Source organism: Lactobacillus sp. UMNPBX19 (assembly GCF_002553805.1).
In the GTDB taxonomy this organism is placed as follows: Bacteria; Bacillota; Bacilli; order Lactobacillales; family Lactobacillaceae; genus Lactobacillus.
The window spans coordinates 1-50,318 of sequence record NZ_PCYR01000014.1 but is presented as its reverse complement, the minus strand read 5'-3'; the positions used below and the strand labels follow the sequence as shown (position 1 = coordinate 50,318).

44 protein-coding genes, 4 pseudogenes, 1 riboswitch and 1 other annotated feature are annotated in these 50,318 nt (G+C 33.9%); of the genes and pseudogenes, 30 read left to right on the top strand and 18 right to left on the bottom strand.

Going from position 1 to position 50,318, the window contains the following annotated elements; genetic code table 11:
* Positions 1-110 precede the first annotated feature (110 nt).
* From cbpB to CP370_RS05615, 3 genes are all read left to right on the top strand, one after another.
* Complete coding sequence (cbpB, locus tag CP370_RS05625; protein ID WP_087284519.1) at positions 111-599, top strand: cyclic-di-AMP-binding protein CbpB; 489 nt, start codon at positions 111-113, stop codon at positions 597-599.
* A 78-nt stretch (positions 600-677) separates the two neighbouring features.
* Positions 678-2,558, top strand: a complete 1,881-nt coding sequence (locus CP370_RS05620) for a heavy metal translocating P-type ATPase (protein ID WP_087712579.1) — start codon at positions 678-680, stop codon at positions 2,556-2,558.
* Positions 2,559-2,619: 61 nt separating this feature from the next.
* Positions 2,620-2,670: a sequence feature (sodium ion sensor (DUF1646 type); this cis-regulatory element may regulate processes involved in with the transportation of sodium ions), on the top strand.
* A gap of 48 nt (positions 2,671-2,718) precedes the next feature.
* Positions 2,719-3,879: a cation:proton antiporter gene (locus CP370_RS05615; RefSeq protein ID WP_087284525.1), complete on the top strand. Its 1,161-nt coding sequence runs from the start codon at positions 2,719-2,721 to the stop codon at positions 3,877-3,879.
* 220 nt (positions 3,880-4,099) lie between these two features.
* Here the strand turns inward: CP370_RS05615 and CP370_RS05610 are convergent, their stop codons facing one another.
* Entirely contained in the window at positions 4,100-5,677 is a 1,578-nt protein-coding gene (locus CP370_RS05610; protein ID WP_087712578.1) for an ABC transporter ATP-binding protein, read from the bottom strand.
* Positions 5,678-5,778: 101 nt separating this feature from the next.
* On the opposite strand from CP370_RS05610, the gene CP370_RS05605 reads away from it, so the two are divergent.
* Positions 5,779-6,639, top strand: a complete 861-nt coding sequence (locus tag CP370_RS05605) for a helix-turn-helix transcriptional regulator (RefSeq protein ID WP_087712577.1) — start codon at positions 5,779-5,781, stop codon at positions 6,637-6,639.
* A 575-nt stretch (positions 6,640-7,214) separates the two neighbouring features.
* On the opposite strand, the gene CP370_RS05590 is transcribed toward CP370_RS05605, so the two are convergent.
* The 10 genes and pseudogenes from CP370_RS05590 to CP370_RS05550 form a co-directional block, all read right to left on the bottom strand.
* Positions 7,215-7,445 carry a hypothetical protein gene (locus CP370_RS05590; protein WP_087712575.1) on the bottom strand — a complete coding sequence of 77 codons (231 nt, stop codon included), beginning with the start codon at positions 7,443-7,445 and terminating at the stop codon, positions 7,215-7,217.
* Between the two features lie 103 nt (positions 7,446-7,548).
* Positions 7,549-8,100, bottom strand: coding sequence for a hypothetical protein (locus tag CP370_RS05585; protein WP_232457418.1), 552 nt, complete (start codon positions 8,098-8,100; stop codon positions 7,549-7,551).
* Positions 8,100-8,312, bottom strand: a complete 213-nt coding sequence (locus tag CP370_RS09995; protein ID WP_232457444.1) for a hypothetical protein — start codon at positions 8,310-8,312, stop codon at positions 8,100-8,102. The genes CP370_RS05585 and CP370_RS09995 overlap by 1 nt, the downstream gene beginning before the upstream one ends.
* A gap of 143 nt (positions 8,313-8,455) precedes the next feature.
* Positions 8,456-8,551, bottom strand: a pseudogene (locus CP370_RS10295) (MFS transporter permease); the annotation flags it as partial.
* A gap of 337 nt (positions 8,552-8,888) precedes the next feature.
* Positions 8,889-9,536: a pyroglutamyl-peptidase I gene (gene pcp, locus CP370_RS05575; RefSeq protein WP_087712574.1), complete on the bottom strand. Its 648-nt coding sequence runs from the start codon at positions 9,534-9,536 to the stop codon at positions 8,889-8,891.
* 18 nt (positions 9,537-9,554) lie between these two features.
* Entirely contained in the window at positions 9,555-10,478 is a 924-nt protein-coding gene (locus CP370_RS05570) for a DUF979 domain-containing protein (RefSeq protein ID WP_087712573.1), read from the bottom strand.
* Positions 10,479-10,480: 2 nt separating this feature from the next.
* Positions 10,481-11,155, bottom strand: coding sequence for a DUF969 domain-containing protein (locus tag CP370_RS05565; RefSeq protein ID WP_087712572.1), 675 nt, complete (start codon positions 11,153-11,155; stop codon positions 10,481-10,483).
* A gap of 113 nt (positions 11,156-11,268) precedes the next feature.
* Positions 11,269-11,757 carry a DUF805 domain-containing protein gene (locus CP370_RS05560; RefSeq protein WP_087712571.1) on the bottom strand — a complete coding sequence of 163 codons (489 nt, stop codon included), beginning with the start codon at positions 11,755-11,757 and terminating at the stop codon, positions 11,269-11,271.
* Between the two features lie 22 nt (positions 11,758-11,779).
* Positions 11,780-12,202: a hypothetical protein gene (locus tag CP370_RS05555; RefSeq protein ID WP_087712570.1), complete on the bottom strand. Its 423-nt coding sequence runs from the start codon at positions 12,200-12,202 to the stop codon at positions 11,780-11,782.
* Between the two features lie 165 nt (positions 12,203-12,367).
* Complete coding sequence (locus CP370_RS05550; protein ID WP_232458506.1) at positions 12,368-12,784, bottom strand: hypothetical protein; 417 nt, start codon at positions 12,782-12,784, stop codon at positions 12,368-12,370.
* 137 nt (positions 12,785-12,921) lie between these two features.
* Between CP370_RS05550 and CP370_RS05545 the strand changes: the two genes are divergently transcribed.
* Together CP370_RS05545 and CP370_RS05540 are read left to right on the top strand one after the other, a co-directional pair.
* A complete protein-coding gene (locus tag CP370_RS05545; RefSeq protein WP_012846786.1) occupies positions 12,922-14,376 on the top strand; it encodes a PTS galactitol transporter subunit IIC in 1,455 nt (484 codons plus the stop codon).
* A 48-nt stretch (positions 14,377-14,424) separates the two neighbouring features.
* The gene (locus CP370_RS05540) at positions 14,425-14,934 is read left to right on the top strand and encodes a DUF1440 domain-containing protein (RefSeq protein WP_012846787.1); all 510 of its coding nucleotides are present in this window, start codon (positions 14,425-14,427) and stop codon (positions 14,932-14,934) included.
* Between the two features lie 16 nt (positions 14,935-14,950).
* On the opposite strand, the gene CP370_RS05535 is transcribed toward CP370_RS05540, so the two are convergent.
* Positions 14,951-15,598, bottom strand: a complete 648-nt coding sequence (locus CP370_RS05535) for a CPBP family intramembrane glutamic endopeptidase (protein ID WP_087712569.1) — start codon at positions 15,596-15,598, stop codon at positions 14,951-14,953.
* Between the two features lie 79 nt (positions 15,599-15,677).
* On the opposite strand from CP370_RS05535, the gene CP370_RS05530 reads away from it, so the two are divergent.
* From CP370_RS05530 to CP370_RS05500, 7 genes are all read left to right on the top strand, one after another.
* Entirely contained in the window at positions 15,678-16,799 is a 1,122-nt protein-coding gene (locus CP370_RS05530) for a YdcF family protein (RefSeq protein ID WP_087712568.1), read from the top strand.
* 12 nt (positions 16,800-16,811) lie between these two features.
* Entirely contained in the window at positions 16,812-19,151 is a 2,340-nt protein-coding gene (locus CP370_RS05525) for an ATP-binding cassette domain-containing protein (RefSeq protein WP_087712567.1), read from the top strand.
* A 164-nt stretch (positions 19,152-19,315) separates the two neighbouring features.
* Positions 19,316-20,707, top strand: a complete 1,392-nt coding sequence (locus tag CP370_RS05520) for a cytochrome ubiquinol oxidase subunit I (RefSeq protein ID WP_087284560.1) — start codon at positions 19,316-19,318, stop codon at positions 20,705-20,707.
* Entirely contained in the window at positions 20,707-21,729 is a 1,023-nt protein-coding gene (gene cydB / locus CP370_RS05515; RefSeq protein ID WP_087712566.1) for a cytochrome d ubiquinol oxidase subunit II, read from the top strand. The genes CP370_RS05520 and cydB overlap by 1 nt, the downstream gene beginning before the upstream one ends.
* A gap of 18 nt (positions 21,730-21,747) precedes the next feature.
* Positions 21,748-23,565 (top strand): thiol reductant ABC exporter subunit CydD, encoded by a 1,818-nt coding sequence (cydD, locus tag CP370_RS05510; protein WP_087712565.1) that lies wholly within the window; start codon positions 21,748-21,750, stop codon positions 23,563-23,565.
* Entirely contained in the window at positions 23,562-25,307 is a 1,746-nt protein-coding gene (cydC, locus tag CP370_RS05505; RefSeq protein WP_087712564.1) for a thiol reductant ABC exporter subunit CydC, read from the top strand. The genes cydD and cydC overlap by 4 nt, the downstream gene beginning before the upstream one ends.
* A gap of 19 nt (positions 25,308-25,326) precedes the next feature.
* Positions 25,327-26,253, top strand: a complete 927-nt coding sequence (locus tag CP370_RS05500; RefSeq protein WP_087712563.1) for a prenyltransferase — start codon at positions 25,327-25,329, stop codon at positions 26,251-26,253.
* Between the two features lie 65 nt (positions 26,254-26,318).
* Here the strand turns inward: CP370_RS05500 and CP370_RS05495 are convergent, their stop codons facing one another.
* A complete protein-coding gene (locus CP370_RS05495; protein ID WP_087712562.1) occupies positions 26,319-27,611 on the bottom strand; it encodes an extracellular solute-binding protein in 1,293 nt (430 codons plus the stop codon).
* 289 nt (positions 27,612-27,900) lie between these two features.
* Here CP370_RS05495 and phnD point away from each other — a divergent pair, with 289 nt between their 5' ends.
* Together phnD and CP370_RS05485 are read left to right on the top strand one after the other, a co-directional pair.
* Positions 27,901-28,833, top strand: coding sequence for a phosphate/phosphite/phosphonate ABC transporter substrate-binding protein (gene phnD, locus CP370_RS05490; RefSeq protein WP_087712561.1), 933 nt, complete (start codon positions 27,901-27,903; stop codon positions 28,831-28,833).
* Between the two features lie 93 nt (positions 28,834-28,926).
* Positions 28,927-29,997, top strand: a complete 1,071-nt coding sequence (locus tag CP370_RS05485) for a BMP family ABC transporter substrate-binding protein (protein ID WP_087712560.1) — start codon at positions 28,927-28,929, stop codon at positions 29,995-29,997.
* 64 nt (positions 29,998-30,061) lie between these two features.
* Here the strand turns inward: CP370_RS05485 and CP370_RS05480 are convergent, their stop codons facing one another.
* Entirely contained in the window at positions 30,062-31,090 is a 1,029-nt protein-coding gene (locus CP370_RS05480; protein WP_041822357.1) for a serine hydrolase, read from the bottom strand.
* A gap of 70 nt (positions 31,091-31,160) precedes the next feature.
* The gene (locus CP370_RS05475) at positions 31,161-32,621 is read right to left on the bottom strand and encodes a PTS sugar transporter subunit IIC (RefSeq protein ID WP_012846799.1); all 1,461 of its coding nucleotides are present in this window, start codon (positions 32,619-32,621) and stop codon (positions 31,161-31,163) included.
* Between the two features lie 235 nt (positions 32,622-32,856).
* Between CP370_RS05475 and CP370_RS05470 the strand changes: the two genes are divergently transcribed.
* From CP370_RS05470 to CP370_RS05440, 7 genes and pseudogenes are all read left to right on the top strand, one after another.
* The gene (locus CP370_RS05470) at positions 32,857-33,741 is read left to right on the top strand and encodes a BadF/BadG/BcrA/BcrD ATPase family protein (RefSeq protein ID WP_012846800.1); all 885 of its coding nucleotides are present in this window, start codon (positions 32,857-32,859) and stop codon (positions 33,739-33,741) included.
* A gap of 17 nt (positions 33,742-33,758) precedes the next feature.
* A complete protein-coding gene (locus CP370_RS05465; protein ID WP_012846801.1) occupies positions 33,759-34,850 on the top strand; it encodes a DUF871 domain-containing protein in 1,092 nt (363 codons plus the stop codon).
* Between the two features lies 1 nt (position 34,851).
* On the top strand, positions 34,852-35,625 hold the full coding sequence (locus tag CP370_RS05460; protein WP_012846802.1) for an esterase family protein: 774 nt from the start codon (positions 34,852-34,854) through the stop codon (positions 35,623-35,625).
* Positions 35,626-35,645: 20 nt separating this feature from the next.
* Positions 35,646-36,701, top strand: coding sequence for a dipeptide epimerase (locus CP370_RS05455; protein WP_087712559.1), 1,056 nt, complete (start codon positions 35,646-35,648; stop codon positions 36,699-36,701).
* A gap of 2 nt (positions 36,702-36,703) precedes the next feature.
* Positions 36,704-37,438, top strand: a complete 735-nt coding sequence (locus CP370_RS05450) for a serine hydrolase (protein WP_087712558.1) — start codon at positions 36,704-36,706, stop codon at positions 37,436-37,438.
* Between the two features lie 15 nt (positions 37,439-37,453).
* Positions 37,454-38,359 (top strand): N-acetylmuramic acid 6-phosphate etherase, encoded by a 906-nt coding sequence (gene murQ, locus CP370_RS05445; RefSeq protein ID WP_087712557.1) that lies wholly within the window; start codon positions 37,454-37,456, stop codon positions 38,357-38,359.
* Positions 38,360-38,420: 61 nt separating this feature from the next.
* A pseudogene (locus tag CP370_RS05440) lies at positions 38,421-39,162 on the top strand (sulfite exporter TauE/SafE family protein).
* A 96-nt stretch (positions 39,163-39,258) separates the two neighbouring features.
* On the opposite strand, the gene CP370_RS05435 reads toward CP370_RS05440, so the two are convergent.
* Complete coding sequence (locus tag CP370_RS05435) at positions 39,259-40,098, bottom strand: aldo/keto reductase (protein ID WP_087712556.1); 840 nt, start codon at positions 40,096-40,098, stop codon at positions 39,259-39,261.
* Between the two features lie 126 nt (positions 40,099-40,224).
* Here CP370_RS05435 and nagB point away from each other — a divergent pair, with 126 nt between their 5' ends.
* The 3 genes from nagB (at position 40,225) to CP370_RS05420 (ending at position 42,511) form a co-directional block, all read left to right on the top strand.
* Entirely contained in the window at positions 40,225-40,944 is a 720-nt protein-coding gene (gene nagB, locus CP370_RS05430; RefSeq protein ID WP_087712555.1) for a glucosamine-6-phosphate deaminase, read from the top strand.
* A 220-nt stretch (positions 40,945-41,164) separates the two neighbouring features.
* On the top strand, positions 41,165-41,815 hold the full coding sequence (locus tag CP370_RS05425) for a deoxynucleoside kinase (RefSeq protein ID WP_041822360.1): 651 nt from the start codon (positions 41,165-41,167) through the stop codon (positions 41,813-41,815).
* A gap of 21 nt (positions 41,816-41,836) precedes the next feature.
* On the top strand, positions 41,837-42,511 hold the full coding sequence (locus tag CP370_RS05420; RefSeq protein WP_004896404.1) for a deoxynucleoside kinase: 675 nt from the start codon (positions 41,837-41,839) through the stop codon (positions 42,509-42,511).
* A gap of 56 nt (positions 42,512-42,567) precedes the next feature.
* Here CP370_RS05420 and CP370_RS05415 read toward each other — a convergent pair whose 3' ends face one another.
* The gene (locus CP370_RS05415) at positions 42,568-43,806 is read right to left on the bottom strand and encodes an alpha-hydroxy-acid oxidizing protein (RefSeq protein ID WP_087712554.1); all 1,239 of its coding nucleotides are present in this window, start codon (positions 43,804-43,806) and stop codon (positions 42,568-42,570) included.
* 239 nt (positions 43,807-44,045) lie between these two features.
* Here CP370_RS05415 and CP370_RS05410 point away from each other — a divergent pair, with 239 nt between their 5' ends.
* Complete coding sequence (locus CP370_RS05410; protein ID WP_003650577.1) at positions 44,046-45,356, top strand: NCS2 family permease; 1,311 nt, start codon at positions 44,046-44,048, stop codon at positions 45,354-45,356.
* An 86-nt stretch (positions 45,357-45,442) separates the two neighbouring features.
* Here the strand turns inward: CP370_RS05410 and CP370_RS05405 are convergent.
* Positions 45,443-46,177: pseudogene (locus CP370_RS05405) on the bottom strand (MerR family transcriptional regulator).
* A gap of 304 nt (positions 46,178-46,481) precedes the next feature.
* Here CP370_RS05405 and CP370_RS05400 point away from each other — a divergent pair.
* The 4 genes and pseudogenes from CP370_RS05400 to CP370_RS10290 all read left to right on the top strand — a co-directional run bounded on the left by CP370_RS05400 (position 46,482) and on the right by CP370_RS10290 (position 50,243).
* On the top strand, positions 46,482-47,792 hold the full coding sequence (locus CP370_RS05400; protein ID WP_087712553.1) for an NCS2 family permease: 1,311 nt from the start codon (positions 46,482-46,484) through the stop codon (positions 47,790-47,792).
* A 10-nt stretch (positions 47,793-47,802) separates the two neighbouring features.
* Positions 47,803-48,102, top strand: coding sequence for a nucleoside triphosphate pyrophosphohydrolase (locus CP370_RS05395; protein ID WP_012846815.1), 300 nt, complete (start codon positions 47,803-47,805; stop codon positions 48,100-48,102).
* Between the two features lie 83 nt (positions 48,103-48,185).
* Positions 48,186-48,283, top strand: a riboswitch (purine riboswitch).
* 82 nt (positions 48,284-48,365) lie between these two features.
* Positions 48,366-49,679 carry an NCS2 family permease gene (locus CP370_RS05390; protein WP_035430138.1) on the top strand — a complete coding sequence of 438 codons (1,314 nt, stop codon included), beginning with the start codon at positions 48,366-48,368 and terminating at the stop codon, positions 49,677-49,679.
* A 103-nt stretch (positions 49,680-49,782) separates the two neighbouring features.
* A pseudogene (locus tag CP370_RS10290) lies at positions 49,783-50,243 on the top strand (helix-turn-helix domain-containing protein).
* Positions 50,244-50,318: the final 75 nt, after the last annotated feature.

Below are 50,318 nucleotides of genomic sequence, written 5' to 3'. Positions count from 1 at the left end.
GTCCAGATGGACTTTTTATTTTTCTAAAGTGTTCAATTTGATTTTACAATCGGCGAAGTAAAAAGAAATATATTTTTTAATTTAAATATTTAAGTTTAGAAAGGATTATCATGTTCTCACCATCTATTCAATCATTGATTGAGGAAAAAGCGGGCTCATTTATTATTCCTGCCTCTAGAATTGCATTTGTGGAAGATGAAAACCCACTCTACCATGCATTTTTAGTTCTTACTAAAATGAAATATTCAAAAATTCCTGTTTTGGATAAAGATCAAAAAGTAGTTGGCCTAATTAGCTTATCCATGATTACAGATAAGATGCTGACCCCTGATAATATTGTGATTGAACCTCTATCAGACTTAAAAGTTAAAGACGTAATGCAGACGGATTTTGAAACAATCAATTTTGCTCACACTAATTTTGAAACTCAACTACATCTTTTAGTAGATAATCCATTTATTCCAGTAGTCAATGACAATAATGTCTTTCAAGGTCTGCTAACTCGGCGAGAATGGATCAAAACATTCAACTATGTTACTCATACAATTGACGAAAAGTATGACGTTACTGAGAAATACGTTTCACATGAAGAAAACTAAATCGCTTAAATTTAATCTGTTAAGTGGTATAGTAATATTGTTTTAGTATTATTGTTAAATTAGTTGGAGGTAAAGTTAATGAGACATCAATGGAAATTTTTCACGATTCTCGGAATTGGTGTTATTGCAGCAATTTTAGACTTTCTGTGTGGAGCTCCTAAAATTGGTACATGGCCCATCTCAGGCATCTTAATTGATATCTTCGGAATTTTTATGGCAATCACCATGCTCCGCGAAATGATTCATACTCTTGAATCCGGTCGTTGGGGCGTTGATATTCTAGCAATTATTGCTGTTGTTTCAACCATGATTGTTGGAGACTACTGGGCAGCTTGGATGATCTTAATCATGCTTACTGGTGGTGATTCCCTCGAAGACTATGCTACTAGTCAAGCTGATAAGGAATTGCGTTCTTTATTACAAAATTCACCAAGAATTGCTGATAAGTTAGTTAACGGCAAGATTGAAGAAGTTAAGGTTGAAGACTTAAAAATTGGCGATATTGTGTTAATTAAGCCAGGTAGCCAAGTTCCAGTAGATGGAGAAATCATTAAAGGTAATTCTAGCTTTGACCAATCTTCTTTAACTGGTGAGTCAGTTCCAGTAGATAAAAAAATCGGCGATGATTTAATGTCAGGATCAATTAATGGGGATGCAGCTGTAGAAATGAAAGTTACTAAAGCTGCTAAAGATTCTGAATACCAATCAATTATCGCTTTAGTTAAGTCTTCTGAAGCAAAACCTGCTAAGTTCGTTAAAATGGCTGATCGTTATGCTGTACCATTCACTATTATTTCCTTAATCATTGGTATTGCTGCTATGATTACCTCAGCTGTAACTAATCCAGCTCTTGGCTGGCAAGCACACTTTTTACGTTTTGCTCAAGTTATGGTTGTTGCCTCTCCTTGTCCATTGTTAATTGCAGCACCAGTAGCAATGGTTTCAGGAATGAGCTCAATGTCAAGAAGCCACATTATTGTTAAATCTGGTACCACTCTTGAAAAGTTATCCCGTACCTTAACTTTTGCTTTTGATAAAACAGGAACCTTAACTGAAAATCAATTAGTTATTGATCAAGTTGTTTTACCAGAAAATAGTTCTATCTCAAAAGAAGAATTACAAAGCTTAGCTGCTAGTGTTGAACAACAATCCAGTCACGTTATTGCCACTTCATTAGTAAAAAGCACCGATAAAAACTTAATTAAACCAGTTACCAACTTGAAAGAAGCTACTGCTAAGGGTGTTAGCGGCGAAGTTGCTGGTAAGTTAGTTAAAGTTGGTAAACTTTCTTATGTTGATCCCGATCAAGAAAAAATTACTATTAATTCAACAGCTGTCTTTGTTTCAATCGACAACAAATTTGCTGGATATATTACTTTCCAAGATCAAATGAGAGAGAATACGCCAGAAACTATTAGCCGTTTACGTCGTCAAGGTATCAAACAAATCATGATGTTAACTGGTGACCGTGGAGCGGTAGCTGATAAGGTTGCTAAAGAAGCTGGTATTAAAGAAAGTGAAGTTCATGCAGACTTACTTCCTGCACAAAAAATTCAAGCAATTAGGGATGTTAAGCCCGATCTAAGACCTGTTGCCATGGTCGGAGATGGTGTTAACGATGCACCAAGTTTAATGGCTGCTGATGTTGGTATTGCCATGGGTGCTAAAGGAGCAACCGCTGCTAGCGAAAGTGCCGATGCTGTAATTATGGTTAATGACATTTCTAAAGTTAATGATGCAGTTGCAATTTCGAAACATACTATGAAGGTAGCTCATGTCGACATCATCACTGCAATTTGTATTGTTATCTTAATTGAATTAATTGCCTTTACTGGTATTATTCCAGCTTTCTGGGGCGCAATTTTACAAGAAGTAGTCGATTTAATTACTATTTTGCTTGCTCTTCTTGCTAAGACAAAACCAACTAACCCTAAACAAACGGGAATAGAAAAACAATAACTAATTTGCAACTAGCAATGTTTTTAGCTAAACTAATTTTTAGTTAAATATTTTTATTAGTGGTTGGGTTTTAAATAAAACTTTCAAGATTTGCTTATTTGGGTCAATAAGCGCTTGAAAGTTTTTTATTTTGTCACAAAGTTATAGAAAGCGGAGAAAAATGCACTTTTTAGGAGAATTAATCTTAATCCTGCTGGCAACCACGCTCTTAGGACAATTATTTTCACGTCTTAATATGCCAGCAGTTATTGGTCAATTATTATCAGGAATTTTATTAGGTCCAGCTATTTTAGGACTAGTCAAACCAAACGAAATTATTTCGCTTTTTTCAGAATTCGGAGTAATTTTATTAATGTTCTTAGCGGGTCTTGAAAGTGATTTGGATTTATTAAAAAAATACTTCAAATTAAGTTTCACAGTTGCTGGTATTGGTGTTATACTGCCTGTATTTTTTATGGGAATTGCTAGTTACTTGTTTGGGATGCAGTTCCTTGAGGCACTTTTCATTGGAATTGTTTTTGCCGCTACTAGTGTTTCTATTTCCGTTGTAGTTTTACAAGAAGCTAATCAAATTCATACCCGAGCTGGTACAGCTATTTTAGGAGCAGCAGTTGTTGATGATATTTTAGCAGTTATTGTTTTAAGTTTATTTACTACTTTTAGCCATGAAGGTGGAAAAAGTGGTTTAACGAATAACTTTTTCCTTAACTTACTTATTGAAGTAATATACTTCGTTGCCGTTTGGGTTATCTTCAAATTTATTGCGCCATATTTTATGAAGTTGGCTGAAAAAGTGGAAGTTGATTATGCAGTAGTTATTGGCTCCCTAGTTCTTGCTCTCTCCATGGCCTGGGCAGCAGATTTTGTAGGCTTAAGTGCTGTTGTTGGAGCATTCTTTGGTGGTCTAGCAATTAGACAAACTCCACAATATAAGGAAGTTCAGTCTTCTGTTAGTGCAATTGGTTACTCTATTTTTATTCCTGTTTTCTTTGTAAATATTGGACTATCCATGACATTTGCTAGCTTTATCAAAGATATCTGGTTCATTATTGTTATGACTATCCTAGCAGTATTATCAAAATTCTGGGCTGGTAAATATTCAAGTGAATTATTTGGTTTTACCAAGAATGAAGGAAATATTGTCGGAGCAGGGATGGTATCGCGTGGTGAAGTAGCGCTGATTGTAGCACAAATTGGAATTACTCATCACTTATTCCCAGAAGACATTTATTCAAGTTTGATTTTGGTAATTATTATCACTACAGTTCTTTCACCATTTATTTTGAACTACTATATTAAGCGTGAAGTAAAAAAGAACTAAAGCAAAAACGAATTAGCTGTGATTGTAGCTAATTCGTTTTTTTCATATTCTAATTTATTGAAATACTTCCTGTTGGAATATCTATATCTACTTTAATAAATTTAGAAAGTGAATAATCTTGATTAACCAATTTTTGATTAGCTATATTAAACATAGTTCATCCTCCAACTAATATAATTACAATAATGCCAATGCTAAATAATGTCTTTTTCCAATTCATCTAAATATAGTCCTTTAAGTCAAGTATTTCGTCATATTGCTTTAACTCATCTTCTTCATAGTGGTGAATTACTTCAATGAAAGTTAAATTTGAAGCTAGCAAATATTGATGAATTATATCAGAAGTTTTTTTATCAAGAGAAGCGTTAATCTCATCAAGTAATAGGACTGGTCTTTCCATTAAAATTGCTCTAGCTAATTCAATCCGTGCCAACTGTCCGCCTGATAATTTATCAGCTGCTTCCCCCAATTGATAATCAAAACCTTTTTCTTCAATTAATTCATTTAAGTCTAATTTATCGCAAACTTCCTCTACCTTTTCCCGGGAAATATCTTTTCCTAAGGTTAAATTAAACAATAAACTATCCGCAAAAATAACCGGTGCTTGGCTTGCATATGAGAATAAGTCTGGAAATGTACCAGCTTTTACTCTTTTATCATTTAATCTAATCGCTTCGGCTTGCCCATATTTTCCATATAACAAAAATTGCAATAAAGTCGACTTTCCCGCTCCAGATGGTCCAATGACAGCAATTTTCTTACCTGACTTGATGTTTAAGTCAATCCCAGTAGCTAATTGCTTGCCATCTCTCTTTAGGATCAAATTCTCTACTTGTAAGTCTTGTAAACTTACAGTTTTACTATTTTCTTGATCTGTTTCTTTATCTAAAAATCTATTAACCTTCTCAACTATCTTCTTAGTAGTAGATAACTTACTTCTGTCATCCAAGATAAATAAAATTGGATTTACAAATGAATTAGCTAATTGCACAATTGCAAATAAAGCTCCTAAGCTTGTTTGCCCTTTTACAACTAAATAAATTCCAAATAGAAATGGCATCAAAAACGTAATAATATTAGCAATAAAATTAATCCATGAGTTAGTATCAAGATTTAAAAGATTCATCTTACTCAATGTCTGTTCTAGCTTAGAAATTGCTTGTTTATTTTTAGCAACTGCCTGATTTTGACCATCATACAGATGTAGCGTTTCAACACCAGCTAAGAAGTTTTTAGTTTGATTAACATACTTACTATTAGCCCTAGTCCACTTTTCAGAAGATTCTTGAATCGGCTTTTGAAAAACATTAGAAACAATCATTGGAATAAAAGATCCAACTAGGAATAGTAATGTAAGTAACCAATTAACTGCTAAAGCATAGCCTAGTGCTAATACTAGTGAAAAAATCTGCATAATAATTTCAATTTGAGCATTAAAACGATTAGTTTCAAGTAGTTTAAAATCATTAGTTAAAAATCCTAAACTATCACTATTTTCATCTTTTGACTCTTCTAGCATCCCACCCAAAATATGTGTTCTTAAATAAGTGTTAGTTTCCTTAATCGTATTAGTTTTCAATCTGTTAAATACTAAACTTGCAATTAAAGTAACAACTAATGGTGCAATAACAATAATCAAAAATTGTGCAATTTTACCCCAATTCTTATTAGTAGCAATATTAGTTAGTGTTTGAACAACATTAGCCATAATAATATTTTGAAAACTAGCAATTAAGCCAAAGATGATCATCAATATGAATCTAAATTTATTTGAATACTTGAACAGCATCTTCTTCATCCCCTCATCGATTTAAACTTGTTGATAAGAGTATATGATGAGATTATACTTAAAAATAAATCTCTTGCAGATCTGCAAGTTAATTTTTGGAGAATGAAAAAATGTATGGTCATGAATTCAAAGAATTACGCTTAGAACAAGGTATTACACAAAAAGAAGTCTGCCGTGGAATCTGCTCTGAATCAAAACTATCACGCTGGGAAAATGATCAAGTCGAGGTTGAATTTAGTACGGCAATGAAATTATTAAATAGAATTCACATTACTAGCCATGAATTTATGGGTTGGTCTAAATTCTCACCACGGCCAGAAATAGATCCTGAACTTTCTGAAGCTATTGAAAAAGAAAATATCCCACTTCTCAAGCAAGTTACACAAAAACAACTAACCAAGTATCATAAAAATCATAATAAGTTTGATCTATTTATGACTGCTAATCTATGTAATCAACTTTTTATTATCGAACATAAAAATTACTTACCTCCTATTGACCAAAAAAAGCTTTTTGCGATTTTTTCAAAAGTCAATTTATGGAGTCAATACTATATTTCAGCGTTTGGCGCATCAATTTTTCTATTCAATCCTAAGCAAATTTATGGTAGTTCAATGCAAATAATTCGTAATATTGACCGCCTTAAAGAGGCTGAAACTAGTTTTAACTTAGAAATCATTATGGGAAGTTTATCAGATGGCATTTTACGGCTGATTTCACTTAATGAATTGTCTTATGCTCAGCGATTAGTTAAAGAACTTAAAAAAATTGAATTACCACAATATCTAATGTTTTTTACCCTAACCTTGACTTACTTGCAAAAGGCAATTGATTACATGAAAAATGGTGATGACAAACCAATACTTACATTAATTTCAGAAGTTTTAGATTTGGGATGCAGTGTCCAAGCAACTACCTACCTAGATATGTTTAAATATTTAAAAACGCAACGAAAAAAATACAATTTTTAACATAACGTCTACACTCATTTTTATTCGCTCCTAATATATAGTCACCATCATTTAATAGGCATAATAAAAAACGATCAAATTATCGTAGCAACAATCCAGACTATATTCGTAACTAATAATACCAGAGCTACTAGCCCTTTAAACAAGTTTTTTCTCCTTGTAACAGAATATCTATTAACTAAATATTCCATACTCGCACCAACAACTATGTTCATTAATACCATTACCATACGATAAGGAAAGCTTCCCCCCACCATGATGTTAAATTTAGTACTGCTAGTAGTGTAAAAGTTGTCGTTACACTGTAAGAATAACTGATTAATTTCACATTTTTCATAGGCTTTTCTTGACCTCTTTAAAAATAACGTACCAGAAATATAGATATGCTGAAATACACATGACTAAAATAGGAACCTTAATCAACAATGACCACTGCATTGTCATATTCATAATTGACACACGAATATTTGTTTTGAAAATAGCATCTACAAATAAAGGTAAAAAAGGAACTACTCCTAGTAATATCTTAAAAACTAATACTAATTTTTTCATAATATTATCCCTTTCAAAACAATTTATTTCTTGAACTGTCTAGCTACTGCAGTAATTACCGCAAGTGCGTTAACACAGACAAGAAATATAGTACCCATTAAGATTTCAGTATTCCAAAAGTCTTTAACTGCAGCTGCAGTGTGAACACCAAATAGCATAGTTCCAAAACTATAATAGGCAGAGTAAATTGTAATGAAAATTAATCCTACTACATTAATAGCCAGTAAGCTAAGTACCCATTTAATAAAATTCATTTCAACTACACTGCACTCCTTTCAGTTAATTATTTTGTTGAGACTAAGTATAAATTATAAAAGCGTGAAATAAAGAAAATGGGTGTATTTACCCAATATTACATTATTTATATTTATCCTTAAACTTTTGTAACTCTTCCCCATACTCAGGCATACCTACAAGACAAAAACTTTTTATTATAGTATCGCAATATTGCAACGCAGACTTATCTTGATTCTTTTTATATTGAATGAAATAAGTGAAAAAGGTCATAGCACTTTTATAAAAGAAAAGATCAGGATTAGTTGGAACCTTATTAGCAAAATCAATATAAAAATCAATATTCTCAAATTTATTTTCTTCGATAGAAAGGACTAAAACATTAATAGCTAAAGAAAATAGAGATTTTTTAACAAGCATAGATTCACGCACTTGATACTTTTCAATTATCTTTCTAACAATTGCTTCGTTATCAGCCGAACTATAGAAACGCATAGAATTGCAATACAGCATAAACTTAGTACTATTGAATTTTGGAATTTCAAAAATTTTCTTCTTAATCTCTTCTCTAATTTTTTGATCAGATTTATCCGGATTTAGTAATTCTAAAAGTCCATCAGCAATCAAATTTTGAATTTCTTTATCTTTTTCAGATAATTCACTCTCTGTAATCATTAATTTAACTTTTTTAGTTTATCTTTGTCTACGTGATAATATGCTTCTTCCATTATCTTTCTTTGAATTTGAATCTGACTTTGATAGTTTTGGTCTAAAGTTTCAATAAATTCTGTAGCATCAATTTGATTATATCTAAGCAGATTAATTAAGTTTTCCGCTGAAATTTGATGTACATTTCTTTCTACTTTTCCGTAGTAAGATCGATCAATTATATTACCTGCAAATTCTTGTAAAGTTTTATTTTGGTTAATACGGTATTACTTGAGGAGATCTCCTATTGTCATTTTTACCTTCACCCCTAATCAAAAATTTTTATCACTATTTTAATGAGATAGACAGAACCAAACAAGTACAAAATTTTCTGAGCAATTGCATTAACTAACCATTGCTGCATTTTAAGTGAAACAGTACTTACAACTGCAGCCAATAAAAAGTAAAACGATAAGATTATAAAAACAACAAAGAAAAAGGCCAAACACCTTACGTGCTTGACCCTACTTAAAAGAGGCTACATTAGCCTCTTTTTATGATCTTAATAAAAAGCAATGGTACAAATACCAAATTTCAACTATAAACACAATTACTAGATAACCATACCAATCGAAATTCACATCATGATTGCCAAATTGAGTTAAACAAACAAAACTAGAAACAAAATTCCGATTAAGCAATAAGCAAATGGAAAACCATATTTAATAATGTGCTGCCTAACTAGTAAACATAAAATGAATCCAATAATCGCTAAACTTAGAAACACCCAAAACATACAGTAAACCACCTACGTTTTAGTGATTTGCTCCTTCAACCGCCTCAATATCGCCCTTACCATCACGGTCAACAATAGCGCTAAGAGCTGCAGTTAATCCTTTAACAATGTCATCAAGCGCCATTGATGGAGTATTAGGACGATTTACAACTTGTTCTGGTAAGAATGGAATATGAATAAATCCTGCCTTAATGTTAGGAAATTCCTTATCTCTCATATATTGGACTTGATACATAATATGATTACATACATAAGTACCAGCAGTATTTGAAACGCTAGCTGGTAGGCCCGCATCCCTAATTGCTTTTGCTTCTGCCTTAATTGGCAATTGTGTAAAGTAGGCAGTTTCTCCATCTTCATGAATTGGTTCGCCTAGTGGCTGGTAGCCTTCATTATCAGGAATACGGCCATCATTAATATTAATTGCAACACGTTCAGGAGTTAATCCAGAACGACCACCAGCTTGTCCAACATTTAAAACATAGTCTGGATTTTCTTTTTCAATTGCCTTTCTAACAACTTCAGCTGACTTATTAAAGACAGTTGGAATTTCCAATTTAATAATTTCAGCCCCATTAATTTCATCAGGTAATCTTTTAACTGCTTCAATTGCAGGATTAATTTTATCTCCGCCAAATGGATCAAATCCTGTTACTAAAATTTTCATAATATTATCCTTTCAAAATTAAAATGCCAAAAAGTACATCAAACCAATTTGAATAATCAACAAAATAACTGCTACTGGTGCTTGCTGCTTAATAACGCCCATCTGATCTTTCATTTCTAAAAGAGCTACTGGCAAGGTATTAAAGTTAGCGGCCATTGGTGTTACCAACGTTCCGCAGTATCCTGCCGTCATGCCAATTGCCGCAACAACTACTGGATTGGCTCCTTGAGCAATTACAAATGGAATACCAATTGCTGCTGTAATTACGGCAAAGGCTGCAAAGGCGTTACCCATAATATAAGTAAAAAGCGCCATTGCAATACAGTATAACGCTACTCCTAAGAAATGATTTCCAGCTGGAAAAACATGACTAATCATATTAGCAGTTAGTTTGCCAACACCGCAAGTAGTAAAGACTACTCCAAGCATAGCTAATAGTTGCGGCAAAACGCCAGGTGAACCAACGCTACGTACCATTCTTTGCGAATCTTTAAAGACTTGCTTAGTCGGAGCTTTAGTTAAAATAATTGCCAGGATCAATGAAACAACGGCACCAATACCGATTCCAACTTGACCACCAAGTGGCGTAAACTGAGCAATCAAAATAGAAGTTAATGCTAAAACTATACTTGGTAAAAATACTTTTGCCCCTAAACGCTTTGCACCCTCTTGCGCGGTTTTGGGATCTAACTTAGGTAAGCTACCAACTTGAATCTGTTTAAACAAAGCTAAAATTCCAATTATTAAAACCATTGCACCTGATACAACTGCTGGAATCCAATCTCCAAAGGCAAAAATAATTGCCAAGAAGAACCAAAAAACAGTTGTTCCAATTCTCGCCTTATTTGTCTTATCGCGCAAGGTTTCAATTCCAGCAACTGCCATACATAACCCAATCAATGCATAAAGAATGGCAAGTAAAAAGTTAATTGTATTTTGCATAATTATTTACCCTCCCATTTCTTCATTTGACGGTCAAAATAAAGATTGTAAGCAAAGACTAAAATAAAAGTAATGATAGCAATTGGAATAGTATTAAGCACAATTCCAACAGGATCAACTTTATAGCCCAGTGATTTCATAGTTGAAGAAATCAAAAGTACTCCACCAGAAGCCACAAACAAGTTTTGAGCAAAGAAGTTACCAAAGTTGTCAACTGCCGCACTGCGTCCCTTAATTAAATCGATTTCGGATTCAGTCAATTTCTTATTATCTTGATCTTCAGCAGCCGCAATTACCATTGGTGCAATTAATGGACGAACGAATTGTACTTGTCCTTGTAAAGAAATCCCAAAAACACCAGCTAATTCACGAATTAATAAATAGATGTTTAAAATCTTACCTGCAGTTAACTTTTTAAGTTTTTTAATTGCATTAACCGCATAATCTCTTAATCCATGTGATTCTACTAGCCCAATCATTGGCAAGGTTAGGAAAAACAAACTTACCATTCGATTTTCCACAAAACTTTTCCCAATTACTTCCAGCAATTTAACAAAATCCATCCCAGAGAAAAGTCCTGTTACAATTGCTGCAATGACTACAACTGCAGTCGTATCCCACTTTAAGATAAAGCCGACCACAATTATCAATATTCCTAACAGCTTTAAATATTCCATACTACCTATTCCTTAAATAAAAAATAAAAAAATACTATAAAAATATTATACAAAATGCAATAAAAAAATACGACAGAAAAAACCATTCGTATTTCAATTTCTATTCAAATTAGTTAATCAACAAATAAGTAGCTGCCCCATCTTACTGGTTCTTCAACAGTGGGTAACAATAAGAAAATAACTGCAATAATCCAGCCAAATAGAATAATAATTAACCATAGCCACCAACCACTATAGTTCGCATCATGTAGTCTTCTTACTGCATAGCCCAAAAGACCTAATTTTATCCAAACTAGTAAGATGAATAAAATTAATTCAATTAGCCAAGTTAAAAATGTAATATGTGATACAGCCCACGTCACATTATTTGGAGTAACAGAGAAAATTCCACTAGTACATAATGCTAGTATTGAAGCTATTCCAATTACAATTGTTAATAAGAACTGAATAACAAATGCAACCCAAAAGGCTTTTCGAGTACTACGCGCTGCCCAAGTGAACGGATAGAGAAATAATCCTTTAAAAATTTCCCCAACTGATGGATCTGGAATATCACTTTCTGGTGCATGATATTCTTGTTCATAATAAGGTTTCTCAGACATAAAATTTACCTCATACTAATTTTTAATTATTTTCTGCTTTCGTAATTAGTTTATCAAAATTTTGATCCTGATGTTTTTTAGCTAGATCAGGTGTCTTCCAGTAAACTTGATCCGTTAATTTTCCTTGACCACTAGCTAAAATAACTACCGGATGACGGTCCAAGATTGTATAACCATAAGACGCTTGGTGTTCATCTTTAGCTGTCCAACCAATTAACGTAATATAATTGACCCCTTTTAAAGCTTCAGTATTATTAAAGCCTTTAACCCAAGTATGAGTATCGTTCAGATAGTCATCAGAAAATTGATGATGCTTTTCAAAATATTCTTTATCTGGGATATGAATCTCATATTGATGATCTTCCGTTGTGAGCGTATAAGAACCAAATTCAATTTCTCTTAATTGATTATTATCTTTACTATATGTACGACTATTTTTATCCATACTGTACCACTTACCTTGTAATTTTGTAGGAACAGTATACAACCCTTTATCGCCAGCAATATTTTTAGTCTTTACTCGTTGTCTTTCTTTCGTCCACTACCTTAACATTTTTAACGATCTTATTAACCTTACTGCCATCATTATGCTTGTTAAGGTATTTAATCATCATTTTAATGTCAGATGAACCAATTTCCTTATTTTTGTGATAGAAGAAAATTGGTGGATCATTCTTTGTGTAATAGAAATATTTACAACTGTAGCGATTTCGTATGCAATATCACTACTATTTTTCATGTATGAAAAATTTTTTCGATTATGAAGTTTTACGACTACAGAATTGTTTTGTGCTTGCTTAAAAGTCTTCTTCCAAATATCAGGATACTTTTCACCAGCATAAGCAATTGTAATTGCAGTTTGCTTCTTAGTAGTCAAATTATTTGTTGTAATTTTACTGCTTTTCTTAACTGTTGTCGTTTTTTCATTTGAAGAACTAGAATTGTTATTTTGCGCATTGCTGCATGCCGTTAGCATTGTACAGCTTAACAAACTAATTAAGCCAATTGATATAATCTTTTTCATCATTAATCCCTCCAAAAAATTTTCTCTCAAGTTTATTAAAGAACTCTGTTATTTATTACCCAAGCAATATAGCCCTAATTATTAGCGTTTATTTTTCTTCTTTTTTATACTAAACATGTATCAAAAGAAAGGGGATCAAAATGCTAAATAATATTCATACTTTCTTTAACGCCTTTGGAGCAACAGTTATTGTTCCTATTATGATCTTTATTATTGCTTTATTTCTAAAAGTAAAGCCAAAAAAAGCAATGATGTGTGGATTTTATGCGGGAGTAGGGTTAACAGGATTTTCTTGGATTATTAATGAATTTACCCCAATAGTTACTAAGATCGTTCGTCAAATGGTTAATAATACTGGCATCAAATTACCCGTTGTCGATATCGGCTGGCAGGCTGGTTCTCTTGCGAGTTTTGGTTCTCCAGTTGGTCTTACTTTTTTTGTATTTGGCTTGATAGCTGAATTTATTTTATTTGCTGTTGGAGTAACCAAGGTATTCATGCCATCTAATCTTTGGAATAATTTTGGTTTCATGATTTGGGGAACCCTTGCTTTCTATGTAACTCATAATTGGTGGATTTCACTAGGCTTATCCTTTTTTATGCTTCTTTACACTTTATTATTAGCTGAAGTTCAGGCTGATCGCTGGTCAAGTTATTACAAAATTGAAAATACTACTGTCTGTGCCGCACAAAACATTGTTCAAACGGTCCCTGCTATTCTTCTAGATCCTCTGTGGAATCTGCTTGGCTTTAATAAGGCAAATTTGACACCAGTAGCTTTCAAAAATAAATTTGGCGTCTTTGGCGAACCAACTACATTAGGGGCTATTTTAGGAATAGTAATCGGTGTTTTAGGCAATATTAAAGATCTAACCACCATTAAAGCATGGGGACAAATTCTACAGTTTGCCGTTCAACTGTCAGCTGTTATGACAATCTTTCCTTTAGTTACTAATGTATTCAGTAAGGCTTTTACTCCTCTAGCTAAGCAAATTGATAAAGAGAGGAAACAAAGTAAGAATCAAAAAGCTGAAGCAGATCCTGTTCACGATAAAAAACGTTGGTTCCTAGCAGTCGATGACGGTGTAGGTTATGGCGAGTCCGCCACGATTATTTCAGGAATTATCTTAATCCCAATTATGGTTGTTATTGCCTTTCTTTTACCAGGAAACAAAACTCTTCCTGTCGTTGATTTAATTTCACTTCCATTTATGGTTGAATCAATTGTTGCTATTACTGATGGTAATATCTTAAAGGTTATTGCAAACGGTATTGTATGGTTTAGCTTAGGCTTATATGCGGCTAGCTGGCTAGGTTCAATTTATACTGGAGCTATTTCTCAGTATGGTGCGACAATTCCAGCTGGTATTGTATTAGTTACTAGCTTTAACTTAATGGCTCGTCCCCTTAACGCGTTAGTTTTTGCAGCTTTTATTTCACAGAATCCTCTTTGGATTAGTCTATGTATTATTGTTTATTTGGCTTTGTTATTCATTTTAAGAAAATACCGTCCTCAAATTTGGACTTACTTAAACAAAATGGCCAATAAAAATGTTCATGCTAACCAAGACCTTAAGCCATCCCCTAAAGACTGAATTTGTTACAATAAGTATAAATAATCTGACAAAAGGACGTGAATATTGATGACAAAATTTAGTTGGAAAAATGTATTAATTGCTGGTACTGCTGCTGGCATTATTTCTGGATTAGTTAAATTGGGCTGGGAAAATATCCTTCCTCCAAGAACGCCAGAGAGAAATAAAACTAATCCTCCGCAAAAATTGTTGGAGCAAATGGGCGTGCCTACAAAATTAACTCATGCAACTTATACTTATTCTGGTGAAAAATTACCATGGGTCAGCTATTTAGTTCACTTTGGCTTTTCTATTTCTTTTGCAACCGCTCATGCAGCTTTACTAGAAAAGAAAGTTAAATGGCTAACTGTAGATCAAGGTGTTCCTTTTGGGTTAGCAGTTTGGATTGCCTTTCACCTAGTTATCATGCCATTAATGAAGACTGTTCCTTCTCCTAAGGACCAACCACTAGAGGAACATATTTCAGAAGCACTAGGTCATATTGCCTGGATGTGGACTAATAATGAAATTGCCGAGATAGTTTTGAAACAATTGGGGCAAATAAAAAAAGAGCGTTAGAGCTCTTTTTCTTTTACTATAAAATTGACAGAAGATTGTTTAGCATGTGGATTAAAATCGAATATCTAATATCTTTTGTTTCCACATATGTCCATGCCAGAATCATTCCCATAACCCAGTATAAATAAATAAACTTACTAAACATTGGGTCATGCCCATAAGCAAAAACAAAGCCACTTGCCACAATTCCAACCCACTTATTTAAAGTATTATCTGCTGGAAAAAAAGTGTTGAAGAACAGTGCTCTGAAGATGAACTCTTCACAGATTGGTCCTACAACAATTAGCAAGATATTAAACATTGGCGATGCTACTTTTCTAACCTCATCAAGCTCTGCTTGATTCTGAGAAACAGTATTTCCACCAACCAATTTAATATAAGCAACTTGAAAAATTACAAGAGCAAAGAAAGCAGCTACTGAAATAATGACTCTTCTGGCATCCCAGTGAGGTTTAGCATTAAAGAACCAATCATTTTCTTGCTTTAATTCTCGTTTGTAAATCCAATACATCCAATAAATTACTGCAACAGTTAAAACTGCTAAAATAACTGCGAATAACAAGTTTACCTTTTTTTGCGCATAACCTAATTGCAAAAGTGTATATAATACAAAAGCAATAATTACTGTTGCTAAATTCCCTAAAAAGCGTAAAAAAGTCTTCATCCGAACACTTCCTCTAATTGAAATTATCTATTTCTTTTAATTATAGTTATTTATTAAAAAGACATAAGGACATTTAATCATGCAATCACAACTCATGCAATCTCTGCATCAATTTTTTAACTTTATTGTTCATAATCAAGTAACGATTACCTCTTTGATTATGTTTGTATTTTTTATTTTATTTTTACTTTCATGGTTGATTGAACCACGTCGTTTAATCAATGGCCTTATCTTCACAATATTTGGGATTAGTTTTTTAGTGTGGGCAGCCATTTTAATTATTTCACAACATAATGCTTTACTAACCACCTCATTTTCTTTTCTTGCTTTAGCTATCCTATTTGGAATCTTTTTCTTAGTAACCTTTTCTTGGATTTTCTTTCTCTGGAATGCCTATTTTGTCTGGAAATATGAAAGACATTCTCTGCCAAATCTTTTAACTTTGATTATTGGTTTATTTTTAGTAGGAATATGGACTTTAAATAGATTAGGTGTATTTCACCGCCTACCGGACTGGCTTCATTCTCTAGTTGCTGGAGCAACTTTGATTTCCTTTTATCTTCTATTTGTAATGTATAACTTTTTACTCAATTTAGTTTTGTATCAAATTACTCCCCGTCGCTACAAGCAAGATTACCTAATTGTTCTCGGCGCAGGATTAATTGATGGAAAGAAAGTATCACGCCTGTTAGGTGCACGAATTGACCAAGCTATTGCTTTTTCTAATAAACAATATGATAAAGGACATAAACGTCCAAAACTAATTATGTCAGGTGGACAAGGAAAAGACGAGGATCTCTCTGAAGCAGCCGCTATGAAAGATTACGCCGTTAAACATGGCTATGACCCTAACTTGATTCTATTAGAAGATAAATCAACTAATACCTATCAAAACATGCTCTACTCTAAAAAAGTAGCAATCAGTGATTGGGGAAATTCAAAATTTAAAGCTAAGTTTTTCACTAATAACTATCATCTTTTTAGAGCGGGCCTTTATGCAAAAATGGCTCATTTAAAGGCCAATGGTGTCGGAGCAACTACACGTTTTTATTTCTTACCTAATGCTACAATTCGTGAATTTGCTGGGGTCTTTATCATGCATAAGAAACGCCATTTTGTTATCATTGGTTTAATTGCAATTTTATTTATAATCCAAGCAATTTTTGCCGTATTAGGCTGGGGCAAATACATAATTGCTTAGAAAGGAAAAAATATGCTACAACTCTTACACTTAAAAAAGACCTATCACGTAGGTGATACTGTCACACATGCATTAGATGACGTTACGATTAATTTCCGTAACAGTGAATTCGTTGCTATCTTAGGTCCTAGTGGGTCTGGTAAGACGACGCTTTTAAATGTAATTGGTGGATTAGATCATTACGATTCTGGAGACATTATCATCAATGGTAAGTCGACGAAAAATTTCTCTCAAACTGACTGGGATGCTTACCGCAATAATTCGGTCGGCTTTATTTTTCAAAGTTATAATCTCATTTCTCACCTTTCTATTATTGAAAATGTAGAGCTTGGCATGACCCTCTCAGGCGTAAGTAGTAATGAACGTCACGAAAAGGCCATTGCTGCGCTAAAGCGTGTTGGGCTAGGCGACCATTTAAAGAAACGTCCTAATCAATTATCCGGCGGACAAATGCAACGAGTCGCTATTGCCCGGGCAATAGCTAATGATCCCGATATTCTTCTATGTGACGAACCAACAGGAGCTTTAGATACTAAAACCAGTGAAAGTATTATGGAGCTAATCAAGGAACTCAGCCACGATAAATTAGTCATCATGGTTACACATAATCCTGAACTGGCTGAAGAATATGCAAGTAGAATTGTCCATTTCCAGGATGGAAAAATTCTTAGTGATTCAAATGCCTTTGAGCCTAAAAAAGAAGTAAAGGATACTTTTAAACTCAAAAAGACAAAAATGTCTTACTGGAATGCTCTAAAACTTAGTTTTACTAACATTATGACTAAGAAAGGTAGAACTTTTTTAACTGCCTTTGCTTCAAGTATCGGAATTATTGGTATTGCTATTGTTTTAGCTTTATCACATGGTTTTCAAAAACAAATTAATGAAACGCAAAGTAAAACACTAGCCAAATTCCCGATTTCTATTTCTCAAACGGCAACAGATATGAACGCCGCTACAAGCCGAACTGAATCTGACAAAAATGTCAAAAATAAGGGCTATCTCGTTGCCGCAAAACCAGACAATGAGAAAAATACACATGAAAATAAGATTACTCAGTCTTATATCAATTATGTTAAGAAAATTAATCCTTCATATGCTAACAACATCTCCTTTATTCGAGGAACCCAGCTTAATCTTTTAACTAATGATAATGGCAAAATTAAGCATGTAGAATTTTCTAATGTTAACAACTCTGGTTCTGCTATTGCTAGTGCTCAACTTCAAGGTATGAATAGTGTAGGGATTAACACAAGTGTCTTTCCTAAAACGCTTGATTCAAAGCAAGGAACTTTTTTAAAGGATAATTACCAACTACTTGCTGGTTCCTGGCCTACGTCAAATAACGAAGTAGTTCTTGTGTTAAATAATAAAAATCAAGCCAATATTAATGCACTTAAGAATTTAGGGATTTCAATTAAAGATGGTCAAAAAATTGATCTAAACAAAATTGTCGGCCGTACTTTTAAGGTAATTAGTAACAACAATTACTATCAAGAATTGCCTACTGGAAATTTTGTTCCACAAAAAGCTTCTAAATCAATGTATGATTCTAGCAACTTAACCTTAAAATTAAGTGCCGTTATTCGTGGTAAAAATAATAGTCAAATGGCCCTTCTAGATAACGGTATTGCTTACAGTGATGGTTTAACTCAAGAAATTATTAAGCAAAATGAAAATTCGAATATTGTTAAGGCGCAAAAGAATAGTACTACCAATGTAATGACCAACCAGCCAATGAACCAAACTCAAAAAGATCAATTTATTGCATCTCTTGGTGGCTCTAGCATCCCTAGCGGTATTCTTATCTATCCAAATTCATTTAAGTCTAAAGATAAAGTTCTCGATTACTTAGACAAATATAATAAAGGTAAAGCTAAAAAAGATCAGGTTATCTATACTGATATGTCAGGCACGGTCACTAAGTTAACTGGTGGTCTGCTTGACGGAATTACTGACGTTTTAGTTGCTTTTGCTGCTATTTCTTTAGTTACTTCCATGATTATGATTGGTATTTTAACTTATACTTCTGTTTTAGAGCGTACAAAAGAAATTGGTGTGCTTAAAGCTTTAGGTGCTAGAAAACGCGATATTACCCGTGTCTTTGATGCTGAAACCTTTATTCTTGGCCTCTTTTCTGGTATTTTAGGTATCTTGATTGCATACTTATGCACTTTTCCAATCAATGCAGTATTATACGCAATTACTAATATGAGTAACGTTGCACAACTCGACCCAATGCAAGCCTTAATTTTAGTAATTATTAGTACTGTTTTAACAATGCTTGGTGGTCACATACCAGCTCGAATGGCTGCTAAAAAGGACGCCGCAATTGCTTTAAGAAGTGAATAGATCTATAAGGATTTCAACATTGAAATCATTATTTTTTTTTGCTCTAAACTTACCTAGAAAAAGTTATGAACTTATTCTTATATTTTATTGAAAACGGCATCAATAAAGTATATGCTTGAGGCAACGGATGTTATATATGTGGAAATAGAAATAGGTGAATGAAAATGCTATCGGGTGTAACAATGTTAGATCTTGCCCGCTTCCAATTCGCAATGACTACAGTCTTCCACTTCTTCTTTGTTCCCTTCTCCATTGGGATGGGATTCATTGTATCAATCATGGAAACACTCTACGTCGTTAAAAAGGACGAAGTATATAAAAAGATGGCTCAATTCTGGGGAAAGATTTATCTATTGAGCTTTGCTGTCGGGGTAGTTACAGGAATTATTCAGGAATTTCAATTCGGAATGAACTGGTCTGACTACTCTCGTTTCATGGGTGATATTTTTGGTGCTCCATTGGCCATTGAAGCTTTGTTAGCTTTCTTTATGGAATCTACCTTCATTGGTTTATGGATGTTTACATGGAACAAGTTTAAGCCAGCCTTGCACTGTGCCTTAGTTTGGATCTCTTTTATCGGTTCAATGCTGAGTGCAATTTGGATTTTAGCCGCTAATGCCTTTATGCAGCATCCAGTTGGCTATGTCATTAAAAATGGTAAGGCGCAAATGGCTAGTTTTTGGGCTTTAATTGCCAACGAACAACTATGGGCTAGTTTTCCACACGTAGTAATCGGTGCTATTGTTACAGCTTCATTTGTCGTAATTGGGATGGCTGCTTTTGGCTTACTTAGAAAACGGGATGTTAACTTCCATAAAAAGTCCATGCGTATCGCTCTTTGGGTTGCCTTATTTGCTTCAATTGCTGAAATTGGTGCTGGTGACTATCAAACTCAAGTTGAAATTCACGAACAACCAATGAAGTTTGCAGCAACTGAAGGTGTTTATGAAACAACAGGCGATCACGCTCCATGGGATATAGTTGCTAATTTAAATACTAAAGAACATAAAAATGAAGGTGCAATTTCTATTCCTGATGTTCTAACCATTCTTACTTATCACAGTACTAGTGGTTCCATTAAAGGAATGAATCAAATCAATAAAGAATTGCATGCAAAATACGATAAAAAGTTTGGCAAAGACATGAGCTATTATGTTCCGGTTAAGACCTTATTCTATAGCTTTAGAATCATGGCTGGTTTTGGTGCCCTATTTGCTTTGCTTGCAATTTTAGGTTTAATTTGGACTCGTCCAAAGAAGAATACAATTGAAAACAAACGCTGGTTCTTATGGATTTTAGGTATTTCAACCTTCCTTCCATTTATCGCTAATACTTGTGGTTGGTTCATTACAGAACTTGGTCGTTTCCCATGGACAGTCTATGGTCTATTTACAATTGCAGATTCAATTTCTGCAAGTACAACCACCGGTGAGCTCTGGTTCACAAATATTATGTACTTCCTAATCTTCTCAACTCTTGGCGGAGTGATGGTCTATTACTGTAAACGTCAACTTGATATGGGTGTAGCTGGTGCACTTGAAAGGGGTGCATACTAATGATCGATGGAATTGATTTTTTACAGTTGCTTTGGTTCCTATTAATTGGCCTTCTTTTCATGATCTTCTACTTTACTGAAGGTTTTGACTATGGTGTAGGAATGGCAACACAGTTTTTAGCAAAAAATGATCAAGAAAAACATGTAATGATGGAAGCCATTGGACCACACTGGGATGGAAATGAAGTATGGCTTATCACAGCCGGTGGTGCCATGTTTGCGTCATTCTCTGATTGGTATGCAAGTCTATTTAGTGGATATTACATCTTACTATTCTTTACCTTATTTGCTCTAATTATCAGAGGAGTATCCTTTGAATTTTCTGCTCATGCCGAAACTGAGCACGGATTTAGAATCTGGACTAGTGCCCTATTTGGGGGTAGTTTATTAGCTCCATTTTTCCTTACAATGATGTTCGGTAGCCTAATTCAAGGTGTTCCAATCGATTCTCAAGGAAATATGAGTTTAAGTTTTTGGAATATTGTTAATCCATTATCAGTAGTTGCAGGAGTAGCAGGAGGGCTCCTTTGCTTAATTCATGGAATTAACTTCTTAAGATTAAGAATTGATGACCCAGAATTAAGTAAGCGTGCTGCTAACTTAAACGAGAAGCTTTATCTTGTAGCTTATTTAGGAGAAATTGTCTTTGCTTTATTGATTTTCTTCCAAACTGATTTCTTTAAGTTAAGACCAATCTCTTCAACAATTATTACTTTACTTATTGTTGTTCTAACTGCTTGGTCTGATATTGCCTTAATTAAAAATAAGCAAGGAACAGCTTTCGTAACGAGTGGATTAACTTTAGTAGCTGTTGTTGGACTTTTATTCAACGGACTCTTCCCTCGCGTATTAATCGCCACTGATCCAGCCCACTCACTTTTAATTAAAAATGCAGCCAACTCTAAATTAACACTTGAGGTAATGACAATTGTTGCTCTAATCCTTTTGCCAATCGCCTTAGCTTATATCATCTGGTCATACGTAGTCTTTAGACACCGGATTAAGGTAAATCAAAACGCCTAATCTAGAACAGGAATAAAAATGATTGATAAACGACTTTTTAAATTACCAAAAGCCAAAATCATGCTCGCAATGCTTGCAGGACTAATGTTCTTGCAAGCATTTGCTATTTTAGGCCAAGGTATTTTCCTTGCTCGAGCAATTGTCGGCTCTTGGAAACGACAGTCTTTTGCTAATATTGCAGAAGATGTTTTAACTTTTTTGATCTTCTATTTATTAAGACAAGGAATTAACTGGTTTCAAAAATGGTATATGAATCGTTATGCAAATCAGACAACTGCTCTTTTACGTCAACAATTACTTAATAAAACCTATGATGGTGGAATTGCATTAGTCTCAAGAATTGGAACAGGAAACTTAGTTTCTACTCTTTTAGATGGAATGGACGAAATTTCCAATTATCTGTCGCTAATTTTTCCAAAATTAATTGCCCTCGCAATTGTTCCATGGGTGATTTTAATTTATATCTTTACTCTAAATGCCCTTTCTGGATGGATTTTACTCTTAGTTTTTCCTTTACTGATCTTATTTATGATTATTTTAGGAACTGCTGCTCAAAGTAAAGCTAGTAAACAATATGCTGGATATATTAAATTGCAAAACCACTTTGTTGATGCTTTACGGGGGTTAAGCACCTTAAAAGTTTTAGGTCTTGCTAAAAAATATGGAAATATTGTTTATAAAAATAGTGAAAACTACCGTAAAAAGACAATGGGTGTCTTAAGAGTAGCAATCCTATCCACCTTTACGCTAGACTTCTTTACCACATTATCCATTGCAATTATTGCCATGTTTCTTGGAATTGGCTTAATCAATGGCAACTTGATTCTTTATCCTTCATTAGTGATTTTAATTTTGTCACCAGAATACTTTTTACCAATTCGGGATTTTGGTAATGATTTCCATGCAACTTTAAATGGTAAAAATGCTCTAGGACAAATTTTTGATATTCTAGCTTTTCCAACCACTCCCCAAGAAGATCAGTTATCTAGTTTCACGTGGAACAAAGATAGTGTCTTTATAGCTAATGATGTTTCTTTTAACTATAGTCATATTGATCAAGATCATTTTAGTGTTAATAAAAATGCAAAAATGAGCGCCGTAGTAAAAAAAGAACAAACAAGTGCCGATAAGACTCATACAGCTGATGAGTTACGTAATGTTAATCTAAAGCTTACAGGATTTCAAAAAGTTGGCATTATTGGCCCAACAGGTGCTGGAAAAACAACATTAATGAGAATTTTAGCTGGCTTTCTTACTCCCCATCTTAAAGAAGATAATTTTACAATTAATGGGCAAAATCTTGCCCAACTCAATCAAAAGAATTGGCAAAATCAAATTACATATATTCCACAAGATCCTTTCATGTTCGCAACTAGCATTAAAGAAAATCTAACTTTTTATAATCCAAATGCTAGTCAAACAGAAATTGATGCTGCGTTAAAAGCAACTGATTTGAATAATTTTGTTGCTAGTTTAAAAGATGGTTTAAACACTAGAATCGGTGAAAATGGACGCGGCATTTCTGGCGGACAAAAACAACGCATTGCATTAGCCCGTGCTTTCCTAGCAAAAGATCGAAAGATATTATTTTTCGACGAACCAACTGCTCACCTGGATATTGAAACTGAGTATGAATTAAAGGAGCCGATGAAGAAATTAATGGAAAATCATTTAGTCTTCTTTACGACACACCGCTTGCACTGGCTAAATGATATGGATTGGTGCCTAGTCATTGAAAATGGAGAAATTGTAGAACAAGGTGCTCCTAGTGACTTAGCTAAAAACGGAACTTTATTCAAAAAACTTACTCACCCATTGAAAGAAGATCTACTATGATGAACAAAAAATTTTCTTGGAAACATGAACATTGGGTTAAACCTTACCTTGCAAAATATAAGTGGAATTTTCTCTTAGCGATTTTTCTTGGCATCGTTATGTTCTTTTGTGGTGGTGCGCTTATGTTTTATGCGGGCTATACAATTGACAAAGCAGCAACACGTCCAGAAAACATCTTAATGATTTATGTCCCAATCGTCTTAATGCGTGCTGTCGGAATTGGACGACCTTTATTTAGATATTTAGAGCGTTTAGTTTCTCATAATTGGATTTTACGGGTCACAAGTTCTCTAAGGAGAAGACTTTTTTATATCGCTGAAAAAAATACTTCAGCAGTCGGCTCAGCTTTTCAGACAGGAAGTATTCTTTCTCTCCTAACTGATGATATTGGACACTTACAAAATCTTTATTTGAGAACCATCTTTCCAGCCATTCTAAGTTACCTAGCAGGATTTATTGTTGTAATTTTGCTTGGCTTATTTTCATGGCCATTAGCGGGTATTATAGCAATTTTATTGATTATGGAACTTATTCTCGTTCCATTCTTCTCACTTCTAAAACAAGCTAGTGTACGCAGTAAGGAAAAGAAAGAGAAAACACAGCTTTATACAGAATTTACTGATCAAGTTTTAGGTGCTGGCGACTGGAAAATTTCTGGTCGCAAGGATGCATTTTTCAATCAAACTAAAGCCACTTTAAAGTCTTTAGGAAAGCATGAAAAAAAATCCGGCAAGTTTGATTGGGCACGTGATTTTGTTCTTGAGTTTATCTTCGGTTTAATGGCTGTTGCTATTCTTTATTTCACTAACAAGAACCTCACCTATAATCAAGAAGCAGCAAATTACGTTGGTGCTGTTGTTTTAGCCTTGTTCCCTCTATCTGATGCTTTCATTCCCGTTGGACAAGGTATTGAGGAATGGCACACATATAGCGATTCAGTAAAGCATTTAAATGGATTAACAGTACCTGAAAACCATTTACCTCATCAAGAATATCTTGACCCAGTTTTTGTAGGAACTTTAAAAGCTACTGATATTTCATTCACTTATCCAGGAGAAGATTATCCAATTATTCAAAATTTCTCTCTCACATTAAAAAGAGGTCAAAAAGCTGCTTTAATTGGACCATCTGGGGCTGGAAAAAGTACTATCCTACAATTAATTCTTGGAGATTTAAAGCCAAATACAGGTACTGTCACCTTGGATAAGATTAATATTTTGTCCTTACAAAAAGAGCGTTCAAAATTATTCTCTGTGCTGAACCAGGAGCCATTTTTATTCAATACTACTATCTATGAAAATCTTAAAATGGCTAATCCAGATGCCACTGCTGACCAAATGATGGAAATTTTAGAAAAAGTACAGCTAGCTGATTTCATTAATTCCCTTCCTAAAAAACTGGATACAGAAGTCGCAGAAGCTGGCGCACGTTTTTCTGGTGGTCAAAAGGAACGTTTAGCATTAGCACGTGTACTTTTACAAGATACCCCAATTGTCCTCTTAGATGAACCAACAGTGGGCCTAGATCCGCTCACAGAACAAAAATTATTAGATTTAGTATTTGATGTTTTAAAGAAAAAGACAGTAGTTTGGGTAACTCACCACTTACAAGGTGTAAAATATATGAACGAAGTTCTCTTCTTTAAAGATGGAAAAGTGACCATGCAGGGCAATCCTTACGAATTATTTGAACACAATGAGCATTTTCATCAACTTTATTTAATGGATCAAGGACTAATTTAAAAATAGAAAGAAGTTTATTATGTCTGCTGAAGCAAAGCAAGGCTACTATGAATTAGTTGAACCACGTACCCTATTTAACTCCATAATTCCTGTCCTATTAGGAATCATGTACACAGAATATAATTTTCAGTTGTTTAGAATTTTTCCAACAATTGAAATGTGTATCGCTACAATTGTTCTACAGATTTTTATGAATGTAAATGATGGTTATTGGGATTATAAGCGTGAAAAAGCTGCTAAAACTGGCGATCATAAAAAGAATCCAATTGGGAAGTATCATCTTAATCCCAAAAATGTTTTAGTTCTTATTTGGATTTTATTTATTATTTCAGCCACCTGTGCTTTTATGATTGGTTTTCAAACTAATTTATATATTTGGATTCTAGGAATTATTTGTTACGCAATTGCTCTTTCCTATTCAACTGGATCACATACAATTTCTGCCGGGCCTTTTGGAGAAATAGCTGCTTGTTTTGCAATGGGATTTGGAATTTTTCTAATCATGGTCTATATTAACGTTTATCCCCATGTGCCATTTAACTGGAATTTTGTTTGGCCAATTATCCTTGCTGCCGGCATTCCTGAAATTTGTAACTTCACTTTAATGCTTGGAAATAATTTGTGTGATCATGATGCAGATATCGCAAATGGAAGACACACTTTGGTTTCTTATATTGGAATTAAGGGCGGTCTTTACTTATTCGTATTTAACTACTTTTTAGGATTCTTTTTAACAGGTTGGGCAATTTGGGTTGGAGTCCTTCCTTGGAGTGTCGCTTTAATTTTGATTTGTATTCCAACAATCTACAAAAACATGCGCTTTCTTTGGAAAATACAAACTAAGCCAAAATCGTTCCCTAAAGTAGTTCAAAATACCCAAGTTTTATTTGTAACCGAAGCTGTAGGTTTCTTTATCGGTTTGATGTTAAATCTTAGAATTAAATAATTACAAAAAAGGTCGAAACTTCGCCATCGAAGTTTCGACCTTCTTTAATTTTAAAATCAACTAAATTATTGTTTCCATGTTGCATCAAATTTTGCTTTACCAGCTTTAATTTGATTATTAACATTTTGACCATTCTTAGCTGCATACAGAATCTTAGCCATGATTGGATCTAACTGACTATAAGCTGCATTTGAATTTTTAGCTACAGGAACACTGTATAAATATTTCATTGCACCTTCAAGCTTAGCAGGCAACTTGGTCTTGGTATTTTCTTTATATTCTTTAGACGTTACAACAGCATTATTAACTGGAATATACCCAGTTGCATTAGCCCAGTCAAGTTGAGCAGACTTAGAAGTTAAAAATTGCATGTATTTAAATGCTGCGCTCTTTTGCATTCCTGTGGCTTTTTTGAACATATAGATATCTGTTCCTTGCTGCATAGTGTATTTTCCAGGGCGTGCCGCTACATCATAAGTGAATTTATCTCCAACGGCTTTTTTAACATAGCCTTCACCAGCAGAAGTTCCAATATACATAGCAACTTTTTCATTAGCAAAAGGTCCAGATAAATAATGAGCTGATCCAGCAGTTGTGAAGTATCCTTTCTTCATTCCTTGGGCATAGTAATCAATGACTTTTCGTGACTTGCTACCCGTGAAATCAATTTTATCAGTAAAATTAATTCCCTCGTTCTTCATACCTAAAGTATAGTAATTTGCTAATGAATCAAATCCTGCACCTACAACTTCATGGTTACTCTTCTTGTAAATAGTTTCTGAAACTTGAGCTAATTCTTTCATAGTTGTAGGAACTTTTTTAATACCATATTTTTCAAAGATAGACTTATTATAAGTTAAGACTTCAATAGATTTATTAAATGGTATTCCATATTGTTTTCCTTGAATTTTTGCCCCATCTAATAATTCATCTCTAATACCAGACTTAGCTGCACTTCCCCAGCCTAGCTTCTGATTATTGATATATGGAGAAAGATCTACCAGCATATTACTTTTTGCAGCATTGTAAAGCCAGCCTGGATAAGCCTGAGTAATTGTTGGTAAATTATTTGGTGACTGCAAAGTAGAATTTACCTTAGCTTGTAAATCAATATAAGATCCTTGGTTTTCAAGCTTAACTTCAATATTTGGATTTTTCTTTTCAAATTCCGCCGTTAATTTCTCTAATTCTGTTCGTTGCCCACCATTCATTCCATGCCAAAAAGTTACCGTAGTCTTCTTTGCAATTTTAGTTGGAATGTTTGCTGCTGAATTATCTTTCTTATCTTTAGAACATCCAGCAGTAATTACTGCCATACCGGCAACAAAACCTAAAGCAATCTTTTTATATAAATTCATTAAAATCCTCCAGTAACACAAAATTAAAATCACTATTTATTGTATCAAAAGAAAATTTAGATACAATATGTTGTAGTATGAAAATATATCTTTTTATATTTTTTTATTTCTTTGTATAAATCTGCGCTAAAACACGCATTTTATCAATCTTTATCACTTATATAGTACGTTTAATAACGTACATTATAGACGATATAGTTTAAAAATATTCACATTTGCTCTTGAACTAGAATCTATAGTTTGCTATCTTTAAGTCGTCAACTTCATTAAATAGTTTCTGGAGGAAAAAATGAAGATAAAAAAATTTTTAATCGGCGCTGCTATGGTTTTACTTGCCGCATCAACTGCTGCATGTTCAAACAATAAGTCTGCTTCTAAAGCAAGTGATGGCTATACTCCTAAAGAATTAAACGTTCAGTTTGTTCCTAGTGTCCAAGCTTCTAAACTTGAAGCTAAAGCTAAGCCATTACAAGGCTTGCTTGAAAAGCAATTACACATGCCTGTTCATGTGACTGTTTCAACTGATAACTCTGCTTTAGTTGAAGCAATGGCATCAAAGAAAGTTGATGTTGGTTTCCTACCACCTGATGCTTATGTCTTAGCTCACAAACGTGGTGTAGCGGATGTTTTACTACAAGCACAACGTTATGGCTATGACGAACCAAGCGGTAAGCAAAACCACAAATTAATGGATAGCTACCGTTCAATGATCGTAGTCAAAAAGGGCTCTAAGATTAAATCTTGGAAAGATCTAAAAGGTAAGACAATTGCCGTTCAAGATCCAACCTCTACTTCTGGTTACGTTCTTCCAATTGCGGAACTTTACAAGAAAGGTTTAAATGTACCAAAAGATTGTAAATTAGTACAAGTTAAGGGTCACGATCAAGCTGTTTTATCAGTTTACAACGGTGATGCCGATGCTGCCTTTGTCTTCTCTGACGCTCGTCCTCTAGCTGCTAAAGATGCACCTGCTGTAATGAAAGATGTTGTTCCAATTTACTTTACTAAATACATTCCAAACGATACTGTTGCTGTTAGAAGCGGCATGTCTAAGTCATTTAGAAAGAAACTTGCTACTGCCTTTAAAGATATTGCTAAGACTAAGAAAGGTAAGAAGATCCTTGAAAATATTTACCAACACTATGGCTATGTAGATTCTAAAGATTCTAACTTCAATATTGTTCGTGAATACGAAGCTGAAGCTAAAAAGGCTGAAAAATAAATTTAATATTTTTAAAAGACCACCCTACTTTGACTTGTAGGATGGTCTTTTTCTCGTTTAAAATTAGAATAGATTTTTAATCGAGGTTTTCAAATGAAGCTAAATAAAAAATTTAATCTATTATTGATCACAAGTGCTATCTTTTTAATAGCAAGTGCTTGTAGCAAACCTAATCATGAGGAACCAACAAATAAAAAGGGAGACAATCATATCGCTCTGATATCCGACATTAACGGCATTAAAGATAATTCTTTAAATCAATCTGCCTGGAATGGTTTAAAAGATTATGGTACTAAAAATGATCTTCCAGAAGGAAACAAAGGCTATAACTATTTTGTACCTAAAGATCCGAAATATTATCAAACCACTATCAATGAAGCGTTAGATAAAAATTTCTCAACTATTATTGGTGTTGGCTATACTCTTAAGCCAAATATTATTAAAGCAGCTAAAAATAATCCAAAAAAGAATTTTGTCGTTATTGATGCCCATACTCCAAAACTAAAAAATTTAACCGGTATCTCCTTTAAGAATCAAGAAGGAGCATATTTAGCTGGTGTAGCAGCTGCTTACACGACTAAAAGTCAAACAGTTGGTTTAGTCTTAGGTCAAAATAGTAAAGAAATGGCCTCATTCAAAGCAGGTTTTATTCAAGGCGTAAGAACAACAAATCATAAACTTCATAAACATATTAAAGTAGTGAGCCAGACAGTTGGAAACTTTTCGGATGCTAATAAAGCACACGATATTGCCCAGGAAATGTACAATAAAAAAGCTGACGTCATTTTTCAAGCAGCAGGTAAAAGTGGACAAGGTGTATTCAAAGCAGCGCAGGAAATCAATCAAGCTCGGCCGGTAGGGCAAAAAGTATGGGTTATAGGATCTGATGAAGATCAATCAAAATTGGGCGACTACCTGGCAAAAGGTGGACAACCATCTAATTTCACTCTTACTTCAGTTATCAAAAGTGCCGATCTTGCTGTTGAATATATCGCTACCCAAACTGCTAGTGGAAAATTCCCAGGTGGTAAAACTCTGAAGTATGGTCTTAAAAACAAAGGTATTTCTTTAGTTCAAGGGAATTTATCCTATCATACCTGGATTAAAGTTCAAAAAGCTAAGCAAAAAATCATTGAGGGGAAGATTAAGGTTGATACAAATTAATAGATTGAAAAAAAGAGGTAGTTATTTACCTCTCTTTTTGGTTGCAAATAATAATTTTTTGAGATCATTTTCTATTCTCTGGTATTTCTTCTAAACTATTAAAAAATAAACTTATTGCTAGTTTTCTTATATCAATCCATTTTCTATTTTTTCTAGTAGGATTTATACGATTAGTTAAGCAAATAAAGAAACTAAAATTATCTAAATCAAGCGCAATAGATGTTCCTGTAAAACCAGTATGCCAAAGCATTCTCTTGTTTATCTTCCATCTTTTCCATCCTAAAGTTCTCCCCATAAAATCATACTTAAATAGGTCATCAATCATCTGCGATGGAATTATCGTTCTATTTTTATATTTTCCTTTTTGTAAATACATTAAACAAAATTTTTTGAGATCACTAATTGTCGAAAATAATCCTGCGTTTCCTGAAATTCCCTCTAGCATATATGCTGTTTCATCATGCACGACCCCTTGGACCAATCCTCTACTTCGTGTTTTTTCTGTAGGTACAAAATGACTTTTGCTTTTATCGATGCAATATCCAGTATTTTCCATATCTAATGGTTCAAAAACATGAATTTTTAAACTCTCATCTAAACTTTTATGATCAATTTTTTCAATAACTAATCCTAATAAGATAAAATTTAGATCTGAATATATCATATCCGTACCAACTGGATAGACTAATTTTTGATTAAAGATTGCGTCTATTACATCAGCTTTATTTTTGTACATAAATACATTATCTATGTCAGCTGGTAAGCCGGAATTATGAAGTAACAAGTTTTTTATAGTAATGTCATGATAATCAAATTTTGGAAGATATTTCTCTACCTTGTCATTTAAACGTATATTTTTTGTCCCTAATAATTGAAGAATGCGACTTGTTACCCCAACAACTTTAGTTAAAGAAGCTAAATCATAAAGATCTCCATCTTTTAAAGGTACTTCTTTATTATAAGTTCTATATCCCAAAAAGCATGTTTCAGTTCTCTTATTTTTTATATCTTCTAATGCATAACTAATGCCGGGAGTTGCGTGATTCTCGATCGCTGATCTCATTAACATCGATATTTCATTAATATTTTTCATTTTATTTATATTTCTCCAAAAAAAGGCCACTATAACACATATGCTATAGTGGCCTTTACTTAAGCTAAAATCACACATTCATTTTTGCTAGTTTTCTAAACTTAATTAGAGTACCAAAACATGAATTCATACTTTTCTTTACGTACTCTCTAACAGACATATGCTCAACTAATGTTTTACCAGTTTCATTTAAGTTGAAAGTTTCAACATTACTGTTTTTATTTGTTTCTGTTGTTACTGTGTTATTTTCCTTATCCCGCATTTCTTTTTCTAATTGTTTTTTATCCCAAACTTTAAAGAAAGGATAGTAAATAATAACAGAAATAATTATGTTAATAATGGATAAAATAGCAGCACGCCAGTCAAATCCAGTGGCCATATATGCACCAATTGGGCCTGGTAATGTCCATGGTACCAAAGCAATAGGGCGAGATACTAAATTTAGAACCATAGCAAAGTAGGTTAATGCGCCGTTTACCATAGGAGTTACAATAAATGGAATTGCAAAGTATGGATTTAAAACAATTGGTAATCCAAAAATAATAGGTTCATTAATGTTGAAGATACTTGGGATAATAACAGCTTTGCCTAATGTCTTCCCAAATGAAGACTTAGATAAAAATGCTAATAAAATACATAGACCTAAAATAGTACCTGAGCCCCCAATATAAACAAACCATTGGAAGAATTGTTCAGTCATAAATCTTGGGGCATTTGCAGCACTTACACCATGTGCAATTGCCGTCATATTAGCATCTAAGTTCTTATACCAATATGGATAAATTGGTGTTGAGGTAATAGCACCATGAATACCAAATAACCAAAATAGTGAATTAAAGAATGGTGGAATAATAGATGAAATAAAGTTATCTTTACCAAAATTAGATAATGGTGATAACAAAGCTAAAAGTCCCGCATTCAAATCAAAGTGCAATACTTCTTTAATTATCCAAGCTAAAACGATAATTACTGATGCCGGTACTAAGGAAACAAATGAATTTGAAACTGCTGGTGGAACACCATCGGGCATCTTAATAACTAAATTTTTTTCTTTAAACCAACGAATAATTTCAACAGATATCATTGAAACCAGCATTGCTGTAAATAATCCTTGTGCTCCAAAGTTAGTTGAAGGAAGTACTGTTCCAGCAAGCATTCCAGATAACTTAGCTGCTTTTGCAGTCAAAGTACCTGGACTTACAGCCAAGATAAAGAAAGCCATAGTAGCAACAGTTGCTGAAGAATTTCGATCTAATTGATAATGTTCTGCTAAGGCAGCTGCCATTGCATAACAAGAATATAGAGCCATCATCCCTATAGAGAATGTAACCGGTACTTGTAATGCAGGTAAATATGGAGTAATGAACTTTTTCCAACTATCGATTGGAAATTGAGAAATAATAGTGAAAAATGAACCAACAATAGCTACAGGAATAATAACTGCCATTCCATCTCTAATTGCCACAAAATAACGATTCCCCGCTAATTTCGACATTTTAGAGGTTATTTTAGCAGCGTTAAATTTAGCCATATTAATACCTCCCCAATATAAAATAAAAAATTAAATATAATACACCAGTGAATGCGCTATCACTTTCACCTTTTAATATAGCACTATTTTTCTGAAAATGAAATATTTTTTCTGCTTTGCATATTCTTTACCGGTATTTATGAAATATTTTTTCAAAAATTATTGAATCAATACCTAAAAAAAGATACTATGAAATCGGATACAGTATTATATGCATTTTATTAGGAGGTGCCTTATGAGTTATGCAATTGGCGTTGACAGCGGTGGTACCCATATTACCGCTACTGCTTATAAAAATCATTTTCCGATAGCTAGTACAACTAATGGCCCAGGAAACATTCTGATTGATCCAAATCAAACAACCAAAAATCTTATAGAAGCAATTGGTAATCTTGTGAAAAAATACTCTTCTGACTCCTGTAGTTGCATACTAATTGGAATTGCAGGCCTAGAAAGTGCTAAAAATCCAGCTCCTTATTTAGATGAAATAAAAAATCATTTTCGTAGTATCACCACAAATATTACTTTCATAAGTGATGCAAAACTTGCCTTAATTAACGGTCTTGAAGGTAAAGATGGTTTTTTAGCAATTGCAGGAACTGGATCAATCGTCTATGGCAAACAAGGAAATAAATATTTACGAGCTGGCGGCTGGGGATATTTATTAGACGACGTTGGATCAGGCTATCGAATAACTCAAGAAGCAGTTAGTACTGCTCTAGAAAAAATGGATAGAGGAAAACAATCTTCGTTGACACCGACTATTCTGGAATATTTTAGGGAAGATAGCCTTAAAAATGTGGTTAGTCGCTACTATACACTTAGCCGCCCTGAAATAGCAGCCTTCTCATTAAAAATTGCCCATGTAGCTGAACAAGGAAATAAGGAAGCTATCAACATCTTAATTCATCAAGCTACTCTGTTAGCTAATGAAATTATTTATTTAATTAAACGTTATCCTCAAAACAATATTTCATTAAATTTAGCTCTATCTGGTTCAGTTTTAATCAATAATCCTATTATTCAAAAAGAAATTATATCAACTTTAAAAAAGAGCTATCCCTCTATAAACATTATGATTTCTTCACGAAGCAATACAGCAGCTGTTAACTATATTTAGAAAAGGAGAACTTAATTATGACGATGAGAAACTTAGGTCTGTCAATTTATCCAGATCATAGTACCTTTGAAGACAATGCGAACTATCTAAAACTTGGTCATAAGTACGGCTTTAAAAGAATATTTATGAGTATGCTTGAAGTACAAGGAAGTATTGCCGAAACTAAAGAAAAATATCAGAAAATAATATCCTTAGGAAATAAGTTGGGTTACCAAACTTTTCTAGATGTTTCACCACGTCTTTTCCAAAAATTAAAAATTGACTATCATAATCTATCATTTTTTCACGATATCGGAGCAACTGGACTACGTTTAGATCAAGCATTTGATGGAGCGACAGAAGCTCTAATGTCTTACAATCCCTACAACCTAATTATTGAATTAAACATGAGTAATAATGTTGACTATCTAAATAGCATTATTTCTTATCAAGCAAATGCACCATTTATCTATGGCTGTCATAATTTTTATCCTCAAAAAGGTACGGCTCTTCCCTATAATTTCTTTGTAGAATGCTCTAAGCGCTTTAAAAAGTTTAATATCCATACAGCTGCCTTTGTCACTAGTCAATTTGGAAAAATGGGACCGTGGAATGTTACCGATGGTTTGCCAACGCTTGAAGAAGATCGATATCTTCCTATCCAAATCCAAGCAAAACAACTTTGGGCTACTAATCTAATTGACGACGTAATTATTGGTAATGCCTATGCTTCTGAAAATGAATTAAAGGCTCTCTCAGAGGTTAACCCATATCAATTAGTCCTTCATGTAAATTATGTTTCAAATGTAAACAATATTGAAAAAACAATTGTTGAAACCCCCCAACATTTTCGCCGAGGTGATATGAACAGTATTGTTATTCGATCAACAATGCCGCGTGTAACTTATAAATCTATTCCTAATCCTCCCCATAACAATGAACAAGAATTTAAACGTGGAGATATTTTAATCGGAAATGATAACTTTGGAATCTATAAAAATGAGCTTCAAATCGTATTAAAACCTCATATGGAATCACGAAAAAATAAAGTTGGTGAAATCTCAGAAGATGAGTTGTTTTTACTAGATTTTATTAAGCCGTGGACTAAATTTAGATTATCGGCAAAATAAAATGAGTAATTTAATATCATCTACTCTATATTCGCCTTCTTTAAAACTTGATTGGAATTATGATATTTATCTACACAATCAATCTAACAATAAAGAAAAGTATCCATTATTATTAATGCTTCATGGTCTATATGGAAACCACACTAATTTCTTAGATAGCAATCGAATAAATTCAAAGCCTTTACTAGATAAATTAATAAAGAAAAGCCACAAAAACATGATAGTAGTCTTTGTCGATGGCTTTAATAGTTTCTATATTGATTCACTGTATGGACTGAAATTAGAAACAGCAATTATACACGATTTACTTCCTTATTTATTTAAGCATTATCCGCTCAAACATAATATAGGTATTGGAGGTATTTCAATGGGTGGTTATGGGGCTGCACGGCTAGTTTTAAAATATCCCTCTTTATTTTCAGCAGCATTTTTAATTTCACCCGCAGTCTGGCAAATTGAACACATTCCTGCTTCTATTCGTAATTCAATTCATACATTTCAAGATAAAAAACATAGTTGGTCTACAAATTTCTACAATGAAATTTATCCAGCTAATTATTTATTACCGGCTTCTCAAAAAATTAAATTTTATATTCAAACTAGTAAAAAAGATGAAATTGTATGTGATGAGGATGTAATAGAATTTGCTCAACAAATTTCAAATAATAAAAATCAACTTCACGTAAGAATTGATTCATTTGGCGCTCATAACTGGAAGTATTGGCAATATGCCATAGTGCCAGCTTATACATGGATGATCGATCAATTAAATTAAATATATGGAGATGAAAAATAATGACTTTAAAAATTAGTAATATTGAATGCTCCATTAAAACAGTCCCCTTAAAGCGACCATTTATTACCGCTCTACATAAGGTTACTAAAATTCAAGGACTTAAAGTTACTATCAAATTAAGTGACGGACAAATAGGTATCGGAACAGCAACTCCTAATGAAAAAGTTACCGGCGATACATTAGATGGCTCTTTAAATGTAGTCAAACAAGTGCTTCAGCCAGCTCTTCTTAACCGAGATTTTAAAAATTGGAATAGTATTTTAAATACAGTTAAAACTTGCATAGTTTACAATACAGCTGCTAAAGCTGCAGTAGAAATTGCTTTATTTCAACTAAAAGCCAAAGAAAATGGAGAATCTCTAGTTAATCTATTAGGAAGCAATAAAGGTACGTTAAAAACTGATTATACGATTAGCATTGGGTCAGATAATCATATGATTTCTGAAGCTCAAAAATTAGTAAACGACGGTTTTACTTCTATAAAGATTAAACTTGGCAATAATTCAGTTAATCACGATATTAAGACCATAAAAAAAATTAGTGATGCTATTGGACCAAATATTGCCTTACGTATTGATTGCAATCAAGCCTGGACTTATAAAGATACATTAAAAGCTGGCAGAATATGGGCACGGGATAATTTAAATATTGATTTTATTGAACAGCCCGTTTTAAAAGATGCAATCTCTGATTTAATACGGCTTACTGAGCTATCACCTTACCCTATTATGGCTGATGAAAGTGTAGCTTCATATAAGAATGCAATTAATTTAATTAACAATCATGCTTGTGATTATATCAATATTAAATTAATGAAAACTGGTGGCTTATCAGAAGCTATAAAAATCAACGATTTAGCACAAAGTTGTGGTATCAGAACAATGATTGGCTGTATGATTGAGCCTGTTGAAAGTATCGCAGCAGCTGCTGCTTTTGCAGTTGCAAACAAAAATGTAAAGTTTATTGATTTGGATTCTATTTTTATGGCTACCCAAGATCCTGACCTAAATAAATACCTAGAAATCAAGAAAAATGAAATCATACTTAAGGATTAAATATGGAACAAATAGCTAAAATTCAGGAACAAATTGAAAATAAACCTTGGAAAACTGCCATTACTATTTATAAAAATGGTAAATCTATTTTTGAAAATTCACTTGCTAATACCACTTACAAGTCTGCATCCTTAATAAAACTTGCAATTGCTCTATATATTCAAGAAGTTAAACCTCAGACAATTAATAATGAGATTACTCTCTCTATTAAGAATGTTGTTGGTGGTGCGGGAATTATTAATAGATTAAGTATTAAAACCTGGAAGATCAAAGACTTAATAGATCTAATGTTATCCTTATCTGACAATAGTGCTACTAATGCTCTGCTAAGTTATTACCACTTAGATACTATTAATTCCTTCCTCCAACAAAATTTTCAAAATATCTCATTGAATAGATTTCTAATGGAGAAAAACACTAAAGAAAATACATGCACTGCAAACTCCATAATGAATGTTTTTCAAAGGCTGCTAAATGGTAATAATGAAGTTAATCAAATAATTCTAAATTCATTAAAACATCAAACCGTAAGAAATAAATTAGTCGCTTATAGTAATCCGAAGTTTGAAACATTTAATAAAACTGGTGAACTTTTACATGAACAGCATGATATTGCTAGATTTAAATCACAAAATGAAGTAATTGATTGTTGCGTTTTAACAAACTATCAAAATCAAGAAGACTACGAAGGTATTTTAAACATGATTCAAAATATTGGAAAAATACTTACACAGTAGAAAGAAGTATTTACTATGGAAATCAAGAATTTAACTACAGAGCAACGTAATCCAGACACTATGCATATTGATTCAATGTCGACCTTAGATATGGTTAAAACAATTAATCAAGAAGATAAAAAAGTTGCTCTTGCGGTGGGAACACAAGATCAAAAAATTGCCCAGGCAATAGATGAAGCAGCTATTCGCTACCATGAAGGTGGACGTTTAATCTATATCGGGGCTGGAACAAGTGGACGTCTTGGTGTTTTAGACGCTGCTGAACTAGTTCCTACTTACGGAATCACTCCAGACCGAGCTATTGGGCTTATTGCTGGCGGCGAGGGAGCTATGTATGTAGCAGTCGAAGGAGCTGAAGATTCACAAAAATTAGCTAGAAAAGATTTAAATGCTCTAAAGTTAAATAAAAAAGACATAGTTTTAGGTCTTGCAGCTAGTGGACGTACACCCTATGTTATTGGCGGGCTTTCTTATGCTAATGAAGTTGGAGCTTTAACTATTTCTATTGCCTGTGTCAAAGATTCAGAAATAGGACGTTCTGCTGATATAGCAATTGAAGCTGTTGTTGGTCCTGAAGTAATAACTGGTTCGACCAGAATGAAAGCTGGAACTGCTCAAAAGATGATTTTAAATATGATTTCTACTGGGGTAATGATTAAACAAGGAAAAGTCTATGAAAACATTATGATTGATGTTAAACCAACAAATTCCAAATTAATTGACCGTGCCTGTCGAATTATTCAAGCAACTACCAACGTATCTATTGAAAAAGCTCTAGATACATTGAAAGAAACCAATAACGATGTTGGCCTAGCTATTATCATGCTTAAAAACAATCAAAGTCTTAGCCAAGCAAAAAATTTATTATTAGCTACAGACGGAAATGTTGCTGAAGTTTTAAACAAGAAACTTGCTAACTAAACGTAAGGAGCTTATAATACCTACCATTGTAATGTTTCCATCTACAAGGAGAGGTGAATTTATGAGTCCTTTTTTCTTATTTGTTTATTTAATTTTAGGTGGAATTTTAGGAGGCCTCCTATCAACAATCGCTAGCAACTTACCCAATACTTTTATCAGTTGGAATTCCACCCGTATATGCCAATACAACCAATGATGCTGCCTTAATTTGGACTGTAGTTGGTTCAACTGCATCATCCCTAAAAGAATTAAAAGGGTATTGGAAAGAAGTAAGTTTCTATTCAATCTTTACAATTGTTGGATCAGCTTTAGGATGTATGCTTTTAATACAATTTCCTGGGAAAATATTCGAAAAAATTGTTCCATTTTGTATCGCTTTTTCTGGTCTAATGATTTTATTCAGTGGGGAAATTCATCTGGAAAAAGATGGTAATAACCGGCTTCTTCAGATTATATCTTTACTTTGCCTAGTGATTACTGGTATCTATGCGGGATATTTTGGAGCAGCAAGTGGCGTTTTAATGCTCGTTATCTTGAACGCCATTAGTGATGACGATTTTTTAACAGTTAATGCTATGAAAAATATAATTGGGGCTCTTTCAAACTTAGTTGCCCTAATCATCTATATGTTTATTGCAAAAATTTATTGGGATTCCGCCATTCCATTGGCTATTGGTGCCTTAATTGGGAGTTATTTCGGTCCTCGCATCATGCGTCATATTCCCGTTAAAGTTATTCGCTTTGGAATTGCCGTTTTAGCTCTTATCCAAGCAGCTTACTTTGCTTATACTGCATATAGATAAAACAGTTCTAACTCATTTGTAATACGTAAAAAGCTCTACCTTTACGCAGGTAGAGCTTTTTCAGTTACTTTTAAATAATTTTCTTTCATTTCACCCTTATATCATCGCAAGTGGCTTTTTTTCAGTCGGCTGCGGAAAGTCATTATCAATTAGTTTTATTTCATCGGGAGTCAATTTAATATTCTTAGCAGCAATATTTTCTTTCATGTGTTTAACATTGCCTGCTTTTGGAATAGATAAAATATTTCCATTTCTCAAAGTCCAAGCGAGCATCACTTGATGGGGCGTTACATGGTGAGCGCGAGCAACAATCTTAAGATTATTAGTAATTCTGATTGAATCACCCTTACCTGAATTAAATGGAGAATATCCGATAAAGCCAACGCCGTTCTTTTCTTGCCAAGGTAAGACGTCGTACTCTACCCCTCGCTCAGAGAGATTATATAGATCTTCATTAGCAAAACAGTCTTTTCCGCCAGGAACGCTAAATAGTTCTTCTAAATCAGCCACATCAAAATTTGACACACCCCAATGACGAATTAGTCCTTCTTTTTGTAATTCTTTAAGTCCCCGAACCGTTTCAGATAAACGCTTGTCTCCCCGCCAGTGGAGTAAATATAAATCTAAATAATCAGTTCCTAATCTTTTTAAGCTTTTTTCTAAGCTTTGCCGCTCTAATTCTGGAGAAGCATGATATGGATAAAATTTCGAAATTAAAAAGATTTTTCTTCGGTCATATCCTCTAATTGCCTCGCCAATTAGCTTTTCACTTTTTCCTTCACCATACATTTCCGCAGTATCTATTACTTTAATTCCATGATCTAAGCCATAGCGAAGGGCAGCAAGTTCATCTTTTTTCTTTGAAGCGTATTCGCCGATTCCCCAAGTTCCCATACCTAAACCTGATAAATTACTTTCCTGAAAACTCTTCTCCATCTCTTCTCACCTCACCTAAATTTTACCGCAGAAAAAAATAAAATTAAAAATGTTAGCGGTTTAATTTGACTAGACCAATTTTATATTTTATAATGGACTAGACCAATGAATGAGGAGGTATATATTATGAAAATCATCGTAACTAAAGATAATATTGAAGGCGGCACTAAGGCATTTGAAATTATTAAAAAGGGAATGGAAGATGGCGATAAAGTTTTAGGCTTAGCAACTGGTTCTTCCCCAATCCCAATGTATGACGATATGTGTGACAGTAACCTAGACTTCTCTGATATGACTAGTATCAACTTAGATGAATACTATGGCTTAAATCCAGATAATGATCAAAGTTATCACTACTTCATGCAAAAGCACTTATTTGATAAGAAGCCATTTAAGCATTCTTATATTCCAAATGGAATGGCCAAGGATATCGATGAAGAAGTTGATCGTTATAACGACATTATTGCTGCTAATCCTATTGATATCCAAATCCTCGGTATCGGTAGAAATGGCCATATCGCTTTTAACGAACCAGGCACTCCATTTGGCAGTTTAACTCATAAAGTTCAATTAACTGAGAGTACTATTAAAGCTAATTCACGTTTCTTTGATAACGAAGATGAAGTTCCTCGTCAAGCCATTTGTATGGGAATTAAATCCATTATGCAAAGTAAGAAGATTGTTTTACTTGCATTTGGCGAATCAAAACAAGATGCAGTTAAAGCCTTAGTTGAAGGCCCTGTTACTGAAGAAGTGCCAGCATCTATCTTACAAGATCACCCAGATGTAACAGTTATTTGTGATGAAGTTGCTGCCGCAAAACTTGATCCAAAATATAGAAACTAATCCTCATTAGTCAGACCGTTTACTTGAACGAATTAATCTTTTTAGATTAGTTCGTTTTTTATTTGATTGAATGAAATTAGTAGCATTCTTTTCTCCTTAATCTATATTTTTTCAGATCTACTCTTGACTTTTTCACCTAATTCTTTTTTTAAAAATAGCTTGCCTACCTACCAGATATTGAATTACACTATTAAAGCAAACTATATATTGTAGAAAGAACGTGATGACAGTTATTGTATTGAGCGGGCCCATTGGAGCCGGAAAATCCAGTTTAACCAGTCTTCTTGCCGAACATTTAGGCACTCAAGCCTTTTATGAGGGTGTAGATAACAATCCAATTTTGCCACTTTATTATAAAGATATGGCTCACTATACTTTTCTTTTAAACACTTATCTTTTAAACCATCGTTTGGCTCAAATTAACCAAGCTATTCGCGATCATAACAGCGTGTCCGATCGTTCCATTTATGAAGATGCCCTATTTTTCAAAATGAATGTTGACAGTGGTATTGCTGATCCTACGGAATTCAAGATTTATGATAGTTTACTTGAGAATATGATGGAGCAAGCACCTGGTAATCCAAGTAAAAAACCAGATCTTTTAATTTACATTCATGTTTCTCTTGATACTATGCTTCACCGAATTCAAAAACGTGGTCGTAAGTTTGAACAATTGTCAACCGATCCAAGTTTAAAAGATTACTATGCTCGCCTTTTATCATATTATGAGCCTTGGTACGAAAAATATAATGCATCCCCTAAGATGATGATTGATGGTGATAAATACGACTTTGTTGCCAATGAAGATGCACGAAAGAAAGTTATCAGCACAATCGATCAGAAACTTATTGATATAGGTAATTTGAACTAGTTAACGAATAGAAGGAACGTGATGACAGTTATTGTATTAAGCGGGCCCATTGGAGCCGGAAAATCCAGTCTAACAGGTATCTTATCTAAATATTTGGGTACTAATCCCTTTTATGAAAGTGTAGATGACAATCCTGTTTTGCCATTATTCTATGAAAACCCTAAAAAATATGCCTTTTTACTGCAAGTTTATTTCTTAAATACTCGTTTTCAAAGTATTAAGTCAGCCTTAACTGATGATAATAATGTACTTGACCGTTCTATCTACGAGGATGCTCTTTTCTTCCAAATGAATGCAGATATTGGGCGTGCTACTCCAGAAGAAGTCGACACTTACTATGAGCTCTTGCACAATATGATGAGTGAACTAGATCGGATGCCTAAGAAGAATCCTGATCTCCTTGTTCATATCGATGTCTCATACGATACAATGCTCAAGAGAATTCAAAAACGCGGTCGTAACTATGAACAATTAAGTTACGATCCAACTCTAGAAGATTACTACAAGCGTCTACTTCGTTATTACAAACCTTGGTATGAGAAGTATGACTATTCACCAAAAATGACTATTGACGGTGATAAACTTGATTTCATGGCAAGTGAAGAAGATCGTCAAGAAGTCCTAAATCAAATTGTGGCTAAGCTCAAAGAAATGGGTAAACTTGAAGACGACTGGAAACCTAATTTAGTTAAATAAAGCAAAACTGCGATCTATACTGGACCGCAGTTTTTTCATATATTCACATCATTAAACTAATGTCTTGAAGCGCCGCTTACTGCATCTGCCGCTTCACCTGTTAATTGATTTTCTTTAGTAACAGGATATGGCTTCATCACACTCTTACTCGTTGAAGAAATTCCCCAATCAGCAGTGTAATCAACATGATCAATTTTTGCATGTTTAATATCTTCAATTGTCTTACAACCAGTTAATTGCATATCAATTAACAATTCCTTATTTAATTGCTCAATAACTGATTGAACACCTTGTGCACCACCAAGTGCTAAGCCATATAAGAATGGACGGCCAATACCGACTAAGTCTGCACCTAATGCTAATGCCTTAAAGACATGTGATCCGCGACGAACGCCACCATCAAGAATAATTGGAACGGGGTGATCACAACTCTTCACAGCCTTTGCGATTTCAGGCAAAACATCAATTGTAGCAGGAGCACCATCAACTTCACGGCCTCCGTGGTTAGAAACTACGATTCCGTCTGCACCTGCACCAATTGCAAGCATAGCATCTTCAGCGCATTCAACGCCTTTAACAATTACAGGTACATCTGCAATTTCCTTAATCTTGCGAATATCATCTGGTCCAATATTTTGAGCAGACGAAGCATACATTTGAGCAACGCTTTGTCCCTCTCCTTTTCCACCAGTCCATTCATTAAAGAATGCAAGTGGAACAGGATAAGTAAAGTTAGTCCGTAAATTGGCCTCACGGTAGCCACTAACTAGTGCATCTACAGTTAAGAAGAAACCAGTAAAACCGGCTTTAACTGATTCTTCAATCACCATCTTATTGAAGTCCCAGTTCTTGCTCAAATATAATTGCATAAAACGAGGCGAGTCGCCGACTGCGCTTTGCACATCTTGAACACTCTTATTCGCATAAGTACTCATCCCAAATAAAGCGCCAGCAGCCTTTGCACCTTTAGCTGTATCCACTTCTGCTTCTGCATTTGCAATACCATGGCAGGCAATTGGACAAATCATGACCGGTGTCTTTAACTTCATCCCTAAAAATTCAGTATTTAATTTCGGATCTTGCATTCCAGTTAAAGCACGAGGAACAATTTGAAAATGATTAAATGCCTGCGTATTATTCCGCCAAGTCCATTCATTTTCAGCACCACTAGCTATGTAGTAATAGGCTGCTTCTGGTATTACGTACTTTGCTTCGTTTTCTAGTTCATCCAAGTTAACCATGTGTAGCTTTTCTTCTCTAGTACTTTGTGGAAAGCCCTTATAGTAAGTTGTCATTGATATTTCCTCCAATCATTAAGTAGGTTTCTATACACCTTAATTTTAGAACGATTTCATCAATTTATTAAATAAAAGCTCTTATGAAATAATTCACTATCTCTTATACGATTTACTTTCAGAAAGTTTTTACAACCTTTTATCGCTAAAATTCGCGTTTACATTTATTTATGGGAATGCTACACTATAAAAGTTGCTTATTTAAAGCTTAAAAGCGAACATTATGTCTGGAGAACAAAATGAATTTTATAAAAAACTACTTTCATTTAGAAAAGTTAGGAACTAATGTTAGAACTGAATTTATTGCTGGGTTAACTACTTTTATTAGTATGTCATATATTCTTTTCGTTAACCCTAGCGTTCTTGGCGCTAGCGGAATGAATACCGGAGCTGTCTTTACCGCTACTGCTTTAGCAGCTGCTCTTGGTACAGCAATCATGGGAATTGTGGCTAACTACCCGATCGGTGAAGCACCTGCTTTAGGTATTAACGCATTCTTTGCTTACACAGTATGTATTGGCATGAAAGTATCCTGGGAAACTGCCTTAGCTAGTGTTTTTGTTGCATCAATTATCTTTATTTTAATTACCTTATTTAAGCTAAGAGAAAAGATTATTGATTCAATTCCTTCAGACTTAAAATTTGCCATTTCTTCTGGTATTGGTTTATTTATCGCCTTTCTTGGATTACAAAACGGTGGCTTAATCGTTGCTAATAAATCAACTTTAGTTGGTTTAGGATCACTTCATAATCCACTCGTTTGGATTACTATTTTTGGTTTAATTGTTACAGTAATCTTGATGATCTTAGGCGTTCCAGGTGCTATTTTTATTGGAATGATTGCCGCATCAATCTTTGGCATTTGTACTGGTCAAATTGCTGTACCACATAAGTTCATTTCTTTAGCACCAAGTCTTGCACCTACCTTTGGTCAAGCCGTTTTCCACGTTAAAGACATTAATTCTCTCCAAATGTGGGTTGTTGTTTTAACTTTCTTACTTGTTACATTCTTTGATACTGCTGGTACCTTAATTGGTCTTGCTCAACAAGCTGGCTTTATGAAGAACAACAAAATGCCACGTGTTGGTAAAGCATTAGCCGCTGATTCAACTGCTATGATGTTTGGTTCAATCTTCGGTACTTCACCAGTTGGTGCCTTTGTCGAATCAAGTGCTGGTATTGCTGTTGGTGGTCGCTCAGGTTTAACCGCTGTCTTTGTAGCCATTTTCTTCTTGATCTCAATGATTTTTAGTCCACTACTTGGTGTCTTTACTACACAAGTAACTGCTCCTGCGTTAATAATCGTCGGAGTTTTAATGGCACAAAATACCGCACATATTCACTGGAACAAGTTAGAAATTGCCGTACCTGCATTTTTAATCTTACTTGGTATGCCTCTTACTTACTCAATTTCCGACGGTTTGGCATTAGGAATGATTACTTACCCAATTTGTATGGTTTCTGCAAAGCGTGGTAAAGAAGTTAGCCCAATGATGTGGGTACTGTTTGTAGTATTTATCATCTTCTTATGGGTATTGAATTTTAAATAGATTAAAACTCAAGAAAAAAGCTCGTGCTGATGCACGAGCTTTTTTAGGTTAATCAAAAAATTTTCTGTCAATTTTGAATATTGTTTTTACTCCCTACTAATTTCCAAACAATAAGATCTTTTACCACATCTTGGACAAGTCAATTTTCTAAACTTAGGCGTATGTGGCGCTAAATTAAATGCTAGAAATGATGGTATAAATATATCTCCGCAATTAGGACAAACGTATTCAACATTGTCATAGTAATATCGCGACAATCCCAATGCCATCATAAAAATAATAACTACTAGTGCAAGAACTTCAATTACAAAGCTAGTTATCTGGTTTAGATGATATAAATAAAATGCTATGCCGATCCCTAATATTTCAATTATTGACAAAAGCCCTCCAAAAACTAACATCTTATCTCTTAAAGCTGAAAGTCTATTTTCTTTTCTCATAATATCTGTAATGCCAGAGTGATTGGTTAATACAGCACGCGACAACTTTATTTTTTGCAAATGTTTTATTTATGCTTGTTTTTTACTTATCTCATCCATTTTCCGCTGATTATCCTGGTATTGTTCTTTAAGCAATAACTCCAGTGACTGATTCCCATGCTCATCTTGAATGAGTATTTTTATTTGTTTCAATGAAAATCCCAATTCTTTTAGAAAAAGAATTAATTCAAGCTGTCTTATCTGATCTTTTTCATAAAAACGATAGCCATTTCTTTCAGTATAAGCTGGCCTCACTAGATCTTTTTCCTCATAAAACCTTAAAGTCCGTGTACTCACTTGTAATTTCTTGGCTGCTTCTCCGATGGTATATCTTTCTGACATTACTTTCACCTCGCAGATTTAAGATATCAATTGACGTAAGGTTAAGGTCAACTTCTAAATTATAAAATATTCTATTTCCTTGGAAATATTGTTCGGCTTTTAAACCAATTTTCTTATTTTTGTACCTATTATTCTATATTTTTTTGATTTAATCGAATAATTATAGTTTTTATTCTTGAAATAGTTAATAATTTAGATATAATTTTAGTTGAAGATTCGCTTTTAAGTGATTAAACCCATAAATTAATCATTTAAAATTATATTTTCCTTTAAAATCCGAACATTACCATTCTTGGAGGGCTACATGAATTCAATTGGTAAATTTTTCCATTTAAATGAAAACCATACTTCATTTAAAACTGAGTTTTTAGCTGGATTGACTACTTTTGTCAGCATGTCTTACATTCTGTTTGTTAACCCAGCTGTTTTAGGAGCAAGCGGCATGAACAAAGGAGCGCTGTTTACCGCGACTGCCTTATCCGCTGCTTTCACGTGTATTGTAATGGGATTAGTTGCCAATTACCCTATTGCTTCTGCACCAACCTTAGGACTTAACGCATTCTTCACCTACACCGTCTGCTTAGGAATGCATGTTAAGTGGCAAACTGCGTTAGCTGCTGTTTTTGTCGCTTCGATTCTTTTCATCTTGTTAACTGTATTTAAAGTACGTGAGATGATTATCGATGCCATCCCTAGTGACATTAAATATGCGATCTCAGCTGGTATCGGTTTATTTATTGCCTTTATCGGTCTACAAGGTGGTAATTTAATTAGCAAGAGTGATTCTACCTTAGTTACTGTTGGTGCTTTGAACAATCCACTTGTTTGGATCACAATTTTTGGTTTAGTTGTAACTATTTTCTTAATGATCGCCAGAGTTCCTGGGGCCATCTTTATCGGAATGATCGTGGCTGCTGTCTTTGGGATTATAATTGGTCAAATTCCAATGCCTAAGGCCTTTATTTCAGGCGTTCCAAGTCTTTCACCAATTTTTGGTCAAGCTGTTTTCCATATTAGCGACATTAATACTGTACAAATGTGGATCGTTGTCTTCACTTTCTTACTGGTTACTTTCTTTGACACTACTGGTACTTTAATCGGACTTGTTCAACAAGCAGGTCTTATGAAAGACAACAAAATGCCACGTGCCGGTGAAGCTCTAGCAGCTGACTCATCTGGTATGTTAGTTGGTTCTGTTCTTGGTACTTCACCAGTTGGTGCCTTTGTTGAATCAAGTGCTGGTATTGCAGTTGGTGGTAGAACCGGTTTAACTGCTGTCTGGGTTGGTATTTTCTTCTTAATCTCAACCATCTTCAGCCCAATCTTAAGTGTCTTTACCACTCAAGTAACTGCTCCTGCTTTAATCATCGTTGGGGTATTAATGGCTGAAAACTTAGCACATGTACACTGGACTGATCTTGAAATTGCAATTCCTTGTTTCTTAATCGCACTCGGTATGCCTCTTACCTACTCAATTTCAGATGGTCTTGGCTGGGGCTTAATTATTTACCCAGTATCAATGCTTGCTGCTAAGAGATTCAAAGAAATTACGCCAATGATGTGGATCTTATTCTTTGTCTTCGTCATTTACTTCGTTGTTCTAAATATAAAATAGAGATTACAAAATGAAAAAACTAGTTAGAGACAAAATTCCTGGATTCGCTACCTACGCATCTTATCGTCAACTTAAACCTGAAGAACGAGAAGATGCCTTAAAAAATAAAATCGTCGAAGAAGCTAATGAAGTTAAAGCTGCGCCTGATGATCAAAATCTCCTTGAAGAATTAGCTGATGTTTACACAGTGTTAGAAGCATTTTTAGATTTTAAAAATATTAGTAAAGAAGAATTACTAAAGCAAGTAAAAGCAAAGAAAGCTGAAAAAGGTGGCTTTACCAAATTCCTTTTGATGAATACTGATAAATAAGTATTAGAGTAAAAAGAGCTGTATGCTCTTTTTATTTTGAAATCATCTATCTCCATTTGCGTATACGATAAATTTCTGCTAGAATACTTAACAATCAAGTTATCTATATATCGTCGAAATAAGGTCGACAGTATCTACCCTGAGCCATAAATTCAGGACTATAGGTATCAGACGTCATAAATTTGCTTTAAAGGACATCTTTTACCCATGGCTTTTTGGGTAAACTTGTCCTTTTTTCATTTTTATTTTATGTTGGAGAAATGATGCAATTTTTAGATAAAGTCTTTCATTTAGAGGATGCACATACTAATGTCAAACGCGAATTAATCGCTGCTCTTACCACGTTTGTTTCATTGTCATACATCCTTTTTGTTAACCCTAATATTTTAAGTGCAGCTGGTATTAATAAAGGCGCTGCTTTCACTGTTACTGCAATCGCAACTGCAATTGGTTGTTTCTTGATGGGATTTATTGCAAATTATCCTATTGCCTTAGCACCAACACTTGGTAGTGCGGCCTTTTTCTCATATAACGTTGTTATCGGGATGCATATCAATTGGCAAACTGCTCTAGCTAGTGTGTTAGTAGCTTCAATTTTATTCATTTTGATTACTGTTTTAAAACTTCGTGAAAAAGTTGTTGATGCAATTCCTCAAGATTTAAAATATGCAATTTCTGCTGGTATTGGCTTGTTCATTGCTTTTATTGGATTGCAAAATGGTAAATTGATCGTCGACAATAAATCATCTCTTGTTGGTCTTGGTTCATTTAACAATCCAGCAGTTTGGATCACCCTATTTGGTTTAATCTTAACAGTTATCTTAATGGCAGCTAAAGTACCGGGCTCAATTTTCATCGGAATGATTGTAACTGCTATTTTCGGAATGGTTATTGGTCAAATTCCAATGCCACATGGTATCGTTTCTGGAGCTCCAAGTATTGCACCTACTTTCGGTCAAGCAGTATTCCACTTAAAAGATATCAATACACCACAACTATTTATGGTTGTTTTAACATTCTTACTTGTTACATTCTTTGATACTGCTGGTACCTTAATTGGTATGACACAACAAGCTGGAATGGTTGATAAAAATGGCAAAATTCCACGTATTGGTAAAGCCTTCTTGTCAGATTCACTTGCTATGGTTGAAGGTTCTGTTCTTGGTACTGCTCCACTTGGTACTTCTGTTGAATCAAGTGCCGGTATCGCAATGGGCGGTAGAACTGGTTTAACTGCTATTTTCGTTGGTATTCTATTCTTAATCTCAATGATCTTCAGTCCACTTTTAGCAGTAATCCCAACCACTGTAACGGCTCCTGCTTTAATCATAGTCGGAGTTCTGATGGCAGGTAATCTTAAATACATCCATTGGGATAACTTTGAAATTGCCTTCCCATCCTTCCTAGTAGTAGTTGGTATGCCTTTAACTTACTCCATCTCTGATGGTTTAGCCTTAGGAATGATCGCTTATCCAATTACGATGATTGCTTCTAAGCGCTATAAAGAAGTATCTCCAATGATGTACATTTTATTTGTAATCTTTGTTATCTTCTTCTTAATTACTAATATGGGCTAATTAATAATCTTTTTTTCAAGCTAGTAACACTATCTATTAAGATACAAGCATTGCTAGCTTGTTTTTTTTGACTCAATTTTCATTAAATTATGAGGTGGGCAAAATGGAATTTAATGAACAAATAAAACGCCTTAGAAAAGAAAATAACTTAACTCAGGAAGAGATGGCCAAGAAACTGAATATAACTAGACAGGCGATCTCTAACTGGGAAAATAATCGTAACCTTCCAGATTTTGAAATGATTATTTGATTGCAGAAACATTTGATTTTTCCCTCGATGAATTAATTTTAGAAGATAAAAAGATGAATAAAATTGAGCAAATTTTGATTAATGATGGTAAAAGAACACGTGCGAAAAAATTTAATATGGTCACTACTATCATCGGGAGTGTATTCATTATTTTAGGAATTATTTTCTTCTTAATCAGCGGTGCCTCTGTTTCTTATATTGATAGTAATGTTTTTTTACACGAAAACTTCTTCTTAATTCCATTAGGCTATCTTTCATTATTTGTAGGGATAGTGATCATTATTGCCCGAGTAATAAATCGCAAATTGCAATAATAAATTGAACACTTTTAGTTAAGCTGCTTGATAGATTAGATCTAATTCTCTTTCAAAGATTTCATCTGGTGTATG

Bases quoted from the DNA above. Each gene is read 5' to 3' on its own strand.
- CP370_RS05545 (WP_012846786.1), top strand. From the start codon at position 12,922: ATGCTAAATAATATTCATACTTTCTTTAACGCCTTTGGAGCAACAGTT.
- CP370_RS05605 (WP_087712577.1), top strand. From the start codon at position 5,779: ATGTATGGTCATGAATTCAAAGAATTACGCTTAGAACAAGGTATTACA.
- CP370_RS05565 (WP_087712572.1), bottom strand. From the start codon at position 11,155: ATGGAATATTTAAAGCTGTTAGGAATATTGATAATTGTGGTCGGCTTT.
- CP370_RS05480 (WP_041822357.1), bottom strand. From the start codon at position 31,090: ATGAAAAATATTAATGAAATATCGATGTTAATGAGATCAGCGATCGAG.
- CP370_RS05500 (WP_087712563.1), top strand. From the start codon at position 25,327: ATGTCTGCTGAAGCAAAGCAAGGCTACTATGAATTAGTTGAACCACGT.
- cydC (WP_087712564.1), top strand. From the start codon at position 23,562: ATGATGAACAAAAAATTTTCTTGGAAACATGAACATTGGGTTAAACCT.
- CP370_RS05530 (WP_087712568.1), top strand. From the start codon at position 15,678: ATGCAATCACAACTCATGCAATCTCTGCATCAATTTTTTAACTTTATT.
- CP370_RS05465 (WP_012846801.1), top strand. From the start codon at position 33,759: ATGACGATGAGAAACTTAGGTCTGTCAATTTATCCAGATCATAGTACC.
- CP370_RS05620 (WP_087712579.1), top strand. From the start codon at position 678: ATGAGACATCAATGGAAATTTTTCACGATTCTCGGAATTGGTGTTATT.
- CP370_RS05460 (WP_012846802.1), top strand. From the start codon at position 34,852: ATGAGTAATTTAATATCATCTACTCTATATTCGCCTTCTTTAAAACTT.
- CP370_RS05535 (WP_087712569.1), bottom strand. From the start codon at position 15,598: ATGAAGACTTTTTTACGCTTTTTAGGGAATTTAGCAACAGTAATTATT.
- phnD (WP_087712561.1), top strand. From the start codon at position 27,901: ATGAAGATAAAAAAATTTTTAATCGGCGCTGCTATGGTTTTACTTGCC.
- cbpB (WP_087284519.1), top strand. From the start codon at position 111: ATGTTCTCACCATCTATTCAATCATTGATTGAGGAAAAAGCGGGCTCA.
- CP370_RS05520 (WP_087284560.1), top strand. From the start codon at position 19,316: ATGCTATCGGGTGTAACAATGTTAGATCTTGCCCGCTTCCAATTCGCA.
- CP370_RS05395 (WP_012846815.1), top strand. From the start codon at position 47,803: ATGAAAAAACTAGTTAGAGACAAAATTCCTGGATTCGCTACCTACGCA.
- CP370_RS05610 (WP_087712578.1), bottom strand. From the start codon at position 5,677: ATGAAGAAGATGCTGTTCAAGTATTCAAATAAATTTAGATTCATATTG.
- CP370_RS05495 (WP_087712562.1), bottom strand. From the start codon at position 27,611: ATGAATTTATATAAAAAGATTGCTTTAGGTTTTGTTGCCGGTATGGCA.
- murQ (WP_087712557.1), top strand. From the start codon at position 37,454: ATGGAAATCAAGAATTTAACTACAGAGCAACGTAATCCAGACACTATG.
- CP370_RS05475 (WP_012846799.1), bottom strand. From the start codon at position 32,621: ATGGCTAAATTTAACGCTGCTAAAATAACCTCTAAAATGTCGAAATTA.
- CP370_RS05550 (WP_232458506.1), bottom strand. From the start codon at position 12,784: ATGATGAAAAAGATTATATCAATTGGCTTAATTAGTTTGTTAAGCTGT.
- CP370_RS05560 (WP_087712571.1), bottom strand. From the start codon at position 11,757: ATGTCTGAGAAACCTTATTATGAACAAGAATATCATGCACCAGAAAGT.
- CP370_RS05570 (WP_087712573.1), bottom strand. From the start codon at position 10,478: ATGCAAAATACAATTAACTTTTTACTTGCCATTCTTTATGCATTGATT.
- CP370_RS05485 (WP_087712560.1), top strand. From the start codon at position 28,927: ATGAAGCTAAATAAAAAATTTAATCTATTATTGATCACAAGTGCTATC.
- CP370_RS05390 (WP_035430138.1), top strand. From the start codon at position 48,366: ATGCAATTTTTAGATAAAGTCTTTCATTTAGAGGATGCACATACTAAT.
- cydD (WP_087712565.1), top strand. From the start codon at position 21,748: ATGATTGATAAACGACTTTTTAAATTACCAAAAGCCAAAATCATGCTC.
- CP370_RS05410 (WP_003650577.1), top strand. From the start codon at position 44,046: ATGAATTTTATAAAAAACTACTTTCATTTAGAAAAGTTAGGAACTAAT.
- CP370_RS05450 (WP_087712558.1), top strand. From the start codon at position 36,704: ATGGAACAAATAGCTAAAATTCAGGAACAAATTGAAAATAAACCTTGG.
- CP370_RS05415 (WP_087712554.1), bottom strand. From the start codon at position 43,806: ATGACAACTTACTATAAGGGCTTTCCACAAAGTACTAGAGAAGAAAAG.
- CP370_RS05555 (WP_087712570.1), bottom strand. From the start codon at position 12,202: ATGGATAAAAATAGTCGTACATATAGTAAAGATAATAATCAATTAAGA.
- CP370_RS05455 (WP_087712559.1), top strand. From the start codon at position 35,646: ATGACTTTAAAAATTAGTAATATTGAATGCTCCATTAAAACAGTCCCC.
- CP370_RS05540 (WP_012846787.1), top strand. From the start codon at position 14,425: ATGACAAAATTTAGTTGGAAAAATGTATTAATTGCTGGTACTGCTGCT.
- CP370_RS05590 (WP_087712575.1), bottom strand. From the start codon at position 7,445: ATGAATTTTATTAAATGGGTACTTAGCTTACTGGCTATTAATGTAGTA.
- nagB (WP_087712555.1), top strand. From the start codon at position 40,225: ATGAAAATCATCGTAACTAAAGATAATATTGAAGGCGGCACTAAGGCA.
- CP370_RS05525 (WP_087712567.1), top strand. From the start codon at position 16,812: ATGCTACAACTCTTACACTTAAAAAAGACCTATCACGTAGGTGATACT.
- CP370_RS05470 (WP_012846800.1), top strand. From the start codon at position 32,857: ATGAGTTATGCAATTGGCGTTGACAGCGGTGGTACCCATATTACCGCT.
- pcp (WP_087712574.1), bottom strand. From the start codon at position 9,536: ATGAAAATTTTAGTAACAGGATTTGATCCATTTGGCGGAGATAAAATT.
- CP370_RS05420 (WP_004896404.1), top strand. From the start codon at position 41,837: ATGACAGTTATTGTATTAAGCGGGCCCATTGGAGCCGGAAAATCCAGT.
- cydB (WP_087712566.1), top strand. From the start codon at position 20,707: ATGATCGATGGAATTGATTTTTTACAGTTGCTTTGGTTCCTATTAATT.
- CP370_RS05435 (WP_087712556.1), bottom strand. From the start codon at position 40,098: ATGGAGAAGAGTTTTCAGGAAAGTAATTTATCAGGTTTAGGTATGGGA.
- CP370_RS05615 (WP_087284525.1), top strand. From the start codon at position 2,719: ATGCACTTTTTAGGAGAATTAATCTTAATCCTGCTGGCAACCACGCTC.
- CP370_RS05585 (WP_232457418.1), bottom strand. From the start codon at position 8,100: ATGATTACAGAGAGTGAATTATCTGAAAAAGATAAAGAAATTCAAAAT.
- CP370_RS05400 (WP_087712553.1), top strand. From the start codon at position 46,482: ATGAATTCAATTGGTAAATTTTTCCATTTAAATGAAAACCATACTTCA.